Here is a 57,671-nt window from a genome sequence, read left to right on the forward strand (position 1 = left end):
ACCGTTCGGGACGTGACAACGCGGGCGATTCTCCTCGTGAACGCGTTTTGCGTAGCGAAAAGCAGAACAATACCAACGAAAGCCTTTCGCACGCCGCGCCTTTGGTTATCAGTACAGCGCATTCGTCTCCGCAATAAAAATTTGCTGGAAGCCGTCAACGTTTCGTAAATAAGCCACGTGCAGCCCGTCCGGTGAACAGACCACGGCCTCCGCAAGGGGCGCTTCGTCCGTACGCGCCGTCAGGCGGCGCATCTGCCCACTGCCCGTCTCGCAAAGCATCACGCTGTTGTCATTAATGAACGCCACCGACTGGCCGTCAGGATGCCAGCTGAAGGCGGACTGGATATCGCTGGCTGCATGGCTTATCTGACGCGGTTTTCCCCCGACTGGTGGAACCGTCCACAGCTGAACCACGCCCCCATCGTCCTTCATCAGAAAGGCGATTGCCCGACCATCGGGCGAACAGCGCAGCCAGTGGCGAGGCGTTGTCGCCAGCCCCGGGAAAGCCTGGTCGTGCGTAAAAGTCAGACGTCGCTGCGCCACATGTTGCGGCGGTGCCGGTAATGAACTGGCCGTGCCCGCCAGCGGTTTATCGCCTTCCAGCGCATAGTCGGCCATTTTTTCCGGCAGATCGACGATAAACACCTCCGGCACCTTTTCGCCTTTTTCGCTTAGCGTATCGCCAATAAACGCCAGCGCCCAGCGTTGCCGATGCCCATCGCTCTTCAGGTAGCCATCCGTACCCACCCAGCCCTCTTCGTAAGCGCGATTAATCTCGTCGCTGCCGGGTACTGGCGTCGAGGTTGTCTGGCTCACCAGTACGCAAAAATGGCTGCCGGCGTATTCGCGAGGATGATGTAGCGGCGGGCAGACGGGATGCAAAGGCACGGCAACGCCAACGTTGCGCAAATCTTCTTTGCTATCCAGCTCGTGTATAACGTGATCGTTATAGGTAAAGCTTAAGCGGCTGCCGTCAGGGCTGAAGACATGTACATGCGAGCCTCCCCGCAGCGCACCCGGCGTGAAAGGCGGCGTGATGTCGCAGGCATCCATGTTCTCCACCAGGCCATTTTGAATAATGACGCCGCGCCGGTGGTGAAAATCGTATCGCCAGTGGTTATCCGGATGCTCGGGGCCGTGAATGCAAACGTAGCGCGGCGGCAGATCCGGACTGACCGTCACTACGCCGACGTGCGCGCCATCTTTTGCCTGATAGAGGATTTCAGTCTGGCCGCTGAGGTTAACTCGCTCGATGGTCAGGCTGCTGAAGGTGGCGGCGTCGGGCCGCACGTCATAGACCAGCCAGTGGCTGTCGGCCGTCCAGATATTGATATTGGTGAGCTGGTGGTTACGCTTTGCAAACGTGAGCTGTTTTTCCGTCATTTTGCTTACCCTTAGCGGTGTCTGCTGCTAAGGGTAATGCATTGCGTCTTTTTTCGGTACCGGGTACTTAATTTTGACCTTTACAGCGCAAACTTCTCAATGGCATGCGCCACGCCGTCTTCCGTATTGGTTTTGGTAACAAACTGCGCGGCAGCTTTTACCGCATCAATGCCGTTACCCATCGCTACGCCCGTACCGGCAAATTCCAGCATGGCCAGATCGTTTTCCTGATCGCCAATCGCCATCACTTCATCCCGGGACAGGCCCAGCCGCTCCGCTAATGCTTTTACGCCTGCGCCTTTGTTAACGTCTTTGCTAAGTATTTCAAGGAAGTAAGGCGAACTTTTCATAATGGTGTAGCGATCGTGAGCCTCCTGCGGAATGCGGGTGATAGCCTCATCCAGCTTTTCCGGTGGGTCAATCATCATCACTTTAGGGAAGGTCGCGCTCTTATCCATTTCCTCTACCGCGCGATAGCGTAGCGGCATACCGGTCAGCGAAGCTTCATGGACCGTGTATTCGCTGATGTCCTTATTTGGCGTAAACAGCAGAGATTTGGTCAGCGCCTGGAAATGCACGCCCAGCTCGCGCGCCAGCTTTTCGACATACAGATAATCGTCATAGTTAAGCGTCGATTCTGCAACGCAATCGCCGGTGGCGGCTTGCTGTACCAGCGCGCCATTATTGGTGATGCAGTACTGGCCTTCCTGTTGCAGGTCCAGCTCCTCCAGGTAACGCTGTATGCCTATAAAAGGCCGTCCGGTCGCCAACACAATCGCTACGCCTTTGTCCCGCGCCGCCTGAATCGCCCGCTTCACGTCGGGGGTAACCTCATGCTGAGGGTTAAGCAGAGTGCCGTCCATATCAATCGCAATCAGTTTTATCGCCATCTCGTCCTCTTAAGCATCGTGGTTTCTTTTTATGCTAGCGCGATTCAGCTAATAGTGACCAGTTGAATTGCAGAATGTGTATCGGGGCTTCCGGTTCAGGCCGTCGTTCAGAAGTTCAGGTAAAAGCTTGCTGGCCTGATAAGCGTTAAAAAGGAGATGTTAAGTGCAAAAAGGCGCGTAATGGCTGTGGTTTAAAAATAAACATGTCACACTTGCCTCACGACGTTTCATGGAGGAAATAGTGTGAATATTTTGATTGTCAGCAAGGACATTTTCTTTATCTCGGGCGTGATTACCGTGGTTACACGGGCATGGCGACCTGATTATAAAACCCATCCGGTCTTTCTTATCTCTGACGACGCTAATCAGTCGCTGTTATTACCGGATATCATCATTAATGACGTCATTGAAGCAGAAGCGGGTAAACATCGTGCCCTAAAGAAGACGCGTTTTTCAGGGCGTTTTGTCACCCTTGTTTTAGCCGCACAGCACAGGGAGTGTGAAAATATCCGTTGTGCAAAACACTCTATCCGACTGAATAAAAAAGAGGCGGCGACGCAGCTTTCCATGCTCTTTGGTCATCCCGACTCCGTGATCTTTTCATCGTCAGCGTCTTTACCGCCCACGGCAGGCAATTACCCGCCCCAGATTGAATTAAGTAAACAGCAGGCGATGGTGGTGAGGTATATTCGCCAGGGCCTGTCGCTAACGGACATCTCCCATCTGACCAGGCTCAGCGTCAAAACCATCAGTACCCATAAGCGCGCTATCATGCGCAAGCTGGGCATGAAAAATAACAGCGAGTTTTATCAGTACACGCTGGCAGATCCTCTGCGCCGTTGAGCGGGAAGTAAAAAGCTGCCTTCAGCGAAGGCGGCTTGGGGTGGTTGACAAACTCATATTCAAACATCAGGTCGCGTCAGGCCATTGAATAGCTGCAGAGGCCGCCTTCTGTGAAGGCGACTTCGATGATGCGCTGCAGGAGCTACTCGGCCTTCGCCTGCGGCAGGCTGGAGATCAGAACGCAGCCGCATTAATGCCCGTGAAACGCAATCGGCACCTCTCTATATTTAAATAAAAAATGACCTTCGGCGATGACGTTCTGCAAAATAACGTATTTTCTTCTCGCCCCGCAAAGAGAAGCGTAACCGAATCATTTTCCTACCGAATGTCTGAAAACTGGCGGTCCAAAAATTACAGCTTATTCCCCTGATGAGACAAAACCATTGTTACAATAAAGATGCCATATTGTATTGATTTACTTTTTTATTATGTAGCAGCTCCTTATTATAAATAGTAAAAAAAAACATGAATTTGCTTTGGCATCTAAATATTCCCTCAACAAAAAATATTTTTACCCCGCACTTTAGGACCTGTAGTTTCTGCTTTTCAGGTGCATTTACATACAATACATAAGATTACAATCTTAAATAAATTAGAATTATTAGAAACATACAGAGCCTGAATCGAATATACACATAGTTAATAACGATCAAACGCTCGACCATTGATTGAATATAGCTATCAATATGACGATATTGATCGCTATTGACGATAACACTTACTCATGGGTAATATTCGCCATACCCGGTAAAATTATTTAGCCTGATACAGATTTATTTAAGTCAGCCGGGAATATTTAAAATAAAAAAATATAACGTGATTTTATAAGTGGGGGGAGAGGGGCGACCAATATCTGAATAAATATGATAACGCCAGTGATTACTCATCAGAACGGATAGATCATTAATATAAACTTAAATATACCTTCAGGGTCTGGTTCGGACTGTAGCTCGGGAAATAAATATATATTTACGCCGGGGTATTTTTATTGCTTTTTGTGGTTCGTTACTTCATCAACTAAGGAGAGTTATATGTTTAAATCAAAAATTGCCATGCTGGCTGTGACTTCAGCTGTATCATTTTTATCGCTGCCAGCACTGGCGGCTGAAAGTGCCCAGGTCAACGTAAAGGGCACTTTGGTTCCAACAGCATGTAATATTAATATTAGCGGTATTGCTGATTTTGGGTCGATCGTTGTTGCTGATATACCGACTAATGGCGCTCTGGGATCGAAAACCGTTAACTATAACATCGCATGCAATGGGAAGACCTCCGTAGCCTTTTCAGCTAAGGCTGATGAGCTAACAAACAATGCGCTACAGGGTTCACTGGGTCAGGACAATAATACCAGCATAGGATATTATATGATCAACACAGGTACTCATGCTGATGCGGATGGTGAATCAAGAGTTGTTTTGGCATCACAAAATAATGGTGTGACCTGGCTCAGTACAATAACTAATACCTCTTACCAAAATCTACAGCTCGATGGTTCTTCCCTGACTACATGGGGTACTGTCGCCTCTGATATGCATTCAAACGGAACAGCATCCACGTTCTCTAATGTGAAGGGTACTTTTAATATTTCTGCCTTTGTTAATAAGTCTCTGGCAGACACACTGACAGATAAATTGTCTTTTGAAACTAATACCACCCTGACCCTGCAGTACCTGTAATTTAACTCCTACATCCGGCAATATTCTGTCGGATGTACTCCTGCCTGGCTGACAGTAAATAACTTTTAGTGTAGCCCGTTATTCCCGCATATTATGTGTTGAGTGTTTTTGCAAGGTTTATATAATGAAAAACAAAAATTATTTTTCTTATTATAAAAAAATACCTGAATCAAACTCCGTTACTGTTGCGGCTCAGGATTTTATTAAAGGCATACGGTCAGACCTGAGCGCTTTAATAAGTACGTTACCCTGCTTTCTTATCTTTTCCGTCATGGCATTTTTCCCGCTTCCGTCCCCCGCCTCGGGAGTCCTACCGGAAACCACCGTGTTGGTAATTGATGAAATACAGAAAGGTGGGAGCATTAATGTGAAAAACACCGAAAACGTACCGGTGTTGCTGTATACAAAAGTGGTCGACCTCCCCGATGACCCAACCCCAAAACTGATTGTTACCCAGCCGGTAGCACGCCTGGAGCCGGGACAATCACAGCGCGTGCGTTTCGTGCTTAGTAACGACGACCCACTACAGCATGAACATATCAAACGCGTCCATTTTGAAGGCGTGGCGGAACAGACCGCCAGTGGCAGCCAAATATCTGTCACCGTGCGCCACGATTTACCGGTGATTATCGTACCGAAGAAGCTGACCGCACAACGGAAAATGTGGACCGATCTGAACTGGTCCGTGAATGGTGAAACGCTGAAAGTGACCAATACCGGTAAGCACGTGGTGCGCCTGAGACCGCAGCTGAGGCTGCTGCCTGTCGGAACCGCGCTGTCCCTCAGCAAAAGCTACATTCTGCCGGGTGAGACGCTAACCGCCATCGTCCCTGCCGGGACCAGTCTCAGCGAGCGGCGGCAGGTTGAATTTTCGCCGGTCACCCGCTATGGATTTGATGCGGGTCTGCAAAAAGCCAGCCTGTCAAAGAGATAACATTCATCATGAAACCATGTCCCCCTCTCTTTCCAGGAATCGTTATCTTACTGGCCTGCTGTGGTTCGTTTCATTCCGCACAGGCTGCTGTAACGGCAGACAATATTACCCACTTCAGTGAAGGTCGGTTGAAAGCGCTAGGGATTGACCCGGGCGCAGCAGCCTATTTTGCACGGGGTGGACGTTTCTCTCCCGGTACCACGGAAGCAGAGTTGCAGGTTAACGGGCGTTCACTGGGGGTACAGAAGCTGACTTTTGGACCCGATGGTAAGCTGTGCGCGGATGAAGCCTTCTTCAGCTCCGCCGGTATTCACCTGCCGTCTCCGCTGCCGCAGAAAGAAACGGAAGACGGCGGCTGCCCGGCGCTATCGCAGGTTTGGCCTTCCGCCAACGTCTCCCTGCTGCCGGCTTCCCAGGAAGTGAGCGTGGTGGTACCACCTGAATCCATCATCCGAGAAAATGACCTGCCGCACTTTCGACAAGGAGGAAGCGCCGCACTCCTGAACTATTCGGCTTACCGCTCACATTTTGAGTCATACGGTGACCGTTCTGACTTCAGCTATCTGAATCTGGAAAGCGGTTTTAATGCCGGTGACTGGATGGTCCGTAGTGCGCATAACCTGAGTCAGGGTAGCACCGGTAGAACGAATATTGATACTCCCTATATCTATGCGCAAAGAACTCTGGTGGGTAGAAAACAGCTGCTTCAGGCGGGACAGATAAATTTCTCAAACCCGCTGCTATCTGGCGCACCGCTTGATGGCATACAGCTTGTCCCTCAGGCCGCCCTGAATCGTCAGGGAAGCGGCGCGCAGGTCAGCGGTATTGCCCGGGCAGACCAGTCGCGCGTAGAAGTGCGGCAGAACAGTATTCAGATTTATTCCACTCTGGTCCCCGCTGGCCCCTTTACGCTGACGGACATTCCGTTGCTGAACAACACTAGTGACCTGCAGCTAACGGTGACCGGCCCGGACGGCGGACAGGAAAATTTTACCGTGGCGGCAGCGGCGGCCCGGCGCCTGGTGCCCCAGGCACCGGAGAACTGGTCGCTGGCGCTAGGGCTTCTACGTACCAACAGCACCGAGGCGGACTATGAACGGCCGTGGGTAGCGAGTCTGTCAGACGGCTGGGGACTGTCGAACAAAGTTCTTCTGGAAGCCGGCGCGATAGCGGCTCCGGATTATATGAATGGTGGTACGGGGATGACCGTCAGTCTTCGGCCTGAACTGGTACTGAGGATGTCCGGGGCGCTGAGTCAGGACCGTAATCATGACCAGAAAGGCACCAAAGGCTCCATACAGGCCAATCTGAGTGCCCCGCTGAATTTCAGTTTTGGCGGTAACGTCACTCTGTATTCCCCCGGCTACCGAGAACTGGTAGATGCTTACACCACCACAGACAGTCTATACAGCCGCACCAGCACCGGTCTGTCGATCGGCTGGAACCATGCGCTGGTCGGCAGCGTCTCACTTTCCGCCAGCCAGACTCGCCAGGGCGATAACGGCGCGGACACCCGTTATCTGATGGCGGCCTGGAACCGGAAAATCGGTGTGGTAAATACCTCGGTCAACTGGCATCACCAGAGCCGCAGTGTGCGCAGCTGCAGTACCGTTTACCGGTGCAGCAACAGCGATCGTGACAGTCTGTATATCAATCTCAGTTTTCCACTGGGTGCTTATCAACTCCGCAGCTATTACCGTAATACGCAGGGTTCGGCGGTGGCCGGTCTGCAGTCCGGCGGCGATCTGACGGAGAACAGCAGCTGGTCGCTATCCGTTGAGCGCAGCCTGCAAGAGCAGCAGTACAGCATCCTGTCGGGTAATGTGAACGGCAACATGCACTACACGACAGCAGGGCTGTATGGCTACGTGGCGGGAAATGACGTGCGCAATTATTCCGGCACCCTGTCAGGCAGCATCGTGGCCCATAAGGAAGGCGTGATGTTTTCGCCATACAAGGTTAGTGACACCTTCGGCGTGGTGGCGGTGAAACCGGCCATCAGCGGGGTGGAATTTAACACTCCGCAGGGGAAAGTCTGGACCGACTGGAGGGGTAAGGCAGTGGTACCGGGCCTGCCGGCTTATGCTCCCGGGCGAATTGAGCTGAATACCGAAAGGCTACCGGAAAATACTGACGTCAGTAACGGCCTGCAGCAGGTGATTGCCGGACATGGCGCAGTGACGGATACGCACTTTATCCTGCAGCAGACGCGTAACGGGCTGTTGACGGTGAAACTGGCAGACGGCACGCCGCTGCCGAAGGGAAGCACCATCACCACCGAGGACGGCAGCTATGTCACCACGGCAATAGATGCAGGGACGGTATTTGTCACCGATCTGAATGACAAGCGTCCGCTGAGGGCGCGCTGGCAAGAGAAGAGCTGCCGGCTGGAGTATACCGTAGCGGAGAAGGCGCAGAAGGGTGTGGCTTATGAAAACATCAGCGCGACGTGCAGCTAAATCGAGAAAGAAGATGAGAAAGAAAATTAGCAGGACAGCATATGGAATCGCCCTACCTGCATTGCTGTGGCTGACAGCCACGCAGGCCATGGCGCAGGAGTGTCAGGTGCTGGTGTCACGCCCGGAGATACAGCTGGGCAGCCAACCCCCTGCGGTAGACGGCAAGGCGCAGTTTGCGCAGCAGATGCTGACGGTAACGGCGACCTGTAGTGGCGAAGGCGCGGTGAGCCTGTTGGTTGATGGTACACCGGATGAAAGTGGTAAATACTTTCGCTTCGGCGAAAGGGGGCGGATTGCGCTGAAACTGCTGTCGGCACAGTATAACGGAGCAGATACGGCGCTAACGGTAATATCAGCGGAGCGGGGTGAGCGGCAGTTCAGACCAGGCCAGGCGGAACGGCTATCGGCGGGCAATCAGCTGACAGTGCGAAAAGCTACAGGTGACGACAGCAGCAGCCAGCAGCTTACGTTACAGATGCAGCTTGATTTTCCGGCGTCGAATAACGAGGGTCGGATGCGTGACCGGATGGAAATGCGCGGGCAACTGCGGTTTGAGGCAGTACAAACGGCGCCGCCGCCTTAGAGATCCGCCAAAAAATGAAGCGTTTCAGAACAGGTATAAAAAGGCAGATCTGACGATCTGCCTTTTGTTTTTCTGCCAGTGCGCCTGGCGCGTTAAATGTCGATATTCGCCGCTTTCAGCGCATTCTCTTCGATAAACGCGCGACGAGGCTCAACCGCATCACCCATCAGCGTGGTAAACAGCTGATCGGCCGCAATCGCATCCTTCACCGTAACGCGCAGCATGCGGCGGCTGTCCGGATCCATTGTGGTTTCCCACAGCTGTTCCGGGTTCATCTCGCCCAGGCCTTTGTAACGCTGTACGGAAAGACCACGGCGCGACTCTTTCACCAGCCAGTCCATCGCCTGCTCAAAGTTAGCGATCGGCTGACGGCGTTCACCGCGTTCGATAAAGGCGTCTTCTTCGATCAGCCCGCGCAGCTTCTCGCCCAGCGCACAGATTTTGCGATATTCGCCGCCGAAGACAAATTCGCTATCCAGGGGATAATCGGTGTCTACGCCGTGCGTACGGATCCGCACTACCGGTTCAAAGATGTGCAGCTCGCGGTTTTCGCGTACTACGCCAGCATAGGTGCTGCCGTGCTGCTCATTTTCGTTCAGGCGAACCACCAGCTCCTCAATCCACTGACGTACCGGCGCCTCCGCAGAGATATCGCTCAGCGTCGGGTGGTAAATCAGCGAATTTAACAGCGCCAGCGGATAACGGCGTTCCATACGCTTGATCATCTTACGCGCGCTGTTGAACTCGGCTACCAGGCTTTCCAGCTGCTCGCCGCCCAGTGCAGGCGCGTGCGCGTTGGTGTGCAGCGTCGCGCCATCCAGCGCAATGGCGATCTGATACTGATCCATCGCCTCATCGTCTTTGATGTACTGCTCCTGCTTGCCTTTTTTCACTTTATACAGCGGCGGCTGGGCAATATAAACGTGACCGCGCTCGATGATTTCCGGCATCTGACGATAGAAGAACGTCAGCAGCAGCGTACGGATGTGCGAACCATCTACGTCAGCATCGGTCATGATGATAATGCTGTGATAGCGCAGCTTGTCCGGGTTGTATTCATCACGGCCAATACCGCAGCCCAGCGCGGTAATCAGCGTGGCGACTTCCTGCGAAGCAAGCATCTTGTCGAAGCGCGCTTTCTCCACGTTCAGGATTTTTCCTTTCAGCGGCAGAATCGCCTGGTTTTTACGGTTGCGGCCCTGCTTGGCGGAACCGCCTGCAGAATCCCCTTCCACCAGGTAGATTTCAGACAGCGCCGGATCGCGCTCCTGACAGTCCGCCAGTTTGCCCGGCAGGCCAGCCAAATCCAGCGCGCCTTTACGACGGGTCATTTCACGTGCGCGACGAGCCGCTTCACGAGCGCGGGCCGCATCGATAATTTTACCGACCACGATTTTAGCGTCGCCCGGATTTTCCAGCAGATACTCTGCCAGCAGTTCGTTCATCTGCTGCTCTACCGCAGATTTCACTTCGGAAGAAACCAGCTTGTCTTTGGTCTGCGAAGAGAATTTTGGATCCGGCACTTTTACCGAAACCACTGCAATCAGGCCTTCACGCGCATCGTCACCGGTGGCGCTGACTTTGGCTTTCTTGCTGTAGCCTTCTTTATCCATATAGGCGTTCAGGGTACGCGTCATAGCGGCACGGAAGCCGGCCAGGTGCGTACCGCCGTCGCGCTGCGGGATGTTGTTGGTGAAGCAGTAGATGTTTTCCTGGAAACCATCGTTCCACTGCAGCGCCACTTCCACGCCGATGCCGTCTTTCTCGGTCGAGAAATAGAACACGTTTGGATGAATAGGCGTTTTGTTTTTGTTCAGGTACTCAACGAACGCTTTAATGCCGCCTTCGTAGTGGTAGTGATCTTTCTTGTCGTCGCGCTTGTCTTCCAGCTTGATAGAAACGCCGGAGTTCAGGAAGGAGAGTTCACGCAGGCGCTTCGCCAGGATCTCATATTCAAAGTCGGTCACGTTGGTAAAGGTTTCGTGGCTTGGCCAGAAACGCACGCGGGTACCGGTCAGATCCGTTTCACCCGTGACGTGCAGCGGTGCCTGAGGCACGCCGTGCACGTAGATCTGCTGGTGAACTTTGCCTTCGCGACGAATGGTCAGCTCCAGCTTTTCCGACAGGGCGTTAACGACGGAAACGCCCACGCCATGCAGACCGCCGGACACTTTATAAGAGTTGTCATCGAACTTACCGCCTGCGTGCAGCACGGTCATGATCACTTCTGCCGCGGAAACGCCTTCTTCTTCGTGGATACCGGTAGGAATGCCGCGGCCATCATCCTGTACGGAAACGGAGTTATCCGCGTGGATGGTGACAAGAATATCTTTACAGTGGCCGGCGAGGGCTTCGTCAATGGCGTTGTCCACAACCTCGAATACCATATGGTGTAGACCGGTGCCGTCATCCGTATCGCCGATATACATACCCGGGCGCTTGCGTACCGCATCCAGCCCTTTCAGAACTTTGATACTTGAGGAGTCATAAGAATTCGACATCAACGTTTCTCGCTCGTTTAATCTTCAGGTTGAACTGCTATTTTACCCTGTTCCACGTGGAACATCTTGCCCTTTTCGTCAGCCATATCGAATACATGATCGGCACTGATAGCGCTGACAAAAACCTGGGCTTGCGTCGCTTTCAGCCGCGAGGCCAGCAGGTGGCGTCGCGTGTCATCCAGCTCGGAGGCAAAGTCATCTATCAGATACAGGCAGCGTCGCCCGTTCTGTCGGGTAAGAAACTCACCCTGCGCCAGTCTCAGGGCGCACATCAGCAGCTTTAACTGGCCGCGTGACAATAAATCTTCTACCGGCGTGCCGTCAGCGCGAATGCGAAAATCCGCCTTATGCGGGCCGCTAGCGGTATAGGTTAACGCGCGATCGCGCTCAAACTGGCGCTCCAGCAGCTCAGCGTAGTCGGTCTCTTTATCCCAGCCGCGCTGGAAAGAGAAGTTCAGCGCAAACTCCGGCAGAAACTGCGCGCAGGTTGTGTTGATATCTTCGGCAATAGCTTCGCTGTAGGCCGCACGCCATGCGCTTATCTGCTCCGCCAGCGGGGCCAGCTCCTGATCCCAGGCGCGGATTTGCTGATAGCGCGTTACCTGGCGTAACGCCGCGTTGCGCTGCTTCAGCAGCCTGCGCAGATTGCTCCATGCCGTAAAGAAGCCCGGTTCGTTATGAAAACAGCCCCAGTCAACGTAGGCGCGACGGTATTTCGGGCCGCCGTTAAGCAGGGTAAACCCTTCCGGCGTAATCAGCTGCATCGGCAACAGCTGCGCAAGCTCCGCCACCTTATGGCCGTCGCTGCCGTCAATGCGTACCTTGCTGTCGCCCGCGCGGTTTTTAGTCAGGCCAACGGTCGTTTCGCGCTCGGCACCTTCAATGCGGCCGTGCAGCACAAAAGCGTCCTGCTCGTGACGAATGACGCGGCCAGCCTGCAAACTGCGGAAGGCCCGGCCGTGGCCCAGCGTGTAGATGGCTTCCAGCACGCTGGTTTTACCGCTGCCGTTAGCGCCTACCAGAAAGTTGAAGCCTGGCGCCAGAGCCAGATCGGCGTTTTCGATGTTGCGAAAATCTTTGATAAGCAGGCGGGTTAAAGCCATAGGTGGAGTCATTCCGCAGACAGTAAATCAAATAAAACGGTAGCCGTTGATAAAACAGGCCAGGGCGTCAACGGCACAGCCAGTTTGTGTAGGGTCAGCACGCAGCCACCGCAGCGAACTTAAGCACGTGAGAATGGCGAGTTCTGCCCGAACGCAAACTGGCAAGTAAGTAGCCCGATAAAGATCACACTACAGGCGCATTGGCATCACGACATAGGCCGCACTCTGGCTGGCCGCGTCTTCAATCTGCACGCTGGAAACGGAGTCGGTGAGCAGCAAACGCACGTTTTCGCACTTCAGCGCGTTAAGCACGTCCAGCACGTAGCTGACGTTAAAGCCGATTTCCAGATCGGTGCCGCCGTAGGAGACATCCAGAATCTCTTCCGCCTCTTCCTGTTCCGGGTTGTTAGCGGTGATCTTCAGCTGATTTTCGCTGATATAGAGGCGAACGCCACGAAACTTCTCGTTCGACAAAATGGCGGCGCGGGCAAACGCCTGCTTCAGCAGATCGCAGCCGGCATCCAGCGTTTTGTCCGGATTTTTGGGCAGTACGCGACGATAGTCGGGGAAGCGACCGTCCACCAGCTTGGAGGTAAAGATAAAGTCGCCCACGTGCGCGCGAATGTTATTACTGCCAATCTGCACCTGCAGCGGGGTATCGCCGCCGTCCAGCAGACGCACCAGTTCGATAACGCCTTTACGCGGCACGATCACCGAGTGGTTTGGCAGCGCCTGGCCCACCGGCATAGAGCAAACCGCCAGACGGTGCCCGTCGGTGGCAACGGTACGTAACTCTTCGCCTTCGGTCTCAAACAGCATACCGTTCAGATAGTAACGTACGTCCTGATGCGCCATTGAAAACTGGGTCGCCTCAATAAGGCGCTTCATCGTTGCCTGCGGCAGCGTAAATTCGACTTCGCTTTGCCAGTCGTCCAGGTTCGGGAAGTCGCTGGCGGGCAGCGTGGAAAGCGAGAAACGGCTGCGGCCGGAGCGCACCAGCATTCTTTCGCCTTCCAGGATGACGGTAATCTCCGCGCCTTCGGGCAGGCCACGGCAGATATCAAAAAATTTGCGAGCGGGGACGGTTGTCGCACCCGGTTCGTGATCCTGCGTCAGCGCGACGCGGGCCACCATCTCCATTTCCAGGTCCGTACCGGTCAGCAGCAGGCTGCCGTCGTTAACCTGTAAAAGAAGGTTGCCAAGGATAGGCAGAGTCGGACGGCCGCCCAGCGGGCTGCTGACCTGTTGTAAGGGCTTGAGTAAATGCTCACGTTCTACAATAAATTTCATAGCGTCAGGAAGATAATGTTCTGATTAGATTTGAGAAATCTTCTTTAATATCGTGACTCTCTTCACGCAGCTGTTCGATTTTACGACAGGCATGCAGCACCGTAGTGTGGTCACGACCCCCGAAAGCATCACCGATTTCCGGCAAACTGTGGTTGGTCAGCTCTTTCGCCATCGCCATCGCCATCTGGCGAGGACGGGCCACGGAGCGAGAGCGGCGCTTGGACAGCAAGTCCGCCACTTTAATTTTGTAATACTCGGCCACCGTCTTCTGAATATTGTCGATGGTGACCAGCTTTTCCTGGAGCGCCAGCAGATCGCGCAGCGCTTCACGCACAAAATCGATAGTGATCGCGCGGCCGGTAAAATTGGCGTTGGCGATAACGCGGTTCAGCGCCCCTTCCAGCTCGCGCACGTTCGAGCGCAGACGCTTGGCAATAAAGAAGGCCACTTCGCCAGGCAGGCGAATATCGTTTTCATCCGCTTTTTTCATCAGGATGGCCACGCGCGTTTCCAGCTCCGGCGGCTCAATGGCGACCGTCAGCCCCCAGCCGAAGCGGGATTTAAGGCGATCTTCAACGCCGTTAATCTCTTTTGGATAGCGATCCGAGGTCAGAATGATCTGCTGATTGCCTTCCAGCAGCGCGTTGAAGGTGTGAAAAAACTCCTCCTGCGAGCGCTCCTTGTTGGCAAAAAACTGAATATCATCGATCAGCAGCGCGTCTACGGAACGGTAGTAGCGCTTAAATTCTTCTATCGCATTATTTTGCAGCGCCTTAACCATGTCCTGCACAAAACGCTCCGAGTGCATATACACCACTTTAGCATTGGGCTTGCGCGCCATAATTCCGTTGCCAACAGCGTGCAGCAGGTGGGTTTTCCCCAGGCCCGTACCGCCATACAGGAACAGAGGGTTATAGGCACCGCCCGGATTATCGGCCACCTGACGCGCGGCCGCGCGAGCCAGCTGGTTCGATTTACCCTCAACGAAGTTATCGAAGTTGTGCTTGGTGTTCACGTTAGAGCGATAGGAAAGCTCTGCCGGTGCCGGCATGCTGTCCCAGCTTGGACGCACCGGCGCAGGGCGGTGTCCCGTCGGCGCTGGCGTGCTGGCGTGGCTCATCACCGGCTGGCTTACCTGTTGCGTGACCGGTTTGCTGCCCACTTCAAAGCGCAGCAAAGGGGCGTCCGCGCCGCAGAAGTCGTTGAGCAATCCATTGATATTATTGATGTACTTATCACGGACCCAATCGAGCACAAAGCGGTTTGGTGCATACAAGGCCAGCGTATTGTCGTTCAATTCAGCCTGTAGAGGACGTATCCACATGCTGAATTCGGTGGCAGGTAGTTCATCCTGCAAACGGGCAAGACACTGTTGCCAGAGCGTAAGTGACACGGCGGACTCCACTCGAAAAAATTCGATAAGAAAAAAAGGCGCTGAAGCGATAAATTCATCATTGTTGACGCATGCAGATGACGCACATACGAACCGCTGTCCACGGTTTCTCCGCTACTGATCGACCCGGAGGATCGCTAACGGAAGGGCGGATCATAGCGCAAAGCGCCGCAGAGATCTTCACTTTCTACACAGTTTTCTTCCAATTTATCCACAGGAGAAAACCAGCAGGCACAAGTTTACTCGTTCATGCCTAAAAGACATTCAGGATCCTCCGCATTAGATGAATTTTTACGGTGCCGTCACGTTATTTTACCCGTCGGCCTGCAATAAGATCGGCTGAAGATCCTGAACGATCCTTGCGCTTTATCCCAGACCCCGTATAATTCTCGCCCCGGCGTGTTGCGCTCTGGCCCGTACCGGCTGGTTTTGCGGTCGAACGGGATAACCAGACGCGCCTTTATAAGCGAAGTAAATTGACTCCGGACTGTACAATTATTACAATCCCGCCTCTTTATTAAAGATACACTGAGGCGTCGGTCGGTTTTCGGACCTTTCAAGCGCGTCAACAAGTGAAATTTTCCAAGTTTAGGTAGAAATCGCCATGAAACGCACTTTTCAACCGTCCGTACTGAAGCGCAACCGTTCACACGGTTTCCGTGCTCGTATGGCAACAAAAAATGGTCGTCAGGTTCTGGCACGTCGTCGTGCTAAAGGCCGTTCACGTCTGACCGTTTCTAAGTAATAAAAGCTAACCGCTGAGTGGTTAAGCTCGCATTTCCCAGGGAGTTACGTTTGTTAACTCCCACTCATTTCACTTTCGTCTTCCAGCAGCCACAAAGAGCCGGTACGCCGCAAATCACCATCCTCGGCCGCCTTAACTCGCTGGGGCATCCCCGCATCGGTCTTACCGTCGCCAAAAAACATGTTAAGCGCGCGCATGAACGCAACCGGATCAAGAGATTGACCCGCGAAAGCTTTCGTCTGCGTCAGCACGACCTGCCCGCTATGGATTTTGTAGTGGTGGCGAAAAAAGGCGTGGCCGATCTGGATAACAGTGCGCTAATGGAAGCGTTGGAGAAGATGTGGCGTCGTCACTGTCGCCTGGCTCGCGGCTCCTGATTGCGCTGATTCGCGTCTATCAACGCGTAATCAGTCCGCTTTTAGGACCCCACTGTCGTTTCCATCCAACCTGCTCGCAATACGGTATTGAGGCATTGCGCAGGTTTGGCATGGTAAAAGGCAGTTGGTTGACGATGAAACGCGTATTAAAATGCCACCCTTTGAACCCGGGTGGCGACGATCCGGTGCCGCCAAAAACCGACGATAACTGAGAACATTAACGATGGATTCGCAACGCAATCTTTTTCTCATCGCTTTTCTGTTCGTGTCTTTTATGATCTGGCAAACCTGGCAAACGGACCATGCTCCGCAGCCTGCGCAAACCCAGACCACACAAAACACGACAGCAGCCGGTGATGCCGCAAACCAGGGTGTACCCGCCAGCGGCCAGGGCAAAACGATCACCGTTAAGACTGACGTCCTGTCTTTACAGATCAATACTCGCGGTGGCGATATTGAGCAGGCGCAGCTGCTGACTTACCCGGACAAGCTGGGCTCTTCACAGCCTTTCCAGCTGTTGGAAACCTCGCCAGGCTTTCTTTATCAGGCGCAGAGCGGTCTGACCGGACGCAACGGCCCGGATAACCCGGCCAACGGCGCTCGTCCTCTCTATACCACTACCCAGGACAACTTTGTACTGGCTGATGGCGCCAGCGAGCTGCGGATTCCGATGACCTTTACGGCGGAAAACGGCGCGACCTATACCAAAACTTTCGTGCTGAAGCGCGGTGAGTTTGCCGTCAACGTCGATTATCAGGTTAACAACACCACCCAGCAGCCGCTGGAAGTGGCCATGTTTGGTCAGCTGAAGCAGACCATCGACCTGCCAAAACATCGCGATACCGGCAGCAACAACTTTGCGTTGCATACCTTCCGTGGCGCGGCTTACTCCAGCAGTGAGACCAACTACGAAAAGTATAAGTTCGACAAAATCAGCGATAACGAAAACCTGAACGTCAACACCAACAACGGTTGGGTAGCGATGCTTCAGCAGTATTTCGCTACGGCCTGGGTGCCGCGCACCAACGGCGCCAATACGCTTTACACCAGCAACCTGGGTAACGGTATTGCCGCAGTAGGCTATAAATCTACGCCGGTTTCCGTTGCGCCTGGCGCGCAGCAGAACCTGTCCGCCACGCTGTGGGTTGGCCCGGAAATTCAGGACAAAATGGCGGCCATCGCGCCTCACCTTGACCTGACCGTGGACTACGGCTGGCTGTGGTTTATCTCTCAGCCGCTGTTTAAGCTGCTGAAGTTCCTGCACAGCTTTATCGGTAACTGGGGCTTCTCCATTATCGTTATCACCTTTATCGTTCGTGGCATCATGTACCCGCTGACCAAAGCGCAGTACACCTCCATGGCGAAAATGCGTATGCTGCAGCCGAAAATTCAGGCGATGCGTGAGCGTTTAGGTGAAGACAAGCAGCGTATGAGCCAGGAGATGATGGCGCTGTATAAAGCAGAGAAGGTTAACCCGCTGGGTGGCTGTCTGCCGCTGGTTATCCAGATGCCAATCTTCCTTGCGCTTTACTATATGCTGATGGGTTCTATCGAGCTGCGCCACGCGCCGTTCGCCCTGTGGATCCATGACCTGTCTGCGCAGGACCCATACTACATTCTGCCAATCCTGATGGGCATGACGATGTTCTTCATCCAGAAGATGTCGCCAACCACCGTGACTGACCCAATGCAGCAGAAGATCATGACCTTTATGCCGGTCATCTTCACCGTGTTCTTCCTGTGGTTCCCGTCTGGTCTGGTGCTGTACTACATCGTCAGTAACCTGGTGACCATTATCCAGCAGCAGCTGATTTATCGCGGGCTGGAAAAACGTGGCCTGCATAGCCGCGACAAGAAAAAAGCATAACGGATACCCATCCACAGATTTAGTGGGTGCTATCATAAGGCGGTCAACTGACCGCCTTATTTTTTTGCCTTAAAAAGAGATCAGAACATGAGTCATAGCGAGACTATCGTTGCCCAGGCGACGCCGCCAGGACGCGGTGGCGTCGGTATTCTGCGCGTTTCCGGCCCCGGGGCCGCCGACGTGGCCCACGCGCTGCTGGGTAAACTGCCGAAGCCCCGCTACGCCGACTATCTGCCCTTCCGCGATGCCGATAACGTCACGCTGGACCAGGGGATTGCGCTGTGGTTTCCCGGCCCGAACTCCTTTACCGGTGAAGACGTGCTGGAACTACAGGGCCACGGCGGCCCGGTTATTCTGGATCTGCTGCTGAAACGTATCGTCGCCCTGCCTGGCGTACGCATCGCGCGTCCCGGCGAATTTTCAGAACGTGCTTTCCTTAACGACAAGCTGGATCTGGCTCAGGCTGAAGCTATCGCTGACCTGATTGACGCCAGTTCGGAGCAGGCGGCACGCTCGGCGGTGAACTCCCTACAGGGCGCGTTTTCGCTGCGGGTTAATACTCTTGTGGAAGCACTTACTCACCTGCGCATCTACGTAGAAGCCGCAATTGATTTTCCGGATGAGGAGATCGATTTCCTGTCGGACGGTAAAATTGAAGCCCAGCTGAATCAGGTTATTGCCGATCTAGACAGCGTGCGGACCGAGGCGCGCCAGGGCAGTTTGCTGCGCGAAGGGATGAAAGTGGTGATTGCGGGACGGCCTAACGCCGGAAAATCCAGCCTGCTGAACGCGCTGGCCGGACGAGAAGCGGCGATTGTGACCGATATTGCCGGTACAACCCGTGACGTGCTGCGCGAGCATATCCATATCGACGGCATGCCGCTGCATATTATCGATACCGCAGGGCTGCGCGAAGCCAGTGACGAGGTTGAACGCATCGGCATTGAACGGGCCTGGCATGAAATCGAACAGGCCGACCGCGTGCTGTTTATGGTTGATGGCACGACCACTGCGGCGACAGAGCCTGGCGACATCTGGCCAGACTTTATTGCCCGCCTGCCGGCGACCCTGCCGATCACCGTGGTACGTAATAAAGCGGACGTCACTGGCGAAACGCTCGGCATGACGGAAGTAAATAATCACTCACTTATCCGCCTTTCTGCGCGTACCGGTGAAGGCATTGACGTCCTGCGTAATCACCTGAAAGAGTCGATGGGCTTTGCGGGCAATACGGAAGGCGGCTTCCTGGCGCGCCGTCGCCATCTTCAGGCGCTGGAGTTAGCAGCTACTCACTTACTTCAGGGTAAAGAGCAGCTGCTGGGTGCCAAAGCGGGTGAGCTGCTGGCGGAAGAGCTGCGGGTCGCGCAGCAAAGCTTGAGTGAAATTACCGGCGAATTTACCTCTGACGATCTGCTGGGCCGTATTTTTTCCAGCTTTTGCATCGGGAAATAAGCGGCAGCGCCTGAAACAAAGCATTGTGGGCCACGGATGGCCCGTGCCGAGCCTCCATGAGGGCATCTTTGTGAAAAGCGCAGGCTTTCTGAGTCAGTACTCTGGTAGCCGAGCCTTACAGCTCAATCACCCTGTCCGCGCTGGCAATCGTGGACGGCCGGTGAGCAATAAAGATGCGGGTAATTTTCAGCGCGGCGACAGAGGCGTTGATATGCGCTTCGTTGGCCAGATCCAGATGGCTGGTTGCCTCATCCAGAAACAGAATATTGGGCCGTCGGTATAAGGCTCTGGCGATAAGCAACCGCTGTTTCTGGCCGCCGGAAAGGCTGCCGCCCAGCTCGCTGATCAAGGTTTCGTAGCCCATCGGCATCGCCGTAATTTCCTGATGGATATTGCAGTCCATCGCGCAGCGTACGATGCGCTCTATCTCTTTTTCGCCGTCAAAACTGGCGATGTTTTCGGCTATCGACCCCGCAAAAAGCTTATCTTCCTGCAACACGCACGCAATACAGTCGCGATAGTTATTTAGCCCTGCTTTGTTAATATCCAGACCGTTAATCAGGATCTCACCTTCAACCGGCGTCAGCAGGCCAGCCATCACTTTCATTAATGTGGTTTTGCCAATACCGGAAGGCCCGACGATCGCCACGCTTTCTCCGGGTGCCACGGAAATATTCAGGCCGCTAAAAACAGGTCTGGACAGCTTGTCGTACTGGTAGGTGACGCCGCGCGCTTCAAAGCCAGCCGGTTCATCAACCGTGGCCAGCGAGCGTCCCGGCTGTAACTCCTCCGCATCGGTAAAAACAATGTCTGCCACCCTGTCGCTGTGCAGCGCCAGCATTTTCAGCTGTAGGACCATATTGATCAGGCTGGCAGCGCGATCGGAAAACTGTCCGCGATAGGCGTTGAACGCCACAAACATCCCCAGCGTCATATTACCGTCGATCACCATTGAGGCACCCAGCCACAGGATCACCACCTGATCGAGGGTGCTAATAAAAGTATTTACGCCGCCAAACAGCAAATCCAGTTTGGTCAGCCGGATAGTGGCGTTGGTGGTATCGATAGTCAGATTGAGCCAGAACTGCGCTCGCCGGGCGGTTATACCCAGCGCTTTAAGCGTGCCGATGCCGTACAGGCTTTCCATAAAATGCGAACCGGCCCGCGCACCCTTCACAATTTGCTCCTCCTGCGCCTGCCGATAGCGCTGATAGGTAGCCAGGCGCAGGATCATATAAATCAGCGTAAAACCCAACACCACCCAGATCAGCCAGCCGCCGTACAAAAACATCATGATAAAAACGCCAGCCGACATCAGCGAATCAATAATGCCGTTCACGATGCTGCTGGTTAGCGTGGTGCGGATCACGTCCAGCGAACCAAAGCGGGACTGGATATCGCCAAGCTTGCGCTTTTCAAAGTAGTGCAGCGGCAGGTTAAGCAGGTGATCGAACATGCCCGCTTTCCACTGCACGTCTATCAGCGATCCCATCACCAGCGATGTCCAGGCACGCAGCATGCTGACAAAAGTGCGAAACAGAATAAAACCCAGCAGCCCCATGCAGATGAGCGCCAGCAAATCATGATCTTCGGCAATAATGACGTGATCCATCACCAGCTGCGTCCCCACCGGCATCAGCAGGTTAACCGCTTCGATAACCAGCGACAGGCAGAAAATTTTAGTGAGAAAGCCGGGCAGCCCGCTGATATTTTTCATCATCGTGCCAAAGCTCAGACGGCTGCGCTGTTTAATACGGGTAAATTCGCTGTCTGGCCACAGCTCCAGCGCGACGCCGGAGAAATGCTGTGACATTTCCGCCAGCCCTACCACTCGTCTGCCAAATGCCGGATCGTGCAAAATAAAGCGCGAGCCGCGCACGGCCACCAGCACGACAAAGTGGCTCATGTCCCAGTGCAGTAAACAGGGCGTTTTTAGCTGCTTCAGCTCGTCCAGATCCAGCGACAGAGGCCGCGTTTTCAGCTTTAGCTGCCTGCCAATGTCGATCAGCACCGCCAGCGTCGCGCCATGAGAAGAGATACCAAACCGGCTACGTAAATTGAACAAGTCGATATCCATGCCGTGGTAGCGGCAGGCCATTACCAGACAGGCCAGCCCGCACTCCGCCGCTTCCGTTTGTAACACCACGGGAACCTTGCGCCGAAAGCTGAAGTTCAGACGACGCAGGATGTCATTAAAAATCGAATCATTCATTTACAGGCCCGCTAATGCTTTTTTTGAGGTCATAGTAAGGCGATAACATCCACTGCCAGATTGGCCGCTTCTCCAGAAACAGCGTGGCCTGCGCCTTCATCCCGCTGGCCAGCGTCAGCGGCTTGCCCTGATAGCTGAAGCGCCCTTGCTCAAGCGCCACAATCACTTTGTAATAGGGAGCAATCACGCCGTCGGTACGCGGTATTGAGTTATATTTACCCATTTCCTGGAAAGAGGCGGAGACGTTGGAAATGGATAAAATCCTGCCGGGAAACTGGCCATATTTTTCAAACGGGAAAGCCTCGTAACGCAGATTGATACCATCGCCGGGATGGAGGTAAGGCACGCTGGTATCCGGGATCCAGAGCATCAGGTAATAACGGGTACTGCTGGCCGGCATCAGCTGGGCCAGGCTGTCTCCCTGCGCCACCATCTGCCCTTCCGTTACGCTCATGCTTTCGATTTTTCCGTCGCTGGGCGCGGTGATAAAGAGCGAGCCACTGGCATTCACTTCCGCCAGCTGCCGTTTCAGATCGCTACGCTGATACTGATACTGTGAAATCTGGTTGTCATACTCGATGCCTTTGGTCAGCAGCTCACTCTCCAGCGCGCTGATTTGCAGTGCTTCCTGAATCGCCTGCGTGTTGAGGCCCTGCCAGGCGTTTTGCTGTTGGTAAAAGAGGTAGCGCTGGTTGGCGAACTGTTCCTGAGTGATTAACCCTTTACGCAGATAATCGCTATAGTTGGTCATGCTTTTACGCATATCTTTTACGCCGTTTCCGCTATCGGTAATTAAACGCTGCGATTTCTCATGGGCGATACGATATTGTTCCAGCTGGTTCTGCAAATTTTTTAAGGTAGTGGCTTTATTTTCCGCCAGCCTTTCAATGATATTTTCCGTTAGCGCAATCTGGTGGTTAATCGCTTCCACCGAGCGCTCGCTGACGTTACCTGATGAGGTGGTACGGCTAACATCAATCTGGTAAAGACGTTCGCCTTTCTTTATTAAATCGCCCGGCTCCGGCCACTTTTTAGTAATAAAACCCTGCTGCGGGGCGAAGATGGTAATAGCGTGCGGCAGAGAGATAATTTCTCCGGTCACGTTGATGCGGCGGGTAAAAGAGCCGCCCAGGATAAACAGCAGCAGCAGAATAAAAAACAGAACGGAAACAACGGCGACGGCCCATGCGGGATAGCCTGATGTCAGTAGCGCTTTGCCCAGCCATTTGGTTTTAAGATGCTGGACGGCTTCCATGCGAAATAGCGGTTTTCTTTCCATAGCTTTCTTAAATTAAAAGAATAAAGGGTTGTTATCTCCTGGTCATGGCGGATAAAAACCCGGCGTTCCGTGCCTGGCTGTGGAAAGTACACTATTCTCCCTTACTTTATCAACTCCATTTTTATAGCAATAGAATAAACTCAGTTAACATCATTGATTAATTCCAGTAAAAATAGCTTATTTGCGGCAGGTTACGTTACTTATATGACATTTATTAACGTTATATAAAAAAAGGTGAGCCGTTAATAATGATAATGGAATGGAAAACATTTCAGCGTAAAAATACCGCCTGGCGGGATTAATAAGCAGGACTGTAAATTAATATTAATCCTAATTTCTGTTCGTAACAGGAAAGTTGCGTGATATTTACCAGGAAAATTCTTACAATAGCGTGATGATTTTCCGACCATTTTCACGGAGCGACAGATGGCAAGTCATTTTGTACGTTGGAGCCTGACGGATGCCAACATTCCCCTACACCGACTCTCCCGACAGGTCACCGAAGCGGCGCAGACACTGCCGGAGCGGCGGCGAATGCGTTTTCTCGCCTCACGTATGCTGCTGGCCGAAACTATGCTGCGGCTGTACGGTATTCCTCAGCTGCCCGCATTAACCGCCGCCCTTAACGGACGCCCGCGCTTTGCCGATCCCGACCTGCCGGATTTTAGTATTGCCTATGCGGGAAACATTATTGGCGTGCTGCTGGCGGAAGAAGGTACCTGTGCCGGGCTGGATATGGAAATCGTCCGCGCGCACAGCCGACAGACGCTGGAACAGTATTCCCGTGAAATCTCCTCCGGTGAAAGAGCCTGGGTGCAGGCGCAGGCCGATCCCGTAGAAGCCGCCACCCAGCTCTGGACGCTGCGGCAAAGCATACTCAAGCTCACGGACGATAAGGCAAAAGAGTCGCTAAGGCTCCATCCCGCTTCCGGACGGCTGCGATCGCTGCTTTTGCCGGATATTGAAGCCATTTCCGATGTTGAACCGCTGATTGTCTGGTCGTGCGCGCTTTCGCCAGGCTGCGAGCGTTTGTCACTGTGGGAATTTGCGGAAAATAACTGGAAAGGACTGAGTTCGAAAAGTATGGGGCCGCGAACGCTGCGGCTGACCAGCCTGCCGCCAGAAAAACTGGCGCATTTTTAACGAGCGGGCCGACGCTTATCGACCCGCCCGTTGGCTGTTAATGAGCGTCAATAAAGACGATTTTCAGCACGAAAAGCAGTCCTACCACGATGACGCATGGCGACATTTCACGCCAGCGGCCGGTACCCAGCTTCATCACGCAGTAAGAGATAAAACCCAGCGCGATGCCTTCGGTAATAGAAAAGCTGAACGGCATCATCACCGTCGTCACGAAGGCCGGCACCGCTTCGGTTAAATCATCCCATTTCACGCGCGCAAGGCTGGAAGTCATCAGCACGCCAACGTAGATCAGCGCGCCAGCGGCCGCATAGGCTGGCACCATACCGGCCAGCGGCGACAGGAACATCACCAGCAGGAACAGAATACCTGTTACCACCGCCACCAGTCCGGTACGACCACCGATAGAAACGCCGGAAGAGCTTTCGATATAGGCGGTAACGGAAGAGGTACCGATATAAGCGCCCGCAACGGAGCTGATGCTGTCGACAAACAGCGCCTGCTTCATGCGTGGGAACGTCCCTTTTTCATCGGTCAGGCCCGCTTTGTCGGTCACGCCAATCAGCGTACCGGAAGAGTCAAACAGGTTAACCAGCATAAAGGAGAAGATGATGCCGGCCATGCCGATATTCAGCGAGCCTTTTAAATCGACCTGTCCCAGTACGGCGGTCATGCCGGACGGCGCAGAGAATACGCCACCGTATTTGACGTCGCCAAGCGCCAGGCCAATCAGCGTGGTCACAACGATAGAGACCAGCACCGCGACGTGAATATTGCGCGAGGCCAGAATCGCGATGATAAAGAAGCCCAGCGCCCCCAGCAGTACGCTATGGGAGGTCAAATCGCCTACGGCCACCAGCGTTTCTTTATTTGGCACCACGATACCGGCATTTTTCAGGCCGATCATCGCAATAAATAACCCAATTCCGGCGGTAATCCCCACGCGCAGGCTCACCGGAATATTGGCGATCATCCAGTAACGCACGCGAAACAGCGTCAGCAGCAGCAGGCCCACGGCGCCCCAAAAAATAGCACCCATTCCCACCTGCCAGGAGATACCCATGGCACCCACGACCACGAAGGCGAAAAAGGCGTTCAGGCCCATGGCAGGCGCCAGCGCTACCGGCAGATTGGCCACCAGGCCCATCAGGATACTGCCGAATGCAGCAATCAAACAGGTTGTCACAAACACGGCCTGCGTATTCATGCCCGCCACGCCAAGGATCTGCGGGTTGACGAAGACGATGTAAACCATGGTCAGAAAGGTCGTGAATCCGGCGACCACTTCCGTCCGCACCGTCGTGCCGTGTTCCTGGAGTTTAAAGATCCGCTGCAGTAGACCTGAGTTATTCATTGTGAGTTTCCAAAACGGAGAAAAGTTATCGTCGGCTATCCTAACTGATAAATTTTAATTTGCCAGAGAGCACCGGGGTTTTTTCGCAACCGATTGCGCCTCTTTTACCGTCACTTCACCGCCGTTAACTGAAATTGACATTTTCAGGTCGCATTCTGCTCAAGGATAATTAAAGTGGAGAGAACATTTATTATTAAGGATGAATCGATGTCGGTTAGCTGTGTATTTTTTGATTGTGACGGGACGCTGGTGGACAGCGAGCTGCTCTGTACCCAGGCCTATGTAAACACCTTTGCGCGCTACGGCGCCCAGCTGTCGCTACAGGAAATGTTTGAAAAATATAAAGGCGTGAAGCTGTACGATATCATCGCCGACGTTACCGCTGAGCATCATCTCAGCGCCAGCGTAGAAGAGCTGGAACCTGCCTACCGTCAGGAAGTGGCGCGGCTGTTTGACGAACAGCTACAGCCGATTGCGGGCGCAAAAGCGCTGCTAGAGCAGATAACCGCGCCCATGTGCGTGGTATCCAACGGCACCGTACCGAAAATGCAGCATTCGCTCGGCCTGACCGGCATGCTGTCCTTTTTTGATGACCGGTTGTACAGCGGCTATACGATTGAGAGCTGGAAGCCCGATCCGGCGCTGATGTTCTACGCGGCGCGGCAAATGGCGGTGCCAATCGAGCAGTGTATTCTGGTAGACGATTCCGAGGCGGGAGCAAAAGCGGGTATTGCTGCCGGTATCCCGGTGTTCTATTACTGCGCGGACGCGCACAACCAGCCGCTGGATCATCCGCTGGTGACGCCTTTTAACGATATGGCCCAGCTGCCAGCGCTGTGGCGGGAAAGAGGCTGGCAGCTTACGCGCTGAAAACCGTTGCGCCGGAGAGCGTTTCTCGTCCGGCGGTTCCTGCTCAGCCAATGGCGCCCAGCGAGTCCTCCTTGCCCTGCGTTTTCGGCAGCAGAAACAGCGTGGCGATAATATCCAGCAGATAGATCAGCGCCAGCAGGGTAATGGCCGCCCCGAAAGAAAGTTTTACCGCCAGCAGCCCAATGACCAGCGGGCCAAAGCCGCCGACGCCGCGTCCCAGATTGAATAAAACGTTCTGCGCCGTCGCGCGAACCTGCACGGGATAGGTATCAGAAATCAGCGCGCCGTAGCCGCCGATCATGCCGTTAACGAACATCCCCATCACCGCGCCGGTAAACAACATCACCGTGGGATCGCGCAGCTGCGCATAGAGGATCACCATCGCCACCGCGCCAGTCTGGTAAAGCAAAAAGATTTTCCAGCGGGCAAAACGATCCGCCAGCATGCCGAACAGCCAGATGCCAAAGGTCATCCCTACCACGGTCACCGCCGTCCACAGCCCGGACTTCGTCAGGGAAAAGCCAAAGCTGCTGGAGAGGTAAGCGGGCATCCAGATCATCAGGCCGTAGTAGCCAAAGTTTTGCACCGAACAGAGGATAAAAATGCCCAGGCTGGCTTTGGCCGTCGCGGCGTCTTTAAACAGCAGCTTCAGCCTGGCGGCAAAGGACAATCCCTGATGAACATCTACGTGACGCGTAAAGCCTTCCGGCTCACCCAGTCCACGGCGGATCATGAATGAGGCGACCGCAGGCAATAATCCCACCAGAAACATACCGCGCCAGCCGATATAGCCCAGCAGCAGCGGCGTGATAAAAGCCGCCAGCAGCACGCCAAGCTGCCAGCCAATACCAACCCAGGCAGAAGCCCGGTTACGTTTGCTGGCGGGCCACGCTTCCGCTATCAGCGCCATGCCAATGCCGAACTCGCCGCCCAGGCCGACACCCGCGAGCGTGCGGTACGTCAGCAGATCCCAGTAGCCCTGGGCAACGGCGCACAGGCCGGTAAACACGGCAAACATCAGAATAGTAAAGGTCAGCACGCGGATGCGGCCAAGCCTGTCGCTGAGGTGGCCGAACACTACGCCGCCGATGACCGCGCCAATCAGCGTCCAGGTGACCAGCGAACCGGCCTGCGATGGCGTCAATGCTAAAGAAAGACTGATGGCGGGCAGCATAAAGCCGAGGATCAGCAGGTCAAAACCATCCATCGCGTAGCCGCCAATAGCGGCCAGCATCGCTTTGCCGGGCGTCACGCTTTTTTTTAATGATTGAGTCACGGGAGTTCCTTGCCGGTGTTAAGTGCGGCAAGTATAAATGACGAGCGCTGGTCAACCAACCTTGCGGGCGAACCGATCATCAAAACAAAAGATGCGCATCAGGACGATGAGCACCTTATGGGAACCAGCTAATCAGACCGGTTTTTCGTCGCTTTCGCCGGTCAACAGCTCGTCAAGCTTATCGCCGCCGACGTGACGGAAATCCTGTCCCTTAACGAAATAGAAGATGATTTCGCAAATGTTCTGGCAGCGGTCGCCGATACGCTCAATGGCGCGAGCGCAGAACAGCGCGGTCAGCACGCTGGGAATCGTGCGCGGATCTTCCATCATGTAGGTCATCAGCTGGCGCACGATGCCTTCATACTCCTGGTCGACCTTTTTATCTTCCCGGTAAATCTCAATGGCGGCATTCAGATCCATCCGCGCAAAGGCGTCCAGCACATCGTGCAGCATCTGGATGGTGTGATAGCCCAGCGACTCCAGGCTAACCAGCAGCGACTGGTGCTGTTGGCCGAATTTTTCCAGCGCCGTGCGGCTGATTTTTTCCGCCACGTCGCCAATACGCTCCAGCTCGGAAATGGTTTTGATGATCGCCATCACCAGCCGTAGGTCGCTGGCGGTTGGCTGACGTTTGGCGATGATGCGTACGCAAGCCTCGTCAATCGACACTTCCATCATGTTAACTTTCTGGTCGCCATCGATGACGCGCTGCGCCAGTTCAGCATCCTGGTTATGCATCGCCACAATGGCATCCGTCAGCTGTTTTTCTACCATGCCGCCCATGGTCATAACCTGGGTACGAATGTGCTCCAGCTCGGCGTTGAACTGCCCGGAGATATGTTTATTCAGATTGAGGTTGTCCATGCACTTCTCCAGTCAACTTAACCATAGCGGCCAGTAATGTAGTCTTCGGTTTGTTTTTGGTGCGGTTTGGTAAACAGCGTATCCGTATCGCTAAACTCGATCAGCTCGCCCAGATACATAAAAGCCGTATGGTCAGAACAGCGCGCCGCCTGCTGCATGTTATGCGTCACGATCACGACGGTGTAATCCTGTTTCAGTTCGGTGATCAGCTCTTCGATGCGCCCGGTAGAGATCGGATCCAGCGCCGAGCAAGGCTCGTCCAGCAGCAGAACCTCAGGCCGGATAGCGATGCCGCGCGCGATACACAAACGCTGCTGCTGGCCGCCGGAAAGGCTGTAGCCACTCTGGTGCAGCTTGTCTTTGGTTTCGGTCCACAGCGCCGCTTTGGTCAGCGCCCATTGTACGCGCTCGTCCATCTCAGCACGGGAAAGTTTTTCAAATAAGCGCACGCCAAAAGCGATGTTATCGTAAATCGACATCGGGAACGGCGTTGGTTTTTGAAACACCATGCCCACACGGGCGCGCAGCAGCGCAATGTCCTGGCTGGCGGTTAAGATATTTTCGCCATCCAGCAGAATTTCGCCTTCCGCGCGCTGCTCCGGATAGAGCGAAAACATTTTATTAAACGTACGCAGCAGCGTGGATTTGCCGCAGCCCGAGGGGCCGATAAAGGCGGTTACCTGGTTTTTAGCAATATTCAGATTGATGTTCTTCAGCGCGTGAAATTTCCCGTAGTAAAAATTCAAATCACGAACCTGGATCATATTGCCGGAAATGTTGTCAGCCATTCTCTTTCTCGCTTTTCTTCGCGCCGCCGTAGCCGCGCTTTTTTAATCAGTATTTGCTTTTGGCAAAAATCACGCGCGCCAGAATATTTAAAATCAACACGCAGACGGTAATCAGCAGCACGCCCGCCCAGGCCAGGCTCTGCCATTCGGCAAACGGGCTCATGGCGAACTTAAAGATCGTCACCGGCAGGTTAGCCAGCGGCTGCATCATGTCGGTGCTCCAGAACTGGTTAGAAAGCGACGTAAACAGCAGCGGGGCCGTTTCACCGGCGATACGCGCAACCGCCAGCAGGATGCCGGTCAGAATGCCCGAAACAGAAGCTTTCAACGTAATGGCGGAAATCATTTTCCATTTCGGCGTGCCCAGCGCATAGGCCGCTTCGCGCAGGCTGTCCGGCACCAGCTTCAGCATATTTTCCGTGGTGCGGATAACGATAGGGATTTGCAGCAGCGCCAGCGCTACCGCGCCCGCAAAACCGGAAAAGTGCTGCATCCGCGCCACCACCAGCGTGTAGACAAACAGGCCGACCACGATAGAAGGCGCGGAGAGCAGGATGTCGTTAATAAAGCGGATGGTTTCCGCCAGCCAGGATTTGCGGCCATATTCGGCCAGATAGATGCCGGCCAGAATGCCTAACGGCGTGCCGACCACCGTTGACCAGAACATCAGCAGGCCGCTGCCCATGATCGCGTTGGCCAGCCCGCCTCCGGCCGTGTTCGGCGGCGGCGTATTTTCCGTAAACAGCGACAGCGTCATGCCGTCGATACCGCGCGTCACGGTGGCCCACAGTATCCACACCAGCCAGAACAGGCCAAAAGCCATCGTCAGCAGAGAGAGCGCCAGGGCAATACGGTTTTTCATGCGCCGCCATGCCTGCATTTTGCGGCGGGAGGCTTCCAGATCGGCACGGGACTGTAACGCCATCATGCTCATGAACGCGCTCCTTCACTTTTTGCCAGACGAAGGATCATCAGCTTCGAGCAGGCCAGCACAATAAAAGTAATCACGAACAGGATCAGGCCCAGCTCCATCAGGGCGGCGGTATGGACACCGGACTCCGCTTCCGCAAACTCGTTTGCCAGCGCGGAGGTAATGCTGTTACCCGGCATAAACAGCGAAGCGCTGTCGAGCTGGTAGGTATTGCCGATGATAAAGGTCACCGCCATGGTTTCGCCCAGCGCGCGGCCAAGACCCAGCATGACGCCGCCAATGACGCCGTTTTTGGTGAACGGCAGAACGATGCGCCAGATCACTTCCCAGGTCGTGCAGCCAATGCCGTAAGCGGACTCTTTCATCATCACCGGCGTCTGCTCGAACACGTCGCGCATCACCGAGGCGATATAGGGAATAATCATAATGGCCAGGATAATACCGGCGGCCAGAATGCCGATCCCAAAGGCCGGCCCGGAGAAGAGCGCGCCAACAATGGGAATGTTCGCCATCAGGTCACCCAGCGGCGTCTGGAAATAGGTAGCAAACAGCGGCGCGAAGATAAACAGGCCCCACATGCCATAAACGATGCTGGGGATGGCGGCCAGCAGTTCAATTGCCACACCCAAAGGACGCTTCAGCCAGTTTGGCGCAAGCTCAGTCAAAAAAAGCGCAATACCGAAGCTGACGGGCACGGCGATAATCAGCGCGATAGCCGAGGTAACAAGCGTGCCGTAAATCGGCACCAGCGCCCCAAACTGTTCGTTAGGTGCATCCCAGGTTTTGGTCCACAGGAAAGAGAAGCCAAATTTCTGGATGCTGGGCCAGGAGGAGAAGATGAGCGAGACAATAATGCCGCCGAGCAGCAATAACACAATCAGCGCAGCCAGCTTAACCAGCGCGCTAAAAATAATGTCACCCTGCTTGCCGGGAGCGTTGAATGTCGGCCTGGATGTAGCCATAGAATTCTCGATAGTGAAAGTTTTTGGGCGGCGCAGAGGCCGCCCGGGACCTGTCATTCAATCAGCTTAATACAGCGCTTTGCCTGAACTATCCTTGATGTTAGTTTTCCATGCGGCGCGTACTTGATCGGCCACGGAGTCTGGCAGAGCCGCGTAATCCAGGCTGGTGGTAGTCTGGCTACCGTTTTTATAAGCCCAGTCAAAGAACTTCAGCACGGCAGCGCCCTTCTCGGCGTTAGCCTGATCTTTGTGCATCAGAATGAACGTGGTAGAGGTAATTGGCCACGCGTTGTCGCCTTTCTGGTACGTCAGGTCCTGGGCAAAAGATTTGCTCCAGTCTGCGCCTTTCGCCGCGTCGCTAAAGCTCTGCTCGCCAGGGGAAACGGCTTTGCCGTCGGCATCCAGCAGTTTGGTATAGGCCAGGTTGTTCTGTTTGGCGTAGGCATATTCCACATAGCCGATGGAGCCAGGCAGACGCTGGACGAAAGCGGCGACGCCGTCGTTACCTTTGCCGCCCAGGCCAACTGGCCAGTTAACGGTGTTGCCTTTGCCCACCTTGCTGTTCCAGTCGCTGCTCACTTTCGCCAGGTAGCTGGTAAAGACAAACGAGGTGCCGGAACCGTCAGCGCGGCGAACCACGTTGATGTTGGAGTCAGGCAGTTTGATCCCCGGATTCAGTGCAAGAATCGCCGGGTCATTCCATTTTTTTACGTTGCCCAGGTAGATATCGCCAACGGTTTTGCCGTCCAGCGTCAGCTCGCCCGACTTCACGCCGGGAATATTCACCGCCAGCACCACGCCACCGATCACGGTAGGGAACTGGAACAGGCCGTTTTTCTGTAAATCTTCATCTTTCATCGGCGCATCGGAAGCCCCGAAATCGACAGTTTTGGCAATAATCTGTTTTACGCCGCCGGAGGAACCAATGCCCTGATAGTTAATCTGCGCGCCTGTTGCTTTGTTGTACTCGGCCGCCCACTTGTTATAAACCGGTGCCGGGAAAGTCCCGCCTGCGCCCGTAAGATTGTCGGCGGCAAAAGCGGAAACCGCGCTCAGTGAAAGCGTGACAGCCACGCATTGAGCCAGGGTTTTTTGCATCAGTGTCATATTCCCTCCAGGGGATTAAAGTCAGTCTTTATACTGTTTTAGTCTGAATAATGATTGCTGCTGGAGGCAAAATAGGACAGTTTGATGACAGTAACATGTCCATAATATGACAGTTTTATGACAAACTTCTTTTATCTCTCTGGCGCAGAAAAAGCCGGTTTGAATCAAGCCTGCCGTTGCGGCATTCTGTTTACCCGTTTCTTTCTGGCGGGCTACTCCTGCACGGCAACGGCACGAGGCTGGCGAGGCCGCGTCGCCCACAGCGAAGAGGCCACAATCAGTATGCCGCCCAGCCAGGCAAGCGGCGTCAGCGCTTCCTGTAGCCACAGTACGGCAAACAGCGCGCCGAAAAGCGGCTCCGACCCCATTAACAACGATGCCCGCGTGGCGGTAGTACGTTTCACCGCGTAGTTTTGCGCAAAGAAAGCAAACAGCGTGCAGAAAAGTACCATGTAGAGCGTGATGCTCCAGAAGCTGAAACTGTCTGGCAGCGGTGGAATACCTTTTTGGGTAAGCAGTAACGCTATCAGCGAACCGCAGGCGACGACGCCGGTTTGCACCGCCGTTAAAGCCAGGGCCGGAATAGCCCGGTGCTGGATCAGTTTTCTGGTCAGGCAAACCATTAACGCCCGCAGCAGCGCCGCCGCCAGCATCAGCAGATCGCCGCCGTTCATGGCAATATGCGTCGTACCGGTCAGCAGCAGCGCGCCGAACAGAGACAACGCCGCCGCAATAAAGATGTCGTTTTCAGGCCGCTGGCGAAACATCAGCCATTCCACAAAAGGCGTCAGCACTACGCAAAGGCTGATCAGGAAAGCAGCGTTACTGGCGCTGGTATGCGCCACGCCATAGGTTTCGCAGAGAAAAATAGTGAACAGCACGGTGCCTAAAGCGATGCCTGGCGGTACTGCCTGTCGCCAGACGTTTTTCAACGTAGGCAGCAGGATAAGAAAGGTAAGCAGAAAACGAATCAGCAGAAAGCCCACCACGGGATAAAAAAGCAGCGCCTGCTTTGCCAGGCCGTAGCTGGTGCCCCATACCACGGCCACCGCCAGCAGCAGCCATTCCGCACTCGGTTTTATTCTGTTATTAATCATGATAAATATCCGATAAAAAAGGCTGAAAAAGCAGCACATTGCTTTCCTCACGTACCGTGCAGCCTGTATGGTTAACTGCATTGCCGAGCGGCGATTATGGGCGATGTTTTTCCGATAAATAATCAGGGCTGATAAACAAGACTTTTGCGCTATGAGAACAAATCAACACATGGGTTTGCTGCCTTATATGGCGGTTTTCGTAAAAGTTGTGGAGGCGGGAAGCTTTTCCGCAGCGGCTGAACAGCTGGATACCACCGCCTCGTCGGTCAGCCGCCAGATTGCCAGCCTTGAAAAAGCGCTGGCGGTAAAGCTGCTGGAAAGAACCACGCGGCGGCTAAAGCTTACCGCCGCCGGAACGGAAGCCTTTGCGCACTGTAGCGAGATGATACGATCGGCGCAGTCGGTGCTGGATTTGGCCGAACGAATCAATACCGCGCCGCAGGGGCTGGTAAAAATCAGCGCGCCGCGCGCCTGGGGCAAAGTGCTGATTGCGCCGCATATTGAAGAATTTTTGCAGCGTTATCCGCAGGTCGATATCCAGCTCAGGCTGACGGATCGCCCCGTCGACCTTATCAGCGACGACGTTGATTTAATTGTGCGTATAACCGACAGGCCGCCCGAAAACCTGGCGGCGCGGCCTTTGTTTCGGGTGAATCATGTTCTTTGCGCCTCTGCTGATTATCTGCGTGATAACGGCTGTCCGCAGCATCCCGCCGATCTGGCGCAGCACAGCTGTATCTATTTGGGCGAAGTTGCCGGAGACGACATCTGGAAATTCCGTCATCTGCAAACGCGGGAGTGTATTAGCGTAAAGGTACGCGGCCGCTACGCCACCAACCACAGCAAGGCGCGTCTGGAAGGCGTGCTTAGCCACTTAGGCATTGGCTGTTTCCCCCGGTTTGCCGTACGTGATGCGCTTGCCGCAGGCATTGTTACCGAGGTGCTGTCAGACTGGGATTATATGAACGCCTATTACGGTATGTCCTGGATCCTCTATCATCCCGATCGTTTCTTACCGCCAAAATGCCGGGCGCTGATCGATTTTCTGGTAGAGAAGATTGTCAGCGACAATACGTAATCTCATCTCTTCCTATAGTCGCCTGAAAAAAGTAGCGATTTTAGTAGCGGTTACCTTTTTTATTTATCTTCCGGCCGGGAGACGGCTATCAGGGAATGCCGATAATTTCGCCATAAAAAAAGCCCGGTATACTTGTTTGAGAAGTATAGCCGGGCTTTATCGCTGTCAGACCTGCCGTACTGACAGGAGCAGCAACTTTATGGGTTACTCGACCGTCACCGATTTTGCCAGGTTACGCGGCTGATCCACGTCTGTGCCTTTAATCAGCGCAACGTGGTAGGAAAGCAGCTGTAGCGGCACGGTATAGAAGATTGGCGCAATAATATCTTCTACGTGCGGCAGTGGAATAATGCGCATGCCTTCGCTGTCCACAAAACCGGCATCTCTGTCGGCGAACACATAGAGCAGGCCGCCACGCGCGCGCACCTCTTCAATGTTCGACTTCAGTTTTTCCAGCAGCTCGTTGTTTGGTGCCACCACGATAACCGGCATTTCAGCATCGATCAGCGCCAGCGGGCCATGTTTCAGCTCGCCAGCCGCATAGGCTTCTGCATGGATATAGGAGATCTCTTTGAGCTTCAGCGCGCCTTCCATCGCAATCGGATACTGATCGCCACGGCCCAGGAACAGCGCGTGATGCTTATCAGAGAACTCTTCCGCCAGCGTTTCAATCAGCTTGTCCTGGGACAGCATCTGCTCAATGCGGCTCGGCAATGCCTGTAAACCGTGCACGATATCGTGCTCGATCTGCGCATCGACGCCCTTCAGGCGGCCAATTTTCGCTACCAGCATCAGTAAAACGGTCAGCTGGGTGGTAAACGCTTTAGTAGATGCTACGCCGATTTCCGTGCCGGCCTTGGTCATTAGCGCCAGATCGGACTCGCGCACCAGCGAAGAACCGGCCACGTTACAGATTGCCAGCGAGCCGAGATAGCCCAGCTCTTTTGACAGGCGCAGCGCCGCCAGCGTATCTGCTGTTTCGCCGGACTGCGACAGCGTAATCATCAGGCTGTTTTTACGTACTGCCGATTTGCGATAGCGGAACTCAGAAGCAATTTCTACGTCACAAGGCACGTTGGCCAGCGCTTCAAACCAGTAGCGGGAAACCATACCGGAGTTGTAAGAGGTGCCGCAGGCGACGATCTGAATATGCTCAACCTGCGCCAGCAGCGCACTGGCGTTCGGCCCAAGCTCCGAAAGGTCAACCTCGCCGTGACTGAAACGCCCGCTCAGGGTGTTTTTAATCGCCATCGGCTGCTCGTAGATCTCTTTCTGCATGTAGTGGCGATAAAGCCCTTTATCGCCCGCATCGTACTGTACGTTAGATTCGATTTCGCTGCGCTGCACGCGCTCGCCCAGACGGTCGAAAATGGTCACGTCACGGCGGGTCACTTCTGCAATATCGCCTTCTTCCAGGTAGACAAAGCGACGCGTTACCGGCAGCAACGCCAGCTGGTCAGAGGCGATAAAGTTTTCGCCTACGCCACGGCCAATCACCAGCGGGCTGCCTGAGCGCGCGGCCACCAGCACGGAAGGATCGCGGCTGTCCATTATCACCATGCCGTACGCGCCGCGTAGCTGAGGAATAACGCGCTGCACCACTTCACGCAGCGATCCGCCGCCCTGCTTCTGCTCCCAGTGCACCAGATGCGCCACCACTTCCGTATCCGTTTCGGAAGCAAAGTGGTAACCCAGCGCCTTCATCCGCTCGCGCAGCGGCTCGTGGTTTTCGATAATGCCGTTATGTACGATAACGATATGTTCTGAGATATGAGGATGGGCGTTAGCTTCTGACGGCTCGCCGTGCGTTGCCCAACGCGTATGCGCGATCCCCGTTCCGCCAACCAGCGGCGTAGTTTCTGCCGCTTCCGCCAGTTTCTGCACCTTGCCTAAGCGGCGAAGGCGAGTGATTTTGCCTTCAGAGGTGACGACAGCCAGACCGGCGGAGTCGTAACCCCGATACTCCAGGCGACGTAATCCCTCTAACAGGATTTCTGCGATATCACGTTGCGCTACTGCACCAACAATTCCACACATAGTTGTATTCCTGACGTTATGGCCTTGGCCATTAACTTAGTCTTTTGCCTGTTTGTTCCGGTTATTTCCGGTGCCCCGAGCCTTGTAGAGAGTGGGGTTATTTTTATGTGGGATGACCAGCATCCCTTACTGCTGTCGGGCGATCTTCGCCGCCCGTAAAATTATTTTTTCTTTGCTGGCCGCTGCCAGTCGGTTTTCAGATTCTGATCTTTACGATTGTAGGCCAAACCTTTAGCCGGGATATCTTTCATTACCGTGGTGCCGGCCGCAATGGTCGTGCCTGCCGCGACCGATACCGGCGCCACCAGCTGCGTATCTGAACCGACAAACACATCGTCGCCGATTACCGTCAGCGATTTATTTACGCCGTCATAGTTACAGGTGATGGTGCCGGCACCGATATTCACGTTGGCACCAATTTCCGCATCACCCAGATAGCTCAGATGGCCCGCTTTAGAGCCTTTGCCCAGCGAGGCTTTTTTCATTTCAACAAAGTTACCGACGTGCGCGCCCTCGGCAAGGGAGCTGCCCGGCCGCAGACGAGCAAACGGGCCGACGGTGCAGGCTGTCGCCAGCACGGCGTTTTCCAGCACGCTATACGGGCTGATTTCGCAGTCGTCGCCGATGGTGCAGTTTTTCAACACGCAGCCGCTGCCAATTTTTACCCGAGCGCCAAGATGAACTTTGCCTTCAATAATGACGTTGGTGTCGATCTCTACATCACGACCGTGCGTGAGTTCGCCACGCAGATCGAAACGGGCGGGATCTTTCAGCATCACGCCAGCCAGCAGCAGCTTTTCCGCCTGCTGCGCCTGATAAATACGTTCCAGCGTCGCCAGCTGTAGACGGTTATTTACGCCATCCGTTTCGGAACTGCGCGCAGGCTGTACCGTTTGCGTTGTGCGGCCTTCCTGGTGCGCCAGCGCGATAATATCCGTGATGTAATATTCGCCCTGGGCGTTATCGTTAGTCAGCTTGCTTAGCCAGCGTTTTAAATCGGCACCGTTGGCCAGCAGAATGCCGGTGTTGATTTCATGAATGGCCAGCTGTTCCGGCGTGGCATCTTTTTGTTCAACGATGCCTACCACCTGATCCTGCTCGCGCAGAATACGACCGTAGCCGGTAGGGTTATCCAGAATGACCGTCAGCAGCGCGATACCGCCCTGGGGTTTGGCCTGGCGAAGACGCTGTAGCGTTTCGGTGGAAATCAAAGGCACATCGCCATATAGCATCAGGATATCTTCGCCATCGGCAAAGTAAGGCGCGGCCTGCTGCATTGCGTGGCCGGTGCCCAGCTGCTCTGCCTGCAATACCCAGTTTAATGACGGATCCGTTAAGGTGGACTGCAAAAGCTCGCCGCCATGGCCATAAACCAGATGAACGTTATCCGCCCCTACGCCGTTAGCCGCATCAATAACGTGCTGAACCATGGGCTTACCGGCTAACAGATGAAGAACTTTAGGGAGATCGGAGTACATACGGGTTCCCTTGCCTGCTGCAAGGATCACCACACTCATGGCGCTGTTTGACATAGATAACCTGCCTGGTTTTTGAAATCTGCCTTTACGGCGAAAAGTAGACCTGGTTTGCGATAAAATTACTACTTCTTTTACCGTTCAAAAATACTTTCTACCGGGCCAAAAAAGGGAAAATTCCTGCTGGTACAGGGAATTTTCCCTTAGCGCTGGCATGATATCATCAAAGCTCATCTACGCCTTACTGTTCTGGAATGGGCTACGGTTATGACGCTCAAATCTGCTTACTCTCCAGCCAGCCTGAGACTTTTTTCTGTAGCACCACGATCACCTCACTGCCGCTGGTGCCTGCTATGGCGGCAAGCAGCAGCGTTTGCGTGATGCTGGTGGGAAAATCAATACAGATCAGGCCGACAATAAATCCGGTGAACATGGAAATAAAAACGTGTTTTGAAAAATAACTTAGCTTGCCTTTGACATTTTCCAGCAGTTCGCTATGAATAAAGTAATTCACCACGCCGCCGACGCTGGCAACTATCATAGAATCGATCAGATTATTTTCTGTCAACATCCTCAACAGTACTAAACTTTCATTATTACCTGTCATAACGTAAACCTTATAAATATAAATCAGCTTTTAAACATGCTCGATTTATTTTTTGGGAGAAAAATATTTTTTTCGCACTCCCTGCGATAGATTAACTCTTTAATCAGAATATTATTAACATAAATCCAGCTGCCAAACTGCTCTGCCGCGGCGGCATAACACCCCTGGTTTAAAAACATCAGTAGCGTTGACGGCTGGCCGCTGCGCAGCTCAACCAGGCCACTGCTTACCCCTCTCTTCCCTGCGCCAATATCAAGGGTCAGGGAGACAAGTGCATCAAATTGATTTTGCGTGAGAGGAATATCGACAGCGCTATTAACAATATCACCGCATCTTTTTATATCCTGATGCAGCAAAACCTCTGCCTCTTCTGGCGTAATAACATCACCAGCTGCAATATTGTTTTTATGTCCGTAACCAATAGCCCATAGTCCCGACGCATTCAGATAAGCTTTTGGCTGGAATCCTCTTGTGGCTTTTATAAAGCCAATACCATTTTGAGAAACGTTCATTACCGTTCGCCATACAAGATAAAATAAAGAGCGTCTTCTAAGAAGACACTCTTTGGTGGTATCAATCGATTACCCTAAATCCGTTACAGCACTGACCATGGCTTGCCGTACTGGCCGGTGGTTTCTTCCAGACCTGGCTCGCTTCCTTTGTTCCAGAAGCGGGCAATGTAGTTAACGCCTTTGTATGAAACTTTGTCGTTTTCTACATAAGTCTCCGTTGCGCTCCACTCAGCGTAGTCAGAAGGCTCTGCTGGTGTAACCGGGTGCCATTCCGTAGCAATCCAGAACGCATACGAGGAGCTACTGCTGTTGCCTTTTGCATCGGTAACAGTGAGATCTACTCTGGCAACAGAATCGGCAGAAACCGTTGGCATTTGCGCTTCCGTCTCTTCAGACTGCGGCGCGCTTAGCTGGATACTGCTGGTTGCAGACCAATCGTATTTGACTGCGTTAGCTGAATTTATAGCGCTGAACACCAGCTTGCAGCCATTTGGCACTTTCATGGTGATAACGGCTTCAGGACCTACTTTATCTTCACCTGGATCTACCGGGTCGATTGGGTCTACCGGGTCTACCGGATCAACTGGGTCAACTGGGTCTACCGGGTCAACTGGGTCAACTGGGTCAACTGGTTCTACCGGGTCAACTGGTTCTACCGGGTCAACTGGCGTTTCGCCATCAATGTTGATGCCTTTAAAGTAGAAAGGGGCCATATCGATGTTCTGCTGAACAATTGGGCAACCCATCCCTTCGCGACCCGCGTTTACCAGCAGGCCGTTATCGTTATCGATAGTCCAGGTGAACAGACCGCCCAGGCCTTTTTCGATAACGTAACGTGCTTTTTCACGTACGGTACGCGGAGTATCAATAGAGTGGAAAACCTTAGAGGTTGGGCTGTACAGATAGTCCGCACAGGCGACGTCATCGGTATAGACGTTATAGCCGTTACGACCACACTGGTTTTCCAGATCCAGGTAGTTGTTAATCACGTCATACCATTCAACACAGCCGGACTCAAAAGTACCTACGGTAGTGCCGCTGCCGTCGTAAGAACCTTTTAATGGTGAGAACGAACTAATGTCGCTGCCTTTGGCGCTACGTGAGTAACCTACATAACCAATGTTAATCGCTTCAGGATCCACACCCAGTTCCAGCAGATACTCAACCGCTTCTTCCAGGCTATAGGTAGAGTGTGGCGTTTTGTACAGATTGGTATGATGGCCCAGACCGTCTGCCCATGGCGTACCAAAGAAGTCATAGGTCATCAGGTTGATGCCGTAAAGACCGGCTGAAATCAGCTCTTTGATATTGGAGTACTTCAGCACATCGATATTGGCTGAAGCCGCGATGCTGATTTTTACATGGCTCAGGCTATTAGCCTGTAGCGCTTTGTTCAGGCTATCCATCAGCTTAACGTAGTTGGCGCTATCTTCCGGGCCGTAAGGGTTACCGGCACCGGCTGCGTTTGGATATTCCCAGTCGATATCGATTTCAGAGAACATTGGGAAGCGCTGCATGAAATCGATAATGCTGGCTACCAGCGTATCAATGGCGCTCTGGCTTTTGGCCAGTTCGTGGAACGCTTCGCTCATGGTCCAGCCGCCCAGGCTGAAAGAGAGCTTCAGATCGTGGCCCTGTGAGGCTGCTTTTTTCTGCAGGTCACGCATCGCGCCCAGCACACCCTGCAGGTTAGGGTTATCCTGATAGAAGCAGTCTCCCTGGCCATCGGCAGGATAAGTAGTACCAGGGCCAAAACCAAAGGCTTTCCAGCCAGAGTAGCCGCAGTTAACGTAAGACTGGCAGTCGCCCCACGGATCCAGAATGGTCATCTCATTCGTTTTCTTACCGGTCCAGGCCGCTGCCTGATCGATTTTTTGCTTATTGGCGCCTTTATCACCCACGATGCCGGTAAAGCCAAAAATGATTTTATCGTAAGCGGTTGGGTCCAGTTTGGTGATATCGATACCGCGACCACGCAGATCTTTAGCAAGAGCGCCGTTATTATCAGTCTGACGCTGATCGTAGTGGGCCCAGTCAGTGTAGTAACCAAACAGTTTAGGTTTACCCGCTGTATTATATTTGTTGTATACGCGTTGAGCTACACGGCCAGAGGTATAGCTGTATTCAGATGTATTGGTTTTGGGATCAAAACCATCCATCGTATACGACTGCTCGGTGTAGGTATCCTTTTGAATCAATTTACTCATGGTAAATCCTTATCAGATAGAAGTTATAGTGAAATGCTCATCACGGGATTACCCTGAAGGCGAAGTCACTTTTACCTGATACCGTTACGCTCGCCAGTTACAAATAAAGAATAATGTTTAGCAAGCAGGATTATCCGTTAAATAAAAATTATTCAAACTTTACGCTGTATGAAAAGCCGTATAGTCGTGACTCATAAGTTGCGGCTTTAAATATAGTTATAATTAAGGCTGCATTGAGGACGCATTTTTTATCAATCATGGATAAACAGCTTTCAGGATGTGGATGTACAGACTAACGATGGCAAACGCCACAACGCCTGTGCGGCTGCGGCTCTGCGGGCTGTCCGCGGCAAAAAATACGTGCCGCATTGCAATAATTAGCGCTTAATTCTGAGGCTGCTGCTGATATATTCCCGCCACAATAAGAATCGGCAGAACAAAGCAAAGCATGCCGATATTAAAAACAAGCTTCATATCAACAAGAATATTAATGACCATAAGCGCCTTCTTGCCGATACAGGTGAAGGAGCGCTTTTATCCGACATTAAAAAATTAGCGAAGGCAGGAAAATAATGAGCAGTAATATTTATCTTGGTAATAATACTTTCCTTTCAGAAGAGGAAAATATTTTAATGAATGGCAATGTTACTTTAACAATAAGTGAAAAAGAGAAACGTTTACTGAGCTACTTTATTCGCCATGCTGATGAAGAACTGCCTAAACGAACCATTATTGAGAATATCTGGGAAAATCGCGCGGCAACGGTTGATGATGCCAATCTTACCCAGCTGGTTTATAAAATACGTCGCGACCTGGCCGCAATGAATATGAAAAGCTGCATCAAAACCATCCCTGGTAAAGGCTACGTTTTTCTGACGCCAAAAACCCAAACCGCAGTACCCTTGCAGGTACAGCCGCCAGTTAGCAGGTTAAAGGGACTGGTTTTTCTGGCGCTGGCCGTAACCGCCGTGGTGCTTTTAGCGCTGCTGTTTTCCCTGCTTTATCGCTAACTGATGAAAGGATAAACAGTTTAATTACAACATTAAATAGAGGTTTAATCAGGATAACCACGAGAGCACGGCTTTCTGTTGCCGCAAAAATAAAAAATGCCAGGCAGTTTCCTGACTGGCATTCTTGCTTAAACCTGAATTACATCGCTTTTTTGGTCAACTCGATCACGCGCAGTTTGGCGATCGCTTTAGCCAGTTCAGCCGACGCGGCAGCAAAGTCCACATCGCCATGCGAGCCATTCATATGCTCTTCGGCTTTGCGTTTCGCTTCCATTGCACGGGCCTCATCAAGGTCAGTACCGCGGATCGCCGTATCAGCCAGCACGGTAGCCGCGCCTGGCTGTACTTCCAGCATGCCGCCGGAGAGATAAATATACTCTTCGTCGCCCTGCTCTTTTACGATGCGAACCATACCAGGTTTAATGGCGGTCAGCAGCGGGGCGTGACCAGGATGGATACCCAGCTCGCCTTCGCTACCTGACACCTGAATTCGCTGCACAGTGCCGGAGAACATCTGCTGTTCTGCACTGACCACGTCCAGGTGAAAAGTCATAGCCATAATTAACCTCCCGGGAAACCGTTACAGTTTCTTCGCTTTTTCCACGGCTTCTTCGATGGAACCAACCATGTAGAAAGCCTGCTCTGGCAGATGGTCGAATTCACCGTCCATGATGCCTTTAAAGCCACGGATAGTATCTTTCAGCGACACGTACTTGCCCGGAGAACCGGTGAAGACTTCTGCCACGAAGAACGGCTGAGACAGGAAGCGCTGCATCTTACGAGAGCGAGCAACCACCAGCTTGTCGTCTTCAGACAGCTCGTCCATCCCGAGGATAGCGATGATGTCTTTCAGTTCCTGGTAACGCTGCAGCAGAGACTGCACGCCACGAGCAACGTCGTAGTGTTCCTGACCAACAACCAGCGGATCCAGCTGACGGCTGGTAGAATCCAGTGGATCAACCGCCGGGTAGATACCCAGAGACGCGATCTGACGGCTCAGTACCACGGTTGCGTCTAAGTGAGCAAAGGTGGTGGCTGGAGATGGGTCAGTCAAGTCATCCGCAGGAACGTAAACGGCCTGTACGGAGGTGATAGAACCGGTTTTGGTAGAGGTGATACGTTCCTGCAGAACGCCCATCTCTTCCGCCAGCGTTGGCTGGTAGCCTACCGCAGATGGCATACGACCCAGCAGTGCGGAAACTTCCGTACCGGCCAGGGTGTAACGGTAGATGTTATCGATGAACAGCAGAACGTCACGGCCTTCATCACGGAATTTTTCCGCCATAGTCAGGCCGGTCAGCGCAACGCGCAGACGGTTTCCTGGTGGCTCGTTCATCTGGCCGTAGACCAGAGATACTTTATCGATAACGTTTGAATCGGTCATCTCGTGGTAGAAGTCGTTACCTTCACGGGTACGCTCGCCCACACCGGCAAATACGGAGAAACCTGAGTGCTCAGCCGCGATGTTACGGATCAGCTCCATCATGTTTACGGTTTTACCTACACCCGCGCCGCCGAACAGACCAACTTTACCGCCCTTCGCGAACGGACACATCAGGTCGATTACCTTGATACCGGTTTCCAGCAGCTCCTGAGAGTTGGACTGGTCTTCGTATGAAGGTGCAGAACGGTGGATCGCCCAACGCTCTTCTTCGCCGATGTCGCCTTTCATGTCGATTGGCTCGCCCAGCACGTTCATGATACGGCCAAGCGTTGCAGTCCCTACTGGCACTTCGATTGGGTGCGCAAGGTCAACGACTTCCAGACCGCGCTTCAGGCCGTCGGAAGAACCCATTGCGATAGCGCGAACCACGCCACCACCCAGCTGCTGCTGTACTTCCAGCACCAGACGAGTATCACCATTTTTAGTCTCAAGCGCGCTGTACACTTGTGGTACTGCGTCCTGAGGAAATTCGACGTCAACAACGGCGCCGATTACCTGGACAATTTTTCCAGTAGCCATCTTGAATCCTCTACCTAATTCATTAAACCTGGTTAAACCGCGGAGGCTCCACCGACAATCTCGGTAAGTTCCTGGGTGATGCTGGCCTGACGAGCTTTGTTGTATACCAACTGCAGCTCTTTGATCAGGTTTCCGCCGTTGTCGGTCGCAGCTTTCATCGCCACCATACGCGCGGCCTGCTCGCTGGCCAGGTTTTCCACAACACCCTGGTAAACCTGAGACTCGACGTAGCGGCGCAGTAATGTGTCCAGCAGCGCTTTCGGATCCGGTTCGTACAGGTAATCCCAGGTGCTTTTCTTCACCACGCCTTCATCTTCCGCGGCTGGCGGTAACGGCAGCAGCTGGTTGATCTGTGGTGACTGGGACATGGTGTTGATAAATTTGTTGCTGACGACAAAAAGCTTGTCGATACGACCTTCGTCGTAAGCCTGCAGCATAACTTTTACCGGGCCGATCAGGTCAGACAGGGAAGGCTTGTCGCCCATACCCGTTACCTGAGCAACCACGTTGCCGCCGACAGCGCCGAAAAATGAGAGACCTTTGGAGCCGATAATCGCCAGATCGCTCTCGACGCCTTTATCTGCCCAGCCTTTCATATCAGCCAGCACTCTTTTGAACAGGTTAATGTTCAAACCACCACAAAGCCCGCGGTCGGTAGACACGACCAGGTAGCCGACGCGCTTAACGTCGCGCTCCGCCAGGTAAGGGTGCTTGTATTCCAGATTACCTAACGCAATGTGACCAATCACTTTGCGCATGGTCTCTGCATAAGGACGGCTGGCCGCCATGCGTTCCTGCGATTTACGCATTTTGGAGGCGGCGACCATTTCCATCGCTTTGGTGATCTTTTGCGTATTTTGAACGCTTCCGATCTTACTACGTATCTCTTTTGCGCCGGCCATAAGCTTCTCCTCAAAGCCTTGCGGCCTGCCCCGAAAGGGACAAGCCGCCAGACATTACCAGGACTGGGTTTTCTTGAACGTTTCGAGCAGGCCTTTCAGCTTCGCTTCGATATCGTTGTTGTAGTTACCAGCCTGGTTGATTTCAGCCATCAGCTCGCTATGGTCGCGATCTGCATAGGCCAGAAGCGCTGCTTCAAAGCTACCGATTTTTTCCAGCTCGACATCGGTCAGGAAGCCGCGCTCGGCCGCAAACAGCACCAGACCCTGCTGCGCTACGGACATTGGCGCATACTGTTTCTGTTTCAGCAGCTCGGTCACTTTCTGACCGTGGCTCAGCTGTTTACGGGTTGCTTCGTCCAGATCGGAAGCGAACTGAGAGAACGCCGCCAGTTCACGATACTGTGCCAGCGCGGTACGGATACCACCGGACAGTTTCTTGATGATCTTGGTCTGAGCAGCACCACCCACACGGGATACGGAGATCCCTGGGTTAACTGCCGGACGAATACCGGAGTTGAACAGGTTGGTTTCCAGGAAGATCTGACCATCGGTAATCGAGATTACGTTGGTCGGAACGAACGCGGAAACGTCGCCAGCCTGAGTTTCAATGATTGGCAGCGCGGTCAGAGAACCGGTTTTACCTTTCACTGCACCGTTGGTGAAACGCTCAACATAGTCGGCGCTCACGCGGGAAGCACGTTCCAGCAGACGGGAGTGGAGATAGAACACGTCACCAGGGAATGCTTCACGACCCGGTGGACGACGCAGCAGCAGAGAAACCTGACGGTAAGCAACGGCCTGTTTAGACAGGTCATCGTATACGATCAGCGCATCTTCACCACGGTCACGGAAGTATTCGCCCATGGCGCAACCTGCATACGGAGCCAGGTACTGCAGTGCAGCAGACTCAGAAGCGGTAGCCACAACCACGATGGTGTTAGCCAGCGCGTTGTGCTCTTCCAGCTTGCGTACCACGTTAGCGATGGTAGAAGCTTTCTGGCCGATAGCGACGTACACGCACTTGATGCCGGAATCGCGCTGGTTGATGATTGCATCGATCGCCATCGCGGTTTTACCGGTCTGACGGTCGCCGATGATCAGCTCACGCTGGCCACGGCCGATTGGAATCATCGCATCGACAGACTTATAACCAGTCTGTACAGGCTGATCAACGGACTGACGGTCGATAACGCCTGGCGCAATCACTTCGATTGGCGAGAAGCCGTCGTTATCAATGGCGCCTTTGCCATCGATTGGTGCACCCAGGGTGTTCACCACACGACCCAGCAGGCCACGGCCTACCGGAACTTCCAGGATACGGCCGGTACACTTAACCTTCATGCCTTCGGCGAGGTCAGCGTATGGGCCCATCACTACGGCACCTACGGAGTCGCGCTCCAGGTTCAGTGCGATAGCGAAACGGTTGCCCGGCAGCGCGATCATCTCACCCTGCATAACATCGGCCAGGCCGTTTACGCGGATGATGCCGTCGCTGACGGAAACGATAGTACCTTCGTTGTGAGCTTCACTCACGACATTGAACTGAGCAATGCGCTGCTTGATCAGTTCGCTGATTTCGGTGGAATTCAGTTGCATATGCTCCAGTCCCCTTAAGACTGCAAGTCGTCCGCAAGGCGTTCAAGACGGCCGCGGACGCTGCCATCAATGACCATATCACCCGCACGGATGATTACGCCTGCCATTACAGACTTATCAATTTTGCAATTCAGCTTAACTTTGCGTGACAGACGTTTTTCCATAGCGGCGCTGATTTTGGTCAGCTGTTCGTCACTCAGTGTAGTGGAAGAGATTACCTCAACGTCCGCGGTCGCATCATGTGCGGCACGTAGCTGGATAAACTGAGCCAGTACATCGGGAAGCGCCGGTAAACGTTTGTTTTCAGCCATAACCTTAATCAGGTTCTGGCCGGCTTCATCCAGTTCTGAGCCGCAGATAGCGATGAACCGTGCAGACAACGCTTCCGGCGCAAGCGCGCCGGAAAGAAGTTCTGCTACCTGTTCATTGCGGGCTACCTCGGTAGCGAACGCCAGCATCTGCTGCCAGCGATCGATACTCTGATGCTCAACAGCAAAGTCAAAAGCTGCTTTGGCGTAGGGGCGAGCTACGGTAGTAAATTCAGACATCAGCCCCTCCCTCCTTACAGTTCAGCGACCAGTTTATCAACGATGTCGCTGTTAGCAGCTTCATCCACGGAACGTTCAATGATTTTCTCGGCACCGGCAACAGCCAGCATCGCGACCTGCTTACGCAACTCTTCACGTGCACGTTTGCTTTCGGCTTCAATTTCAGCCTGTGCCTGAGTGACGATCTTGTTACGTTCCTGCTCGGCTTCGGCTTTCGCTTCGTCCAGAATCTGCGAACGACGTTTGTTAGCCTGTTCGATGATTACCTGAGCTTCTTCTTTCGCTTTTTTCAGCTGGTCGGTCGCGTCAGCCTGTGCAAGATCCAGATCTTTTTTGGCACGTTCGGCAGAAGCAAGGCCATCAGCAACTTCTTTCTGGCGCTTTTCGATAGCAGCCATCAGCGGCGGCCATACGTACTTCATGCAGAACACTACAAACAGGATGAACGCGATGGCCTGGCCGAGGATTGTTGCGTTTAAGTTCACTGCACAATGCCTCTTGTTAAGTTAACTTTTTTCTGCGGTCTGACGACCGGCAGAAGCCGTTCATCGTCGAACAGATGTCCAACGATGAACAATCTGGTTTACGCGACGGCGAACATCACGTACAGGCCCAGACCAACAGCGATCATTGGGATTGCATCCACCAGACCCATTACAACAAAGAACTGCGTACGCAGCAGAGGGATCAGATCCGGTTGACGCGCGGCGCCTTCCAGGAATTTACCTCCGAGGATGCCGATACCGATCGCAGCACCGATTGCCGCTAAGCCCATCATCACAGCGGCAGCCATGTACAGCAGATCCATATTCAGGTTTTCCATGACAGTCTCCAGTTTGTTTCAGTTAAAACGCAGTAGTGTTGATAAAAAAATCAATGTTCTTCAGATGCCATCGACAGATAGACAATCGTCAGTACCATGAAAATGAAAGCCTGCAGCGAAATGATCAGGATGTGGAAAATGGCCCATGGCACACTCAGAACCCACTGTGACCACCACGGCAACAGGCCGGCAATCAGGATAAAAATCAATTCACCCGCATACATGTTGCCGAACAGTCGCAGACCAAGTGAAACCGGTTTGGACAGCAGGCTCACGCCTTCAAGGATCAGGTTGATCGGAATGAAGACAGGGTGATTGAAGGGTTGCAATGTCAGCTCTTTAGTAAAGCCCCCAATGCCTTTCATCTTGATGCTGTAGAACAGAATCAAAATAAATACGCCCAGCGCCATAGACAGCGTGATGTTCACGTCAGCTGAAGGCACAACACGCAACGCTGGCAGCCCCAGATATCGCTCGCCGATAGTCGGCAGCAAATCGATAGGCAGCAGGTCCATAAAGTTCATCAGGAAGACCCAGACGAAAATCGTCAGAGCCAGCGGTGCGATAACTTTGCTTTTACCGTGGTACATGTCGCGGACGTTGTTGTCGACAAAGCCAACAATCAGTTCAATCGCCGCCTGCAGTTTTCCCGGAACGCCGCTGGTGGCTGATTTCGCAACTTTACGAAACAGCACCAGGAATACCAGTCCCAGCACCACAGAGAAAAACATGGAGTCAATATTCAATACCCAGAACGACGGTGCGTCGTGCGGATTCACTAGCTCGAAGGTACGTAGGTCCAGCTGAAGGTTTTTCAGATGGTGGCCTATGTATTCCTGCGGCGTAGAGATTTCTCCTGCAGCCATGATGCCTCTTACCCTTTGTTGTTAATTACAGCCGGTGCGACGATTTGCACAATCAGCACCGATAACCAGGTCAGTCCGAGCGGCGTAAATGCCGCCCCAAACACCGCCAGCGCCACGACAAGCAGAAGAATGGTTGCCAGAACCTTCAGCACTTCACCCAGAGCAAAGCTCCAGGCCACACGTCCTTTAACCGGGTCTCCTGCCTGATGACGCCAGGCAAAAATCATAAACAATACGTTTGGCAGCCAGGCTGCCAGTCCACCCGCAAGCGCGGACAGGCCCCAGGTCAATTCTTTCAGGGCAAACAGCGCGCCGATTATGACAAAAATCACCAGCTGAAGCAGCAGCACGGTTCGGGCAAATTTTACTCTGTAAAGGGACACTGACATGACGCTGAAACTCTCCTGCCCCGTCGGGGATATGTCGCGTGTCGTATAAAACTGCCTTTGCCACTTTGAGTCAAGCAGCAAAAAACGAGCAAATTATACGGTGCGGGCCTGCGATTTCAATCGATAAGTAGCGAAATGGTGAACAATTATTTAAATTTCTTTCGCGAGGCCTGTTTTTCAAAATTACCAGCGTCGGCGAACAGACCGAAAATCCGGCCAGTTCGCACAAAATATTGCGCACAAAGCGTGCAGGAGATCACAATTCAGTAATATATTCTCCGACCGCTGCCCGGGATAAATCTTAATAATCGGGATGAAATATTATTTAAATCAAAGCGTTGAAGACAAATACTCTATTTTAGAGTCGCTAGCCGTAAATCGGCGGATTAAAACAATTAATTGACATTTGTCTTCGCCAATTATCTGCGGTATCTCGTCAGCGCATTGAAATTAACAGGCAAAAATATTTTGTCATGCGGTTCGGAAAAAGGCGCTTAGCCCGACAGTGAAGTAATATCATTGCTAACACATTGTGAAATTATCGTTAAATGTAACCAGGTATTTCCGATAATTTCAGCCCGTCATTTTAACCTTACTGAAACATTACCGGCCTGAAATTTTTTCTTGCCGTCCGCTCGAAAAGCTAAATTTGCGCCGCGTTTTTTGTTCCTTTACCTTAACGCTGCTTATTATCCCCTGCCCTGCTCACCGCCCTGCCCACGCTTTTGCCATAAACTAAGCCAAATAAAGCACTTACTGTCTATGTGCCTACTCAGCTTTTGCGAGACAATCAAGCTAAAAATGCCGATTTTTAGCTCTATTACTGAAGCAAAAACCGGCTAGTTAGCGACGCCGTCCGGGCTTTTCAGCGGCTTAATTATCACCAGATGACGCTCCCCTTCCAGCTCCGGCACAAAGAGTTTTACGGTTTGCTGAAGCGTAAACCCGTCCGGCAGCGAGGCGATTTCGTCCGTTGGCACCACGCCTTTTAGCGCGTAAAAAAGCCCGTTTTCGGCAGGCAAATGGTGACACCAGCTAAGCATATCGTTTAGCGAGGCGAAGGCGCGGCTAATAACGCCATCGAAAGGCGGCTCGTTATACTCTTCTACCCTGCTCTGTACCGGCTCGATGTTATCAAGCTTCAGTTCATGCTGTACCTGCTTAAGAAAGCGTACGCGCTTGCCCAGGCTGTCCAGCAGCGTGAAATGCGCATCGGGACGTACGATGGCCAGCGGTACGCCAGGCAAGCCTGGACCGGTGCCCACATCAATAAACCGGTTTCCCTGCAGATGCGGCTCAACCACAATGCTGTCCATGATATGGCGTACCAGCATCTGCTGCGGGTCGCGTACCGAGGTCAGGTTATAGGCCTTGTTCCATTTATGCAGCATTTCTACATAGCCGGTCAGCTGCTGTTTTTGTTGATCGGACAGGGAAATATTGGCGGCTTTAAGCAGCGAAGAGAGTTTATTAATCACGATGACATCCGAATACATTATGAAAAGGGGCGAAAACTATCGCCCCGCGTAGCGTCAGGCGCTTTTGCGCAGCAGTCCCTGCTTTTTCAGGTAAATCAGCAAAATAGAGATGGCAGCCGGCGTGATCCCCGAAATACGGGAAGCCTGGCCGATCGATCCGGGTTTGTGGTCGTTCAGCTTGGCGATAGCTTCGTTAGAGAGGCCGCTCACCTGACGGTAATCCAGATCGACCGGCAGCAGCGTATTCTCATTGCGCAGCTGGCGATCGATCTCTTCCTGCTGGCGGGCAATATAGCCTTCGTACTTCACCTGAATTTCAACCTGCTCGGCAGCCTGAGCATCGGCCAGCGCTGGCGCAAAGGTGCTCAGCGTCATCAGCTGCTCATAGGTCATCTCCGGACGACGCAGCAGATCTTCACCGTTGGCTTCCTTGGTCAGCGCAGCGCTCAGCACGCCGTTTACTTCTTCGACGGTTTCTGATTTTGGATGAACCCAGATATCGCGCAGACGCTGGCGTTCCTGCTCAATGCTTTCCAGCTTTTCATTGAAGCGTGCCCAGCGAGCATCATCAACCAGGCCGAGTTCGCGGCCAGCCGCAGTCAGACGCAGATCGGCATTGTCTTCACGCAGCATCAGGCGGTATTCCGCTCTTGAAGTAAACATGCGGTACGGTTCTTTGGTGCCCAGCGTGCAAAGGTCGTCGACCAGTACGCCAAGGTAAGCCTGATCGCGGCGCGGTGCCCAGGTTTCTTTGTCGGCAGAAAGACGTCCGGCGTTCAGACCAGCCAGCAGTCCCTGCGCAGCAGCTTCTTCATAACCGGTGGTGCCGTTAATCTGTCCGGCAAAAAACAGACCTTCGATAAATTTGCTTTCCAGCGTTGGCTTCAGATCGCGTGGATCGAAGAAGTCATACTCAATGGCATAGCCGGGACGCACGATCTTCGCGTTTTCCATGCCCTGCATAGAGCGGACAATCTGCATCTGTACGTCAAACGGCAGGCTGGTTGAAATGCCGTTCGGGTAAATTTCGTTGCTGGTCAGTCCTTCCGGCTCCAGGAAGATCTGGTGTGCGTTACGATCGGCAAAGCGCATGACCTTGTCTTCGATCGATGGGCAGTAGCGTGGTCCAACGCCTTCAATCACGCCTGCATACATCGGGCTGCGGTCCAGGTTATTGCGGATCACGTCATGCGTTTTTTCGTTGGTATAGGTGATATAGCAAGGCACCTGCTGAGGATGCTGTGCAACATTACCCATAAACGAGAAGACCGGCAGCGGCGTATCACCATGCTGGGGAGCCAGCACGCTGAAATCAATCGTTCTGGCATCTATGCGCGGTGGCGTACCTGTTTTCAGGCGGCTAACGCGTAACGGTAACTCACGCAGTCGACGGGCCAGCGGGATCGAAGGCGGATCGCCTGCACGTCCACCGCTGTAGTTGTCGAGGCCGATGTGGATCTTACCGTCCAGGAAAGTGCCTACCGTCAGTACAACCGCTTTGGCGCGGAACTTCAGTCCCATCTGGGTTACTGCACCTACAACGCGATCGTTTTCCACAATCAGATCGTCAACGGCCTGCTGGAAGATCATCAGGTTTGGCTGATTCTCCAGCGCGGTACGAACCGCCTGCCGATAGAGCACGCGATCCGCCTGAGCACGAGTCGCTCGTACCGCCGGGCCTTTGCTTGCGTTTAGTATCCTGAACTGGATACCTGCCTGGTCAATAGCATGCGCCATCAGACCGCCAAGCGCGTCCACTTCTTTAACCAGATGTCCTTTTCCGATGCCACCGATCGCCGGGTTACAGGACATTTGTCCAAGCGTATCAATGTTATGCGTTAAAAGCAGGGTTTGTTGACCCATTCGGGCTGCCGCCATGGCGGCTTCCGTGCCCGCATGACCACCACCGATCACGATGACGTCAAAAGGATCTGGATAAAACATGGTACTGAACCTCGCGGTTGTGCGATTGAATGATTGGGGGATGCCCGGGGCGTGAATTCTACTCAACTTTGCCCGAAGGTGAAAGCGCAGGGCCAGACACGTATTAAAAAGAAGATCTTTTTTATTTAGAGATCTCTTTATTAGATCTTCTATTAGGATCGTCTATCGCTGTGGATAAGCCTTTTTTCTCTACCAGGATCATCGGCTTATTCAGGATCGTTTGCTGTGAAAGATCGGTGATCCTGTCGCGTATAAGCTGGGATCAAAACAGCATGTTATGCACAGGTACCCGCAAGCTGTCAGGTTGTTCTTTGGATAAACACCGGTTATTACCGCTTAATTAGCGTAGTTATCCACAGTTGATCGCTATTTAAATCGCCAGATCCGGGAAAAATTTACAAAACCTGGCCGTTTTTTTATGCGCCGGAAGGTGAAAAGCACGATCCGGACGCACGATCGTTACGCGATCAGCTCTTTCCAGCTCTCAACCCAGATCTCGGCGGGATCTTCCGGAATTTCGTGTTCCATAACGTCAATGTCCAGGCGATCGCCAACGCGTTTTGCGCCTCTTGCCGTTAACAGCTTGTCCATTTTGTCGATAGCCCCGCAAAAAAGATCGTATTCGCGGTTACCAATGCCGACGGCACCATAGCGAAGCTGGCTCAGATCCGGCTGCTTCTCTTCTATTTCGTCAAACAGCGGTTGCAGGTTGTCCGGCAGGTCGCCCGCGCCGTGAGTCGACGTCACCACCAGCCATAATCCGCTTAAAGGAAGCGCTTCCAGTTCCGGCCCGTGCAGCAGCTCGGTAGAAAAGCCCGCTTCTTCCAGTTTTTCAGCCAGATGTTCAGCTACATACTCTGCGCTGCCTAAGGTGCTGCCGCTGATTAAAGTTACGTCCGCCATGTGGGATCCCTGTCGCTAAAGGCGGGTATTGTACGCTGTGATCAGCATGGGATCTACCTGTGCATAAGTAAGGTTATTAATGTTGAGGTGGCTATCTTACTTGCCATTTTCTGCCCGAACAGTGCTTGCCCTCCTCACATACTAAAGTATGCTGCCGGTGCTGCGCGCTGGTCGGCCAAAAACTGGCTGCGACGATGTACGCCACGGGTATCCTGTGGCGACCGGTCTGGCTGTGACGAGCTTGATGTTGGTCGCGGTGATGCGCTTACAGAAGGGATCTTATTTGCCTATCCACAGCAGTGAACTGTGGATAATTTTGTGCACAGATCAGGGCTTGATCGTGCGCATGATCGGGTTTTGCAGGGAAATTAACGTCTCGGTAGACTGGATCTCGTCGATGGTCTGGATCTTGTTGATCAACACCTGCTGTAGCGCATCAATCGAGCGGCACATTACCTTAATAAAGATGCTGTAGTGGCCGGTGGTGTACCAGGCTTCGACAACTTCATCAAGCGCGTCCAGCTTTGCCAGCGCGGCGGGATAGTCTCTGGCGCTTTTTAAAATAATGCCGATAAAGCAGCAGACGTCATAGCCCAGCTGGCGAGGATCGATCTCTACGCGGGTACCTTTAATGATACCGGCCTGCTTCATCTTCTCTACACGAACGTGAATGGTGCCGGGACTGACGTTGAACTGCTTGGCCAGCTCGGCATAGGCGGTACGGGCATTGGCCAGCAGCGCGTTAAGAATGCCGCGATCGAGATCGTCAGGTTGCAGATTATCGGCCATAAAGGCTCCTGGATTGAGGATTATTCAGTAGATATCGGGATAATGTGCAGGAAAGAGAGAAAACAGGCAACAAAGTAAGATAAAAGCGAGCGCGAAGCCGCGCCCGCCAGAGATTAACGTTTACGCCAGACCGTCAGCTGTGCAACGGTATGCTGATATTTACGGGCCGTTTCGCGGATCACGAAAGGCACGTCCTGCGGCGCGGCAATCTCTTCAAAATCCGCTGCCAGCAGGCGTTGTAGAGCCTGATATGTCGTTAACGCTTCGCCGTTTTCACGGATACCGCCCAGCCAGTTCTCTTTTGGCGTGTACTCTTCCAGCCAGGTATAAGGCGAAGAGAGCATCAGTACGCCGCCGGAGTTGATCATTCTGGTGATATCCTGCAAAAAGCGTTTCGGCTGACGCAGCCGGTCAATCAGGTTAGACGCCAGCACCAGATCGTAACCGTGTTTTTGCGGCTTCAGGTTACAGGCATCCCCCTGCATAAACTGAATACGGCTGGCCTGCTGCTGACCCAGACCGAAATCTTTCAGCCTTACCTGTCGGTATTCGACCAGCTCGCCCTCTTCTTGCGTCACGTAGCGGAAATCTTCACCACGGGTCAGCTGTAATGCCACGTCGATAAAGCGTGCGGAATAGTCCATGCCGACCACTTCATCAAAGTGACGGGCCAGTTCAAAGCTGGCGCGGCCCGTCGCACAGCCGATATCCAGCGCGCGCCCGCGCTTATCCGTCATCTGGCAGGCGATATCCACCAGCGCTTTGCCGTAGTTTTCCGTGCCGAAATAGTTGGGGCCATACTGGAAATCCAGATACTGCGACACCATGCTGTCGGTTTCGTAAGGATTCAGCGTCGCTTTTTCCTGATGCGTGGAAACGACATAGCGGAAACCGGCATGCTGGAAAAAGTGGCGGCGAAAAGCATAGCGGGATGACTTAAGCGTCTCGTTGCCGGTAGAAATCCAGCTGCCGCCTTTAATTAAGGTATGCTTACCGTCAAAAGTTGGCGTTGAGAAGTCATCATAAAGCGGATGCACTTTAAACCCTTCCAGGCCGTTAATCGGCGTAGTGGTCCACTGCCAGACATTGCCAACCAGATCGAAAAACTCGCCCTGCGCAAAACGATCCACCGGGCAGGAAGAAGCCCACCAGGCCAGATTGAAATTGCCCGGCGCCTGCTGCCAGCGGTCGCCCGCCAGCTGTTCGCGCAGCAGCAGCCATTCGGCTTCGCTGGGCAGCTGGACAGACTTACCGGTTTCGTCAGCTTTCCAGCGGCAAAAGGCCGCCGCTTCCAGCTGGTTAACTTCCACCGGCCAGTCCCACGGCATAGCGACCTCTTCGGTCATCAAACGTAGCCGCAGATTATCGGCATCGTTCAGCGATCCTGTCCAGAAAGTAGGCATGGTCGCTTGCGTAAAGTTACGCCAGCCCAAACCTTCTTCATCCCACCAGCGGTCGTCCTGATAGCCGCCCGCCGCGACAAATTCAAAAAACTCCGCGTTGCTTGCCAGCATCTGACTGGCTTTAAAGGGTTTAACGTCCGTAGTCAGCGTACCGTATTCGTTATCCCATCCATAGGTATCGTCAGTTTTCCCCTGCGTCACGCGCGCGCCTTCAACGGAGATAAGCTTGTTCTTGGGGACACTCTGGCGATCGCGGCGTGCATCGGGGCAGGCTGGCCAGTGCGGCTGGGGCTTAACCCACTCAAGCGGTAGCTGGCGGATCAGTACGCTGGAGGTTTCCAGATGAATGCGCTCGTGCTCAATACCCATCAGGATCACCCATGCCGGGCTTTCCCAGTCGACAGGCAGCGTCAGCGGCATCGTTTTGATGAAGTCTTCTACCAGCGAGCGCACTTTGCCGCGGTAGTCACGCATTTCAGCCAGCGTAGGCCATGCATAGTGGGTTACATCCAGATCGTCCCAGCTCATTTCATCCACGCCGATAGCCATCATCGCTTCGATACGATCGTCAACGCGCTGCTCAATCAGCCCAGCCGCCATCAGTTTGTTAATATAGAAGGTGGCGGTATGGCCAAAGTAAAAGATCAGCGGATGGCGTAGAGAGATTGCCTTGTTGTAGTAGGCCTGCTCGCTGGCGAGGCAATCGAACAGGCTTTCATAAAGCGTCCAGGTCTGTTGGAAATAGCTGAGCAGTTCCCGGCGTTTTTCTTCTGCGTCGTTGCCGGTTAATAGTACTGTGCGGGTTGGCGCCGGTAGCGCTGCCGCCGTCTGGTGATGTTGTGCCACGTAAAACTCCTGAGGGAACCGTAGAAAACGTTCATATGACTATAGCAGGAGAGTATTGCCGGATAGTGGCACAGGGAAGATTAGCGCTGCCAGCGCCGCAGCAGACGGCTTTTCAGGCCGGTATCAAAGCGCCAGATATGGTCGAAGATACGCATAATGCCGGGTTTTCCATGATCGGACAGCGCAACAGCATGAAAGCGCTGCTGCTGGAGAAACTGATGTTTTTTAATATTTTTTACCAGCTCTTCCGGCAGGCGCTGCGCGATAAAATCGGAAATAATCACCGCGTCGGCATCGTTCCACTGCGGCATCGCCAGCTTAATCAGTACGGCTTGCAGGCAGGCGGCCAGATCGGTGCCGCCGCGAAAGCGCTGGCTTAAAAAACGGACGGCTTGCGCAATACCGTCTTCGGCAGTCAGCTCATAACCTATTACTTCGTGAGCGAATAACATAATGTAGCAGCGGCGATTATCCGCCAGCGCAATTTTCAGCAGCGCCAGGCAAAAGGCTTTGGCGCAGCGTTCGTTAAAACCGCCCATAGAGCCGGACGTATCGACGCAAACCACAAAGGGACCGCGCGGCTGCTCGTCATGGTGCTGGTGGGATACCGGGCGCAGCGAGACCTTGTCATGCCAGGCTTCGCCCTGTAGCCGATAGGTCAGCAACCGCTTCTCCACCAGCCTGCGGTAAAACTCCAGCTCCAGTTCGCTGATGCCCAGCGCGGCCAGTTCTGGCGGCAGCAGGCGCAGGATATCGTCACTCTGATGCAGTCCGCTCACCTCTTCCGGCACGGATTCGGGCTCTCTGACCAGCTGGTGGAAGGTTTCCAGCGGCGCATCCTCGCTCAGCACGGCTTTGGCTTCGCGGCTGCGTCCCAGCTGTTCTGCCAGCTTTTGCAGCATCGGCTGCTGCCCCAGAA

51 protein-coding genes (2 of these 51 running past the window's edge) are annotated in these 57,671 nt (G+C 53.5%); 15 read left to right on the forward strand and 36 right to left on the reverse strand.

What is annotated here, in order from left to right; genetic code table 11:
• Positions 1–137: the end of a YceK/YidQ family lipoprotein gene (locus tag ACMGGR_RS21080; protein WP_246760298.1), read on the forward strand. Its footprint begins 241 nt before the window's first position; 137 of the gene's 378 nt are visible here — the last part of the coding sequence; the start codon falls outside the window, past its left edge; it ends in the stop codon at positions 135–137.
• On the opposite strand, the gene ACMGGR_RS21085 is transcribed toward ACMGGR_RS21080, so the two are convergent.
• Together ACMGGR_RS21085 and yidA are read right to left on the reverse strand one after the other, a co-directional pair.
• Positions 109–1,383 carry a DUF3748 domain-containing protein gene (locus ACMGGR_RS21085; RefSeq protein WP_414147797.1) on the reverse strand — a complete coding sequence of 425 codons (1,275 nt, stop codon included), beginning with the start codon at positions 1,381–1,383 and terminating at the stop codon, positions 109–111. The two genes, ACMGGR_RS21080 and ACMGGR_RS21085, sit on opposite strands and share 29 nt — an antisense overlap.
• 80 nt (positions 1,384–1,463) lie before the next feature.
• Positions 1,464–2,273, reverse strand: a complete 810-nt coding sequence (yidA, locus tag ACMGGR_RS21090) for a sugar-phosphatase (protein WP_414147798.1) — start codon at positions 2,271–2,273, stop codon at positions 1,464–1,466.
• Positions 2,274–2,516: 243 nt separating this feature from the next.
• Between yidA and ACMGGR_RS21095 the strand changes: the two genes are divergently transcribed.
• From ACMGGR_RS21095 to ACMGGR_RS21115, 5 genes are all read left to right on the forward strand, one after another.
• Positions 2,517–3,116 carry a response regulator transcription factor gene (locus tag ACMGGR_RS21095; protein WP_246760301.1) on the forward strand — a complete coding sequence of 200 codons (600 nt, stop codon included), beginning with the start codon at positions 2,517–2,519 and terminating at the stop codon, positions 3,114–3,116.
• Between the two features lie 1,031 nt (positions 3,117–4,147).
• A complete protein-coding gene (locus ACMGGR_RS21100) occupies positions 4,148–4,792 on the forward strand; it encodes a DUF1120 domain-containing protein (protein WP_414147799.1) in 645 nt (214 codons plus the stop codon).
• A 124-nt stretch (positions 4,793–4,916) separates the two neighbouring features.
• Positions 4,917–5,726 carry a fimbria/pilus chaperone family protein gene (locus ACMGGR_RS21105; protein ID WP_414147800.1) on the forward strand — a complete coding sequence of 270 codons (810 nt, stop codon included), beginning with the start codon at positions 4,917–4,919 and terminating at the stop codon, positions 5,724–5,726.
• 8 nt (positions 5,727–5,734) lie between these two features.
• Entirely contained in the window at positions 5,735–8,185 is a 2,451-nt protein-coding gene (locus tag ACMGGR_RS21110) for a fimbrial biogenesis usher protein (RefSeq protein WP_414147801.1), read from the forward strand.
• A gap of 106 nt (positions 8,186–8,291) precedes the next feature.
• Positions 8,292–8,768, forward strand: coding sequence for a hypothetical protein (locus ACMGGR_RS21115; protein WP_414147802.1), 477 nt, complete (start codon positions 8,292–8,294; stop codon positions 8,766–8,768).
• Between the two features lie 92 nt (positions 8,769–8,860).
• Here ACMGGR_RS21115 and gyrB read toward each other — a convergent pair whose 3' ends face one another.
• The 4 genes from gyrB to dnaA all read right to left on the reverse strand — a co-directional run bounded on the left by gyrB (position 8,861) and on the right by dnaA (position 15,055).
• On the reverse strand, positions 8,861–11,269 hold the full coding sequence (gene gyrB / locus ACMGGR_RS21120) for a DNA topoisomerase (ATP-hydrolyzing) subunit B (RefSeq protein WP_246760302.1): 2,409 nt from the start codon (positions 11,267–11,269) through the stop codon (positions 8,861–8,863).
• 17 nt (positions 11,270–11,286) lie between these two features.
• Positions 11,287–12,372, reverse strand: a complete 1,086-nt coding sequence (recF, locus tag ACMGGR_RS21125) for a DNA replication/repair protein RecF (protein ID WP_246760303.1) — start codon at positions 12,370–12,372, stop codon at positions 11,287–11,289.
• A gap of 189 nt (positions 12,373–12,561) precedes the next feature.
• Positions 12,562–13,662 (reverse strand): DNA polymerase III subunit beta, encoded by a 1,101-nt coding sequence (gene dnaN / locus ACMGGR_RS21130; protein ID WP_246760304.1) that lies wholly within the window; start codon positions 13,660–13,662, stop codon positions 12,562–12,564.
• A 4-nt stretch (positions 13,663–13,666) separates the two neighbouring features.
• Entirely contained in the window at positions 13,667–15,055 is a 1,389-nt protein-coding gene (dnaA, locus tag ACMGGR_RS21135) for a chromosomal replication initiator protein DnaA (RefSeq protein ID WP_246760305.1), read from the reverse strand.
• A 604-nt stretch (positions 15,056–15,659) separates the two neighbouring features.
• On the opposite strand from dnaA, the gene rpmH reads away from it, so the two are divergent.
• The 5 genes from rpmH to mnmE all read left to right on the forward strand — a co-directional run bounded on the left by rpmH (position 15,660) and on the right by mnmE (position 19,496).
• A complete protein-coding gene (rpmH, locus tag ACMGGR_RS21140) occupies positions 15,660–15,800 on the forward strand; it encodes a 50S ribosomal protein L34 (RefSeq protein WP_003849659.1) in 141 nt (46 codons plus the stop codon).
• Positions 15,801–15,817: 17 nt separating this feature from the next.
• On the forward strand, positions 15,818–16,177 hold the full coding sequence (gene rnpA / locus ACMGGR_RS21145; protein WP_246760306.1) for a ribonuclease P protein component: 360 nt from the start codon (positions 15,818–15,820) through the stop codon (positions 16,175–16,177).
• A complete protein-coding gene (gene yidD, locus ACMGGR_RS21150; RefSeq protein ID WP_246760307.1) occupies positions 16,141–16,389 on the forward strand; it encodes a membrane protein insertion efficiency factor YidD in 249 nt (82 codons plus the stop codon). Before rnpA ends, yidD begins: the two co-directional genes overlap by 37 nt.
• 11 nt (positions 16,390–16,400) lie before the next feature.
• On the forward strand, positions 16,401–18,044 hold the full coding sequence (gene yidC, locus ACMGGR_RS21155; protein WP_246760308.1) for a membrane protein insertase YidC: 1,644 nt from the start codon (positions 16,401–16,403) through the stop codon (positions 18,042–18,044).
• A gap of 87 nt (positions 18,045–18,131) precedes the next feature.
• A complete protein-coding gene (gene mnmE, locus ACMGGR_RS21160) occupies positions 18,132–19,496 on the forward strand; it encodes a tRNA uridine-5-carboxymethylaminomethyl(34) synthesis GTPase MnmE (protein WP_414147803.1) in 1,365 nt (454 codons plus the stop codon).
• A gap of 115 nt (positions 19,497–19,611) precedes the next feature.
• Here the strand turns inward: mnmE and ACMGGR_RS21165 are convergent, their stop codons facing one another.
• Together ACMGGR_RS21165 and ACMGGR_RS21170 are read right to left on the reverse strand one after the other, a co-directional pair.
• Positions 19,612–21,708: a peptidase domain-containing ABC transporter gene (locus tag ACMGGR_RS21165; protein WP_414147804.1), complete on the reverse strand. Its 2,097-nt coding sequence runs from the start codon at positions 21,706–21,708 to the stop codon at positions 19,612–19,614.
• The gene (locus ACMGGR_RS21170; protein ID WP_414147805.1) at positions 21,701–22,987 is read right to left on the reverse strand and encodes an HlyD family secretion protein; all 1,287 of its coding nucleotides are present in this window, start codon (positions 22,985–22,987) and stop codon (positions 21,701–21,703) included. The genes ACMGGR_RS21165 and ACMGGR_RS21170 overlap by 8 nt, the downstream gene beginning before the upstream one ends.
• A gap of 426 nt (positions 22,988–23,413) precedes the next feature.
• On the opposite strand from ACMGGR_RS21170, the gene ACMGGR_RS21175 reads away from it, so the two are divergent.
• Positions 23,414–24,130: a 4'-phosphopantetheinyl transferase family protein gene (locus ACMGGR_RS21175; protein WP_414147806.1), complete on the forward strand. Its 717-nt coding sequence runs from the start codon at positions 23,414–23,416 to the stop codon at positions 24,128–24,130.
• A 37-nt stretch (positions 24,131–24,167) separates the two neighbouring features.
• On the opposite strand, the gene ACMGGR_RS21180 is transcribed toward ACMGGR_RS21175, so the two are convergent.
• Positions 24,168–25,481, reverse strand: a complete 1,314-nt coding sequence (locus ACMGGR_RS21180) for an NCS2 family permease (RefSeq protein ID WP_246760313.1) — start codon at positions 25,479–25,481, stop codon at positions 24,168–24,170.
• 207 nt (positions 25,482–25,688) lie between these two features.
• On the opposite strand from ACMGGR_RS21180, the gene yieH reads away from it, so the two are divergent.
• On the forward strand, positions 25,689–26,351 hold the full coding sequence (gene yieH, locus ACMGGR_RS21185) for a 6-phosphogluconate phosphatase (protein ID WP_414149013.1): 663 nt from the start codon (positions 25,689–25,691) through the stop codon (positions 26,349–26,351).
• 43 nt (positions 26,352–26,394) lie between these two features.
• Here the strand turns inward: yieH and ACMGGR_RS21190 are convergent, their stop codons facing one another.
• From ACMGGR_RS21190 to ACMGGR_RS21220, 7 genes are all read right to left on the reverse strand, one after another.
• Positions 26,395–27,585 carry an MFS transporter gene (locus tag ACMGGR_RS21190; protein WP_414149014.1) on the reverse strand — a complete coding sequence of 397 codons (1,191 nt, stop codon included), beginning with the start codon at positions 27,583–27,585 and terminating at the stop codon, positions 26,395–26,397.
• Positions 27,586–27,759: 174 nt separating this feature from the next.
• On the reverse strand, positions 27,760–28,491 hold the full coding sequence (phoU, locus tag ACMGGR_RS21195) for a phosphate signaling complex protein PhoU (RefSeq protein ID WP_246760314.1): 732 nt from the start codon (positions 28,489–28,491) through the stop codon (positions 27,760–27,762).
• Positions 28,492–28,508: 17 nt separating this feature from the next.
• On the reverse strand, positions 28,509–29,279 hold the full coding sequence (pstB, locus tag ACMGGR_RS21200; protein WP_414147807.1) for a phosphate ABC transporter ATP-binding protein PstB: 771 nt from the start codon (positions 29,277–29,279) through the stop codon (positions 28,509–28,511).
• A 46-nt stretch (positions 29,280–29,325) separates the two neighbouring features.
• Entirely contained in the window at positions 29,326–30,213 is an 888-nt protein-coding gene (pstA, locus tag ACMGGR_RS21205) for a phosphate ABC transporter permease PstA (RefSeq protein WP_414147808.1), read from the reverse strand.
• Positions 30,210–31,172 carry a phosphate ABC transporter permease PstC gene (gene pstC / locus ACMGGR_RS21210; protein ID WP_414147809.1) on the reverse strand — a complete coding sequence of 321 codons (963 nt, stop codon included), beginning with the start codon at positions 31,170–31,172 and terminating at the stop codon, positions 30,210–30,212. Before pstC ends, pstA begins: the two co-directional genes overlap by 4 nt.
• 66 nt (positions 31,173–31,238) lie before the next feature.
• A complete protein-coding gene (pstS, locus tag ACMGGR_RS21215) occupies positions 31,239–32,279 on the reverse strand; it encodes a phosphate ABC transporter substrate-binding protein PstS (protein WP_246760318.1) in 1,041 nt (346 codons plus the stop codon).
• A gap of 212 nt (positions 32,280–32,491) precedes the next feature.
• Positions 32,492–33,376, reverse strand: coding sequence for a DMT family transporter (locus ACMGGR_RS21220; protein ID WP_246760319.1), 885 nt, complete (start codon positions 33,374–33,376; stop codon positions 32,492–32,494).
• Positions 33,377–33,527: 151 nt separating this feature from the next.
• On the opposite strand from ACMGGR_RS21220, the gene ACMGGR_RS21225 reads away from it, so the two are divergent.
• Complete coding sequence (locus ACMGGR_RS21225; protein ID WP_246760320.1) at positions 33,528–34,454, forward strand: LysR family transcriptional regulator; 927 nt, start codon at positions 33,528–33,530, stop codon at positions 34,452–34,454.
• 204 nt (positions 34,455–34,658) lie between these two features.
• Here the strand turns inward: ACMGGR_RS21225 and glmS are convergent, their stop codons facing one another.
• The 5 genes from glmS to ACMGGR_RS21250 all read right to left on the reverse strand — a co-directional run bounded on the left by glmS (position 34,659) and on the right by ACMGGR_RS21250 (position 41,292).
• Positions 34,659–36,491: a glutamine--fructose-6-phosphate transaminase (isomerizing) gene (gene glmS, locus ACMGGR_RS21230; RefSeq protein WP_246760321.1), complete on the reverse strand. Its 1,833-nt coding sequence runs from the start codon at positions 36,489–36,491 to the stop codon at positions 34,659–34,661.
• 161 nt (positions 36,492–36,652) lie between these two features.
• Positions 36,653–38,023 (reverse strand): bifunctional UDP-N-acetylglucosamine diphosphorylase/glucosamine-1-phosphate N-acetyltransferase GlmU, encoded by a 1,371-nt coding sequence (gene glmU, locus ACMGGR_RS21235; RefSeq protein ID WP_414147810.1) that lies wholly within the window; start codon positions 38,021–38,023, stop codon positions 36,653–36,655.
• Positions 38,024–38,240: 217 nt separating this feature from the next.
• Positions 38,241–38,573: a phage holin family protein gene (locus tag ACMGGR_RS21240; RefSeq protein ID WP_246760323.1), complete on the reverse strand. Its 333-nt coding sequence runs from the start codon at positions 38,571–38,573 to the stop codon at positions 38,241–38,243.
• 23 nt (positions 38,574–38,596) lie between these two features.
• Entirely contained in the window at positions 38,597–39,085 is a 489-nt protein-coding gene (locus ACMGGR_RS21245; protein WP_246760324.1) for a lysozyme, read from the reverse strand.
• Between the two features lie 83 nt (positions 39,086–39,168).
• The gene (locus tag ACMGGR_RS21250) at positions 39,169–41,292 is read right to left on the reverse strand and encodes a glycosyl hydrolase family 18 protein (RefSeq protein WP_414147811.1); all 2,124 of its coding nucleotides are present in this window, start codon (positions 41,290–41,292) and stop codon (positions 39,169–39,171) included.
• Between the two features lie 572 nt (positions 41,293–41,864).
• Here ACMGGR_RS21250 and ACMGGR_RS21255 point away from each other — a divergent pair.
• Positions 41,865–42,302 (forward strand): winged helix-turn-helix domain-containing protein, encoded by a 438-nt coding sequence (locus ACMGGR_RS21255; RefSeq protein WP_246760326.1) that lies wholly within the window; start codon positions 41,865–41,867, stop codon positions 42,300–42,302.
• Positions 42,303–42,441: 139 nt separating this feature from the next.
• Here the strand turns inward: ACMGGR_RS21255 and ACMGGR_RS21260 are convergent, their stop codons facing one another.
• The 15 genes from ACMGGR_RS21260 to viaA form a co-directional block, all read right to left on the reverse strand.
• Entirely contained in the window at positions 42,442–42,861 is a 420-nt protein-coding gene (locus ACMGGR_RS21260; protein ID WP_246760327.1) for a F0F1 ATP synthase subunit epsilon, read from the reverse strand.
• Positions 42,862–42,882: 21 nt separating this feature from the next.
• The gene (atpD, locus tag ACMGGR_RS21265) at positions 42,883–44,265 is read right to left on the reverse strand and encodes a F0F1 ATP synthase subunit beta (RefSeq protein ID WP_246760328.1); all 1,383 of its coding nucleotides are present in this window, start codon (positions 44,263–44,265) and stop codon (positions 42,883–42,885) included.
• A 32-nt stretch (positions 44,266–44,297) separates the two neighbouring features.
• Entirely contained in the window at positions 44,298–45,167 is an 870-nt protein-coding gene (atpG, locus tag ACMGGR_RS21270; RefSeq protein ID WP_246760329.1) for a F0F1 ATP synthase subunit gamma, read from the reverse strand.
• Positions 45,168–45,221: 54 nt separating this feature from the next.
• Positions 45,222–46,763, reverse strand: coding sequence for a F0F1 ATP synthase subunit alpha (atpA, locus tag ACMGGR_RS21275; protein ID WP_246760330.1), 1,542 nt, complete (start codon positions 46,761–46,763; stop codon positions 45,222–45,224).
• 14 nt (positions 46,764–46,777) lie between these two features.
• Entirely contained in the window at positions 46,778–47,311 is a 534-nt protein-coding gene (gene atpH, locus ACMGGR_RS21280; protein WP_246760331.1) for a F0F1 ATP synthase subunit delta, read from the reverse strand.
• 14 nt (positions 47,312–47,325) lie between these two features.
• Entirely contained in the window at positions 47,326–47,796 is a 471-nt protein-coding gene (gene atpF, locus ACMGGR_RS21285) for a F0F1 ATP synthase subunit B (RefSeq protein WP_246760332.1), read from the reverse strand.
• 98 nt (positions 47,797–47,894) lie between these two features.
• Positions 47,895–48,134: a F0F1 ATP synthase subunit C gene (atpE, locus tag ACMGGR_RS21290; RefSeq protein ID WP_003849523.1), complete on the reverse strand. Its 240-nt coding sequence runs from the start codon at positions 48,132–48,134 to the stop codon at positions 47,895–47,897.
• 50 nt (positions 48,135–48,184) lie between these two features.
• Entirely contained in the window at positions 48,185–49,000 is an 816-nt protein-coding gene (gene atpB / locus ACMGGR_RS21295) for a F0F1 ATP synthase subunit A (RefSeq protein WP_246760333.1), read from the reverse strand.
• Between the two features lie 8 nt (positions 49,001–49,008).
• Positions 49,009–49,389 carry a F0F1 ATP synthase subunit I gene (gene atpI / locus ACMGGR_RS21300; RefSeq protein ID WP_125289170.1) on the reverse strand — a complete coding sequence of 127 codons (381 nt, stop codon included), beginning with the start codon at positions 49,387–49,389 and terminating at the stop codon, positions 49,009–49,011.
• Positions 49,390–50,228: 839 nt separating this feature from the next.
• Positions 50,229–50,867, reverse strand: a complete 639-nt coding sequence (gene rsmG, locus ACMGGR_RS21305; RefSeq protein WP_246760334.1) for a 16S rRNA (guanine(527)-N(7))-methyltransferase RsmG — start codon at positions 50,865–50,867, stop codon at positions 50,229–50,231.
• A gap of 54 nt (positions 50,868–50,921) precedes the next feature.
• Positions 50,922–52,811: a tRNA uridine-5-carboxymethylaminomethyl(34) synthesis enzyme MnmG gene (mnmG, locus tag ACMGGR_RS21310; RefSeq protein ID WP_246760335.1), complete on the reverse strand. Its 1,890-nt coding sequence runs from the start codon at positions 52,809–52,811 to the stop codon at positions 50,922–50,924.
• Positions 52,812–53,270: 459 nt separating this feature from the next.
• Positions 53,271–53,714, reverse strand: coding sequence for an FMN-binding protein MioC (gene mioC, locus ACMGGR_RS21315; RefSeq protein ID WP_246760336.1), 444 nt, complete (start codon positions 53,712–53,714; stop codon positions 53,271–53,273).
• 327 nt (positions 53,715–54,041) lie between these two features.
• The gene (gene asnC / locus ACMGGR_RS21320) at positions 54,042–54,503 is read right to left on the reverse strand and encodes a transcriptional regulator AsnC (protein WP_246760337.1); all 462 of its coding nucleotides are present in this window, start codon (positions 54,501–54,503) and stop codon (positions 54,042–54,044) included.
• Positions 54,504–54,616: 113 nt separating this feature from the next.
• Positions 54,617–56,752 carry a 5-histidylcysteine sulfoxide synthase gene (gene ovoA, locus ACMGGR_RS21325; protein ID WP_414147812.1) on the reverse strand — a complete coding sequence of 712 codons (2,136 nt, stop codon included), beginning with the start codon at positions 56,750–56,752 and terminating at the stop codon, positions 54,617–54,619.
• Between the two features lie 80 nt (positions 56,753–56,832).
• Positions 56,833–57,671, reverse strand: the 3' portion of a protein-coding gene (gene viaA / locus ACMGGR_RS21330; RefSeq protein ID WP_414147813.1) for an ATPase RavA stimulator ViaA. Its footprint extends 625 nt past the window's final position; 839 of the gene's 1,464 nt are visible here — the last part of the coding sequence; the start codon falls outside the window, past its right edge; the stop codon is at positions 56,833–56,835.

Origin of the sequence: Erwinia sp. BNK-24-b (assembly GCF_047456155.1) — a bacterium.
In the GTDB taxonomy this organism is placed as follows: Bacteria; Pseudomonadota; Gammaproteobacteria; order Enterobacterales; family Enterobacteriaceae; genus Erwinia; species Erwinia phyllosphaerae.

Coding starts and splice junctions, on each gene's coding strand:
- pstB (WP_414147807.1), bottom strand. CDS start 29,279: ATGGCTGACAACATTTCCGGCAATATGATCCAGGTTCGTGATTTGAAT.
- ACMGGR_RS21260 (WP_246760327.1), bottom strand. CDS start 42,861: ATGGCTATGACTTTTCACCTGGACGTGGTCAGTGCAGAACAGCAGATG.
- atpE (WP_003849523.1), bottom strand. CDS start 48,134: ATGGAAAACCTGAATATGGATCTGCTGTACATGGCTGCCGCTGTGATG.
- asnC (WP_246760337.1), bottom strand. CDS start 54,503: ATGGCCGATAATCTGCAACCTGACGATCTCGATCGCGGCATTCTTAAC.
- ACMGGR_RS21220 (WP_246760319.1), bottom strand. CDS start 33,376: ATGATTAATAACAGAATAAAACCGAGTGCGGAATGGCTGCTGCTGGCG.
- ACMGGR_RS21245 (WP_246760324.1), bottom strand. CDS start 39,085: ATGAACGTTTCTCAAAATGGTATTGGCTTTATAAAAGCCACAAGAGGA.
- atpD (WP_246760328.1), bottom strand. CDS start 44,265: ATGGCTACTGGAAAAATTGTCCAGGTAATCGGCGCCGTTGTTGACGTC.
- mnmG (WP_246760335.1), bottom strand. CDS start 52,811: ATGTTTTATCCAGATCCTTTTGACGTCATCGTGATCGGTGGTGGTCAT.
- ACMGGR_RS21110 (WP_414147801.1), top strand. CDS start 5,735: ATGAAACCATGTCCCCCTCTCTTTCCAGGAATCGTTATCTTACTGGCC.
- atpA (WP_246760330.1), bottom strand. CDS start 46,763: ATGCAACTGAATTCCACCGAAATCAGCGAACTGATCAAGCAGCGCATT.
- glmS (WP_246760321.1), bottom strand. CDS start 36,491: ATGTGTGGAATTGTTGGTGCAGTAGCGCAACGTGATATCGCAGAAATC.
- pstS (WP_246760318.1), bottom strand. CDS start 32,279: ATGACACTGATGCAAAAAACCCTGGCTCAATGCGTGGCTGTCACGCTT.
- yieH (WP_414149013.1), top strand. CDS start 25,689: ATGTCGGTTAGCTGTGTATTTTTTGATTGTGACGGGACGCTGGTGGAC.
- ACMGGR_RS21175 (WP_414147806.1), top strand. CDS start 23,414: ATGGCAAGTCATTTTGTACGTTGGAGCCTGACGGATGCCAACATTCCC.
- atpH (WP_246760331.1), bottom strand. CDS start 47,311: ATGTCTGAATTTACTACCGTAGCTCGCCCCTACGCCAAAGCAGCTTTT.
- yidC (WP_246760308.1), top strand. CDS start 16,401: ATGGATTCGCAACGCAATCTTTTTCTCATCGCTTTTCTGTTCGTGTCT.
- ACMGGR_RS21105 (WP_414147800.1), top strand. CDS start 4,917: ATGAAAAACAAAAATTATTTTTCTTATTATAAAAAAATACCTGAATCA.
- ACMGGR_RS21225 (WP_246760320.1), top strand. CDS start 33,528: ATGAGAACAAATCAACACATGGGTTTGCTGCCTTATATGGCGGTTTTC.
- ACMGGR_RS21170 (WP_414147805.1), bottom strand. CDS start 22,987: ATGGAAAGAAAACCGCTATTTCGCATGGAAGCCGTCCAGCATCTTAAA.
- ACMGGR_RS21190 (WP_414149014.1), bottom strand. CDS start 27,585: ATGCTGGCCGCTATTGGCGGCTACGCGATGGATGGTTTTGACCTGCTG.
- glmU (WP_414147810.1), bottom strand. CDS start 38,023: ATGTCAAACAGCGCCATGAGTGTGGTGATCCTTGCAGCAGGCAAGGGA.
- rpmH (WP_003849659.1), top strand. CDS start 15,660: ATGAAACGCACTTTTCAACCGTCCGTACTGAAGCGCAACCGTTCACAC.
- ACMGGR_RS21240 (WP_246760323.1), bottom strand. CDS start 38,573: ATGACAGGTAATAATGAAAGTTTAGTACTGTTGAGGATGTTGACAGAA.
- mnmE (WP_414147803.1), top strand. CDS start 18,132: ATGAGTCATAGCGAGACTATCGTTGCCCAGGCGACGCCGCCAGGACGC.
- ACMGGR_RS21100 (WP_414147799.1), top strand. CDS start 4,148: ATGTTTAAATCAAAAATTGCCATGCTGGCTGTGACTTCAGCTGTATCA.
- recF (WP_246760303.1), bottom strand. CDS start 12,372: ATGGCTTTAACCCGCCTGCTTATCAAAGATTTTCGCAACATCGAAAAC.
- dnaN (WP_246760304.1), bottom strand. CDS start 13,662: ATGAAATTTATTGTAGAACGTGAGCATTTACTCAAGCCCTTACAACAG.
- atpB (WP_246760333.1), bottom strand. CDS start 49,000: ATGGCTGCAGGAGAAATCTCTACGCCGCAGGAATACATAGGCCACCAT.
- mioC (WP_246760336.1), bottom strand. CDS start 53,714: ATGGCGGACGTAACTTTAATCAGCGGCAGCACCTTAGGCAGCGCAGAG.
- pstC (WP_414147809.1), bottom strand. CDS start 31,172: ATGGCTACATCCAGGCCGACATTCAACGCTCCCGGCAAGCAGGGTGAC.
- ACMGGR_RS21255 (WP_246760326.1), top strand. CDS start 41,865: ATGAGCAGTAATATTTATCTTGGTAATAATACTTTCCTTTCAGAAGAG.
- atpI (WP_125289170.1), bottom strand. CDS start 49,389: ATGTCAGTGTCCCTTTACAGAGTAAAATTTGCCCGAACCGTGCTGCTG.
- atpG (WP_246760329.1), bottom strand. CDS start 45,167: ATGGCCGGCGCAAAAGAGATACGTAGTAAGATCGGAAGCGTTCAAAAT.
- ACMGGR_RS21250 (WP_414147811.1), bottom strand. CDS start 41,292: ATGAGTAAATTGATTCAAAAGGATACCTACACCGAGCAGTCGTATACG.
- pstA (WP_414147808.1), bottom strand. CDS start 30,213: ATGAGCATGATGGCGTTACAGTCCCGTGCCGATCTGGAAGCCTCCCGC.
- ACMGGR_RS21180 (WP_246760313.1), bottom strand. CDS start 25,481: ATGAATAACTCAGGTCTACTGCAGCGGATCTTTAAACTCCAGGAACAC.
- ACMGGR_RS21165 (WP_414147804.1), bottom strand. CDS start 21,708: ATGAATGATTCGATTTTTAATGACATCCTGCGTCGTCTGAACTTCAGC.
- gyrB (WP_246760302.1), bottom strand. CDS start 11,269: ATGTCGAATTCTTATGACTCCTCAAGTATCAAAGTTCTGAAAGGGCTG.
- yidA (WP_414147798.1), bottom strand. CDS start 2,273: ATGGCGATAAAACTGATTGCGATTGATATGGACGGCACTCTGCTTAAC.
- ACMGGR_RS21085 (WP_414147797.1), bottom strand. CDS start 1,383: ATGACGGAAAAACAGCTCACGTTTGCAAAGCGTAACCACCAGCTCACC.
- phoU (WP_246760314.1), bottom strand. CDS start 28,491: ATGGACAACCTCAATCTGAATAAACATATCTCCGGGCAGTTCAACGCC.